This is a genomic window from Microbacterium sp. cf046 (genome assembly GCF_900114345.1).
GTDB lineage: Bacteria > Actinomycetota > Actinomycetes > Actinomycetales > Microbacteriaceae > Microbacterium.
Window position 1 is genome coordinate 569,502 of record NZ_FOZJ01000001.1, and the last position, 57,671, is coordinate 627,172.

The window sequence follows — 57,671 nt, forward strand, 5'->3', positions numbered from 1 at the left end:
GTCCGCGTCGCGCGGGGGGTCAAGAGCGGGGTCCTGTCGGTCAACTCGCACTCGTCCGTCCGCTACACGACCCCGTTCGGCGGGATGAAGGCATCCGGTCTCGGGCGGGAGCTCGGGCCCGACGCGGCCGAGCGCTTCACCGAGACGAAGAACGTCTTCTTCGCGACGGACGGCGCCTGATGGGCGCGGCATCCCTCTCTCTCGATTCCATGTCCCACATTCACATCGTTCCCGAGGCCTGTGGGCGGCCTTTTCGGGACACCACCCACTCGGGAGCAGCGCAATGACCGTCGATCTCACTCAGCGACTCAAGGACCGCGTCGCCGTCATCACCGGCGGTGCGAGCGGTATCGGTCTGGCCACCGCCCGTCGGTTCGCCGCCGAGGGCGCGTTCGTGGTGATCGCCGACCTGGACCCGGCCAGCGGCGAGGCCGCGGCATCCGAGGTCGGCGGGGTCTACCGCCATGTGAACGTCGCGGATCAGGCATCCGTCGACGCGCTGTTCGACGGCGTCTTCGCCGAGTTCGGCCGGCTCGACATCGCGTTCAACAACGCCGGCATCTCCCCTGCGGACGACGACTCGATCGAGACCACCGAGCTGCCGGCCTGGGATCGCGTGCAGGACGTCAACCTCAAGAGCGTCTACCTGTGCTCGCGCGCAGCCCTGCGGCACATGGTTCCGCAGGGCAGCGGGTCGATCATCAACACGGCCTCGTTCGTGGCCCTGCTGGGCTCGGCTACCTCGCAGATCAGCTACACGGCGTCCAAGGGCGGCGTGCTCGCGATGACGCGCGAGCTGGGTGTGCAGTTCGCGCGTCAGGGAATCCGCGTGAACGCCCTCTGCCCGGGCCCGGTCAACACACCGCTGCTGCAGGAGCTCTTCGCGAAGGACCCCGAGCGCGCGCAGCGCCGACTCGTCCACGTGCCGATGGGGCGCTTCGCCGAGCCCGATGAGCTCGCCGCCGCGGTCGCCTTCCTCGCGTCGGATGACGCATCGTTCATCACCGCGACCGCGTTCGTGGTCGACGGCGGCATCACCAACGCGTACGTGACACCCCTCTGAGAGCCGACATGAGCAGAACTCCACCAGAGCGTCGGCGAACCCTGCGTATCACGCATGTTCCGTCCCGCCGCGCCGCAGAACGGTGGAGTTCTGCCGGGCATACAGTCCGGAAGGTCGCGACACGATGACTGAGGTGCCGCTCCGGGAAGTGCGCAGGGTCGTCTACCGGCCGCTGCGCGAAGGCAACGCGCTCGAGGACACCGTGGCGCGGCTCGTGCAGACCATCCGCCTGGGGGTGGTCGCGCCGGGGGAGTCGCTTCCGCCCGAGCGCGAGCTCGCCGGTCGGTACGAAGTCAGTCGCGACACCGTCCGTGAGGCGATCCGCGAGCTCGCGGACACCGGGTTCCTCGTGCGTCGGCGCGGGCGCTACGGCGGCACGTTCGTCGCCGATCCGCTGCCCCAGCCCCCGCATCCTGGTGTGGTCCCGCTCGACGAACTCGACGACGTGCTGGGTCTGCGCCGGGTGATCGAGGCCGGCGCCGCCCGCACCGCCGCGGGCCGGACGCTCACCCCCGAGGCGCGGGCCGACCTGTGGGAGCGGCACGAAGCGGCCTCAGGAGCGGAGGCAGCCGACTACCGCCGGCTCGACACGCTGCTCCACCTCACGATCGCCGAAGTCGCCGGCATCCCGTCGCTCGTCGCGATCGCGGCCGAGAACCGGGCACGGGTGAACGCATGGCTCGACACCTTCCCTCTGCTGCCGCGAAACATCGAGCACTCCAACGCCCAGCACGAGCGCATCGTCACGGCGATCCTGGCCGGGCGGGCGGATGCCGCCGAGGCGGCGACCCTGGAACACCTCGCCGGTTCCGAGGCTCTCTTGCGCGGCTTCCTCGCCTGAGTCCCCTTGCCGCCCTGGCCACGCGAAACCACCCCTGCTCGCCGAATCCACCTGCGATGGGCGTGCCGAAACGGGTGGCTTCGGCGAGAAGAGGTGGTTTGGCCGAAAGGGGCGATCGCGTAAAGGGCGGAGATACGCTGGACGGATGCCGGAGGACAGCGAGACAGCCCATGAAGAGGAGCCGCCGGAGTTCCGCAACACCGCGCTGAGCGATGCGCTGCAGACGCAGGATCTCGCCGCAGTCGCGTTCGCACTCCGGCACGGACCGACGGTCGTGCCGCTGCAGCCCGCCGGCGCCGATGCTCCCGGCGAGGTGTGGACCTATCGCAACCCGACGTCGGGCACCGCCGCCCTGCTGCTGTTCAGCGACGTGTCGCGCAAGCCCGACTCGCTGCCACCGGCGGTCGCGCTGAACACCCCCGGCTGGCTGCGCGCGTTCCTCGGCCTGCACCAGGACGACATCTCGACGGTGTTCCTCGACATCGCCGGTCCGCATCCGATGCAGGCGACGCCCGCGGACCTCATCGCCGCACTCGACGCCTGACCGGCAGCCGCTCGCAGCCCAGGTCGGTCAGAACTCGGGGAAGTCCTCGCCCGGAGCGCTTCTCGTCCGCGCCTTCACGTCGTTGAGCGCGCCGCGCAGGCTGCCCGAGCGGTTGTCGATCAGGTCGGTGTATCCGAGGCGCGCGGCCTCGCTGCGCCGCTGCGCGGTCTGGGTCACCGGACGCACCTCGCCGGCGAGACTCAGTTCGCCGATCGCAGCGAGCTGCTTCGGAGTCGATTCGTTGCGGACCGCCCCGGCGACCGCGATCGCGATCGCGAGATCGGCGGCCGGTTCGGTGAAGCGCACACCGCCGACCGTGGACACGTAGACGTCGAGGTTCGAGGTGACCACACCGGCCCGCTTCTCGAGGACGGCGAGCACCATCGCGACGCGGGCGCTGTCGACGCCGTTGACGATCCGCCTCGGGTTCGGCGCGCCGGTGACGATCGTGAGCGCCTGCACCTCGACCGGCAGCGCCCGCCGGCCTTCCAGCGCGATCGCGACGCAGGTTCCCGGCTCGGGACTGCCGTGACCGAGGAACAGCGCGCTCGGGTCGGCGACCTCGGCGATGCCCGATCCGGTCATGTCGAAGCATCCGACCTCGTCGGTCGGACCGAAGCGGTTCTTCAACGCGCGCACGAACCGCAGTGAGGTCTGCCGCTCGCCTTCGAACTGGCACACGACGTCGACGAGGTGCTCGAGGATGCGGGGTCCGGCGATCGAGCCGTCCTTCGTGACGTGCCCGACGATGATCACCGGAAGCCCGCGCTCCTTCGCGACGCGGATCAGCGTCGATGCGACCTCGCGCACCTGGCTCGGGTGACCGGCCATACCCTCCGACATCGACGACGAGACGGTCTGGACCGAATCGACGATGAGGAGCTCGGGCGTGACCTCGTCGACGTGCCCGAGGATCGTCGCGAGGTCGGTCTCGGCGGCGATGTAGAGCTCGTCGTGCAGCGCCCCGGTGCGCTCGGCGCGGAGGCGCACCTGTCCGGTCGACTCCTCCGCGCTCGCGTACAAGACGCGCCGGCCTGCGCGGGCGCTCTGCGCCGCCACCTCGAGCAGCAGCGTCGACTTGCCCACGCCGGGCTCGCCCGACAGCAGGATCGCCGCGCCGGGGACGATGCCTCCGCCGAGCACGCGATCGAACTCCCCGACGCCTGTCGTACGGCGCGGCGCATCGCGCGTGTCGATGGCCGTGATGGGTCGGGCTGCGCGGTCGGCGCTCGGTGCGACGGCGGCGACGGATCGGGTCAGACCGACGGGTTCCGCCGCCTCGACGACAGTGCCCCACTGCTGGCACTCGCCGCAGCGGCCGACCCACTTCAGCGCCGTCCACCCGCACTCGGTGCACCGATACGGCGCGGTGGTGGTGGTGCGTCGGGTCGCCATGGTCCCAGGGTAGGCGTCGCCTGCGACAGAGGGATGCCGCACCGCGGTACCGCCCCGAGGTGAGGCGTCGTACGATCGCGGCATGCGAGTCGATTCAGCCCAGCGTCGTATCTCCGTCCCCCGTGAGGTCGTCTTCCGCGCCTTCACCGATCCCGGCCGGCTGGGGTCGTGGCTGCCGCCGCGCGGCATGAGCGGCCGCCTCGAGGACGCCGACCTGCGCGCCGGCGGCGGGTTCCGCATGGTGCTGACGTACGAGTCCGACCAGGCCCGCGGCAAGACCACGGAGCACACGGATGTCACCGTCGTCCGCATCGTCGCGCTCGAACAGCCGTCGCGCGTGGTGTGGGAGGTCGAGTTCGAGTCGGACGACCCCGCGTTCGCCGGCACCATGTTCATGGAGTGGACCTTGGATGCCGTGAGCGAGGCGACCGAGATCACCGTCGAGGCCAGGGACGTGCCAGCTGGAATCGCCCCGGAGGACCACGTCGCGGGGCTCACTTCGTCGCTGGCGCAACTGGCAGGGCTCTTCGAGGGTGGCGCCGGCCGGAGCCTCGCCGACCCCGGCATCTAGGCCTGCCCGCCTTCAGCGAAGCGAGTCGGCCACCTCGCGAAGCGCATCGGCGGACCGTCGCAGCAGCCCCAGCTCGTTCGCCGAGTACGGCGTTTCGCGAATGGGCTTCGCGCCCGACGCGCTCACGAGCGACGGCACCGAGAGCGCGACCCCGCTGATGCCGTGGTAGTCGCTCAGCACCGTGCTGACCGGCATCACGGCGTGCTCGTCCCCGAGGATCGCCTCGATGATCCGTGCACTGGAGAGTCCGATCGCGAAGTTCGTCGCGCCCTTGCCCTGGATCACCTTGTACGCGGCATCCCGCACGTCCACCGCGATCGCGTCGAGCTCGTCGGCGCTCATCCGCGGGTGGCCGTCGCTCTGCCATTCCAGGATGGGGACGGTGCCGATCGTGGCACTGGACCACAGCGGGAATTCGGTGTCGCCGTGCTCACCCACGATGTAGGCGTGCACGCTCGTGGTCGAGACCCCGGCGCGCTCGCCGAGCCTCCACCGCAGCCGCGAGGTGTCCAGCACCGTGCCCGAGGCGAAGATGCGCTCCGGTGGGAGATTGGTCTGGTCCTGGGCGAGCACGGTGAGCACATCGCACGGGTTGGTCACGATCACGTAGATCGCGTCCGGCGCGACCTCGAGCAGCTGCGGCAGCATCGTCTTGAGGATGCCGGCGTTCACGCCCGCGAGCTCGATGCGGGACTGCCCGGGGTTCTGCTTCGCGCCGGCCGTGATCACCACGACGTGCGACCCGGCGACGACCGAGATGTCGCTGCCGCCGACGATGTCGCTCGTCCCGGTGAACTGCGTTCCGTGGGCGAGATCGAGCATCTCTGCCTCGACCTTCGCGGTGGCGATGTCGTACAGGGCGACGTGGCGCGCTGAGCCGCGGATCAGTGCGGCATACGCGGTGCTTGCGCCGACGCTTCCGGCGCCGACCACGGTGAGCTTCGAGTTCTCGATGACCGACATGCGACCAGTGTGCCAGGGGCGCCGGGGCCGGTTCGCGTGAACGGGCCGGGTCTAATCGGCGTCCACCGGAGAGGCCTCGGCATCCGTCGTCGTGCGGGCAGGGTTGCGGATGCCGATGAACGAAACGATCCCCGCGACCGCCATGAACACCGCGGTCACGATCGCGGCACGGTGGAAGCCGTTCAGATCGAGCGATCCGCCCACGATCGCACCGAGCATCGCGATCGCGATGAGGCCTGCGACGCGCGAGACCGCATTGTTGACGGCCGATGCGATCCCTGATCGCTCCGTGTCGATGGCGCCGAGGATCGCCGAGGTGAGGGGGGAGACCGTGGTCGCAAGGCCGAGGCCGAGGACGATCATGCCGGGCAGCACCTGCGTCCAATAGGAGAAGTCCTCGCCGACGGTGAGGAGCAGAAGGCAGCCGGCAGCCATCAGCAGCGGACCGACCGTCATGAACAGCCTCGGACCCCAGCGGCCGGCCAGTGTGCCCATCCGCGAGCTGAGCAGCACCATGAGCACCGTGATCGGGATGCTCGCCAGGCCCGCGAGCGTCGCCGGCATCCCGGCGCCGGTCTGCAGGTACACGACCACGACGAAGCCGTTCAGAGCGAGCGCGCCGTACATGAACGCGGTCGTGATGTTCCCGAACGAGAAGTTCCGCACGCGGAACAGGTCCAGCGGCAGGATCGGCTGCGGGGCCGTCCGCTGGCGAAGCAGGAAGAGGACGAACAGCAGGATGCCGCCGCCCAGCGTCACCCAGATGACCGGCGAGTCCCATCCGAGGCGCGGCTGCTCGATCAGGGCGAAGACGGTTCCGCCCAGGCCCAGCGTGCACAGCGCGGCACCGAGCCAGTCGATCCTGGCACCCGCCCGGCGGTCGTCGTGCTGATGGAGCAGGTGCAGCAGCACGAGGGTGATGGCGATCGGCACGACGTTGATGAGGAACGCAAGCCGCCACGAGAAGAAGTCCACGAAGATTCCGCCGATGAGCGGGCCTGCGATCATCGCGGTCGTCGTCATCGCCGTCCACATGCCGATCGCTCGACCCTGCGACGGTCCGCGGAAGGTCGAGGTGATCAGCGCGAGCGAGCTCGGCACGAGGAATGCCGCGGCCGCCCCCTGCGCTGCGCGGGCGATGATCAGGAACAAGGGGTCAGGGGATGCCGCGACCGCGATCGATGCGATGCCGAATCCGATCAGGCCGATGCGCAGCACGAGGATGCGGCCGAACGCATCGCTGACCGATCCAGCGACCAGGATCAGCGCACCGAGCGTGATCAGGTACGAATCGACGACCCACTGCTGCGTGATCAGGCCGCCGCCGAGCTCCTCTTCGATCGCCGGGAGTGCGACGTTGACGATCGTGCCGTCGAGGAACGCGACGAACGAGGCCAGCACCGCGATCGACAGCACCAGTCGCTGGGCGCGGGACATCGGCGGACTCTTGGCTTCGACCACGACTCTCAACCTAGGCCCCGCACGACGGAGCGAGGCCGCCCCGGTTCGCTCGCTGAACTCGTCCACACATCGAATTCGGCCGGCCCGAGCGGCCCCTGCCGGGCTGCGGCGCGCTTAACCTGGCAGATGCGGGCGGATGCGGCATCCGCTCTGTGTGATGGGAGCCCCGCCATGGAATTCGGACTGCACATCGCGGACTTCACGTGGCGGACCGGCGCGCGACAGCTCGGCCCGGCGCTGGCCGCGCACGTGCGCAATGCGGAGGCCGCCGGAATCCAGCGGATCACGGTGATGGACCACTTCTGGCAGCTGCCGGGTCTGGGCCCGGTCGAGCACGAGATGCTCGAGGCGTACGCGACGCTCGGCTTCATCGTCGCGCACACCGAGAAGGCGCTCCTGCACACCCTTGTGACGGGCGTCATCTATCGTGAGCCCGCGCTGCTAGCGAAGCAGGTCACGACGTTGGACGTGCTGTCCGGTGGACGGGTCGGGCTCGGTATCGGAGCCGCATGGAACGAACAGGAGTCCCGCGGGCTCGGCTTCACGTTCCCGCCCGTGGCGGACCGGTTCCGGCAGCTAGAGGAGACGATCCAGATCTGCCTGCAGATGTGGGCCGAGGAGGAGGAGCCGTACGAGGGCGCGCTCTGGCAGCTCGAGCGGACGCTGAACTCGCCGCAGAGCGTGACGCGGCCGCATCCGTATCTGATGATCGGCGGCAGCGGTGAACGCAAGACCCTGCGCCTGGTCGCGCAGTACGCCGACGCGTGCAACATCTCGGCGACGCCCGAATCGGCGCGCAAGCTCGACGTCCTGCGCGCCCACTGCGACGCCGTCGGACGGGATTACGACGACATCGAGAAGACGGCGATGATCCCGGTGACACCGAACTCGACTCCCGCGTCGGTCGCCGAGACCGTTTCCGGGCTCGCAGCGCTGGGGTTCACGGCGACGTACGTGTTCGCAGTGGGGATGCCCGAGCCGTCCGAGGTCGTGGATCTGATCGCCGGGGCCGCTGCGTTGGTGGCGTGACGGATGCCGCGAGGTGCGCGATTCGCTCCGATTCGCGGCACCGCGTGTCGTGACGTAAACTCTTCGGCGGTGACGTGTCCGAGCGGCCGAAGGTGCAACTCTCGAAAAGTTGTGTAGGGTAACCCCCTACCGTGGGTTCAAATCCCACCGTCACCGCCATGAAAACCCCTGATCATCAGGGGTTTTCTTCATTGTGTTGTAGCGGCCGTGCCCACGTCGCGCCACACCTATTGGGCAAGTCGGTCGCTTCGCGACCCCCGCATCAGGTGGTGCGACGCGTTCGATCTGAGGGTGCCACTTCGGCATTGCGCGTATTTCCGCGGTTTGGCGATCATGCGTCCACTGGAATATGAGGTGGATGCGGCTCGGCGTTGACACCTACGGTGGGTATCCGGCCCACCGCAACTCCGCGATGTTCCGCTCGCTTTCATGACGCGGAGAAGCGCTCTGGGCTGAACCTGACGCCCAGTTCGAAATGCCGCTCCATGTCGCGGAAAGTCATGGCGTCGGTCTTCGGATCGTGCTCATAGAAGCCCTGACCTGTCTTCGAGCCCAAGTGCCCCTGCGTGGTGAGAGAGCTGAGCCGAGCGCTCGGTTCAGCGGTGTTGCTGAGCAGGGGGAACAGCAGGGCGGAAACCCTCGCCCAGATGTCGAGCCCCCCGAGATCGGCGACACCGATCGGCCCGGCCGCAGCCCAGCGCGGCGCGAGGCCGGACTTGACGATGTCGTCAATGGCGCCCGGCGACGCGATGCCCGCGTCCACCAGCGCGAGAGCTTCGCGAAGGATCGCCGCCTGCAGACGGTTGGCAACAAAGCCGGGGCATTCCTTCTGCAGGAGGACCGGGTGCCGGCCCATCGCGCTGAGTAGATCCACGACCTGAGCGGTCGCGGATGTGGACGTCGCGGGACCCGGAACGATCTCGACCAGCGGCACCAGCTGCGGGGGATTGAAGAAGTGTGCCACGAGGAATCGCTCAGGATTCCTGACAGAAGGTGCGAGGACGCTCGGCATGAACGTCGACGTGTTGGAGGCGATAATGCCCTCCGTGTGCAAGGCGATCTCGGCCAGCACCGAGTTCTTCACATCGACGTCCTCCACCACCGCCTCGATTGCGAGATCGACATCTCGGACGCAGTCACCGAGGCTCGAAGAGAGCGAGAAATTGTCGCGAAGCGACCAAGGGTGCTCGTCGGACGCGATCGCGTCGCGCCGGGGGTCGAAGCCTCGGACCTCAATATTCTGCGACACAAACAGCTCGGCCAGGGCGAGGCCCATTGTTCCCAGTCCAGCGATCCCGACGACGGCTGCGGGGAGGTTCATGTGGTCTCCGTGGACGATATCTGAGCAGAACTGCGCGAACTGAGCGAGGTATTCATCGGCCAGACTTCAGTGATCGCGCTCGGGGGCTCCGTGACGACATCCGCGTCGCCGCCGAACTGTCGGATGTTGTCGACATCCGCTGCCGTGTACCTCGCCCATCCAACCCGCCCATCCCGGATGAACTCCCTGCAGGCGCTTGTGAACGATTCTCGGATGGCGAGGTTCAGCGGAATGTCAGTGAGCTGTCCGGCGGCCAGAACTGCCTGCGGGTGCTGGTGCAGCACGTGACCGTCGAGCACAAAGCCCCAGACGCGACGACCGGGGAGATTACGCGCCCCGATATCCGAATCGACGACGGCGAACTGAGCCTCGAGTATGCGCTCGGGATCCACTGTCTGCAGCTCCGTCATCGACCTGATGCCAAGTTCGCCCCATAATTCACGTGCAACCGCGGTGGCGGTCTCCACGGGGATGATGCGACCGGTATGGCCGCTGGACATGATCGCCTTAGCGAACAATCCCCGTGCAGACGGCGCGCCCTGCAAACACCCGATGGAGAACGCGCCCGCTGAGTGCCCCGCGACGGTGATGTTCTCGGGGTCTCCGCCGAATGCAGCGATGTTGCGGCGGACCCAGGCAAGCGCCATCAGCTGGTCCTGCAGCCCGATGTTGCCGGACGTCTCCCACCCGCGGCCGCCGATGCCCGGCCAGTACCCGAAACGGAACGCCCCCACCCGGTAGTTCATCGAAACGATAACGGCGTCTGTTGAGGCGGAGGAACTCCTCCGGGAGTGAACGGCGGCGCCCCCATCCCAAGCTCATTGCCACCACCGTAGATCCACACGATCACCGGGCGGCTGGCGCGGGTGTCCGGCGTCCACACATTCAAGTAGAGGCAATCCTCGCTGATCTCGAGATCTCCGAGCTGTGGAAACCTTCGCTGGACGGGCGCCGCTCGAAACTCGATCGCCTCCACGTCGGCGACCGCGTCCGGCGGCGCGACCGGTGGCCGGAACCGCAGCTCGCCGATCGGCGGTTGCGCGAAAGGGATGCCGGCGAAGACCGCGCGGCCGCCGTCGCCAACGGTTCCGATGAAGGTGCCGGCGGGTGCTGCCGTGGTTATGGTGCCATTCTCATCACGCATCTTTCCTTGACCCATCTCCGGTGTCATCCTCACAGGCTGGCGAAGGACTGTTCCGGTTGCCTGAGCAGCAGTTGGTGCGTGCCCGGGCGCAGCTCCTGTTCATTCCCGGCGACGACCACGTCGGCGACCGACCCGACCGGAACCTCGACGCGCAGGAGGAGACCTCCCTGCCCGCGTTCCCAGGAGATAGCGGCCCTCCCTCGCGGAGTCTGATGCTCAATCGTGGCGTTCGTGATTCTGTCGTCGCTCACCGGCGACACCTCGAATCGCGTCCATCCCGGCGCGGTGAGGCGCATCCCTCCGACGCGCTGCTGAATCCATGACGCCACCGAGCCGAGGAAGTAGTGGTTTCTCGAGCGGGCGTCGCGATCCCACGACTCCAGCAGAGTCGCTTCGCCGTTGTCGAACCACACTCCCCAGCCCGGGCGGGTGCGTTGCAGAAGGACGGTCAGCGCGAGGTCGTCGCGGCCGGCGGCGGTGAGCACCGGCAGAAGGTGTCGGACGCCGATGGCGCCGACATCCAGATGACCGTCCGTTCGCTGCTCGAGATCGTTGATCAGACTGGCGCGCACCGAGGCAACGTGCTCGGTAGGAACTGCGTTGAAGGCCAGCGGAAGGACATTGAGAGCTTGCCGGTATCCCACGCCGGCCACGGCGTAGGATCCTTCCGCCTCATCGAAATAGGCATGGTGGTACGCGGCGGCGGTGGATCGGGCCGCCTCGGTGTAGCGAGCCGCGCGGGGGTCGTTCATCTCCTCGAGGATCAGTGCCGTGTGTTGGAGCACGGTGACGGCCATCATGGTGGCAGTGGGAGCCATGCCCTCAGGGGGGATTCCGTATCCCGGCGGCAGCCAGTCGCTCCAACTGCGGTCCGGCCACAGCCCACCGTCGGCTCTGGCGAGCAACTGGTCTGCGAACCGGACGATCATCGGTGCGTACCGTTCCAGCACAGCGATGTCGCCGTACTCGCGGTACAGGTACCAGGGGATGAGCACCGCGGATGCTGACCAGGCCGGATCGGAGTCCCGCATCGTGCCCGGAGTCGGGACGATCTGAGGGACGGCTCCATCGTCCCGTTGCGCGTCGACGTGGTCGTCCATCCACTTTCGGAAGGGTCGGCGCAGATCGAAGTGGTGCAAGAGCGCTTCGGTCGCCAAGTGGGCGTCGGCGGTCCAGCCGTTCTTCTCGTAGATAGGGGTGTCGGTGGGGATGCCGTGCAGATTGTTGCGGAACGTGCGGCCGAGGGCGGAATTGATCCAGGTGAGGAGGGGGTCGCTCGCCGCGAACTCGCCCACGTCCTCCAGGGGCGTGTAGATCGGAACCGCCCGGAGGTCATCGACTCGGAGGTCACCGGTGACGTCGACCTGCATCCACCGGAAGCCGCGGTAGCCGAACTGCGGCTCCCATTCATACTCAGTCACCGGCGCCTGGACGATCAGCGTATCCACCTGCGAGTCGCCGGCCGTGAGGAAGTTGTCGCAGATCACCCGACCGTCATCGTCTCGCTGCTCACCCGAGATCACCCGGACGGTGCCACTGCTGCCGGTGACGACACAACGAACGCGACCGGTGATGACGCCCCCGAAGTCCAGCACGGTTCCGCCACCGTCCAAGGGTTCGACGACGACGGGCGCCACCGGAGGGAGCGTGGTTATCGGGGGATGACATGCGGGCTTGAGCTTGCCGCGCGGCGCGCTGACCACGGTGGCGGGGGACCAATTCCTCTCGTCGTCGCCCACCCGCCATGTCTCGCCGCCGAACAGCAGATCTTTCTCCACGGGCCCCGACGCAGTCTCCCAGTGCGGTCCGGTCATGTACTCCTGGGTGCGGCCGTCGCTGTAGGTGAGGTCGAGGCGGGTGAGCGCTACCGGTTCTCTGTGCCACGGCGCGACATTCCACCCCCAGATATCTCCCCCGCGCGCCGCGTAACGCTCTCGGCCGGCCTCGATGAGAATCTCGTTCCGCCCCGACCTGAGCAGATGGCCGACGGGCCAAGTGCGATAGAGAATCGTCTTGTCGTAGTCGGTGACGGCGGGGCCGATCGCTTCGTTGCCCACCCGATGCCCGTTGATGCGGACCACTCCGCACCCCAGAACCACCGCAGCCAGGGTCGCGTCTTGAACTGAGCCTTCCACGGTGATCGTGCTGCGGAACCATGGGTTGGGGGCGGGATCCGTCTCGACGGCGAGGAGACGCGTCCCGTGCGCAGGCTGCCCGTCACGTGTGGCTCCCCCGAGTACCGGATTGGGGGAGATGCCGTCATCGGTGTCGGCCGCCGCAGCATCCGCGGTGTGCCATCCCGTGGTGCCTCGCTCGGCGCGAAGAACCAGGCGGTAACGGCCGGCCGGCGCCGACGCCGGAAGTTCGATGAGCTGTCCGAACCAGTCCCAGAGTATGTAGGGACCCTGCACGGTCCGCTCAGCGATCAATGCGCCTTCGATGGACTCGAGGCGGAGGGTGAACCGGTTCTGAGCTGTGTAGGGATCATCCACATCACCGGGACCAGCCACGTCGACTGTGATAGCGGTGATCGGTCCGAACACTTCGAAATCCTGGGCGATCTCGCTCCCTTCGGTCACCCAGTCGATGCGGGCGCGACGATTCTCACGCGTGATGCGCTGGCTGCGCGGCACGGCACGCGAAATCCACTCGGCGTGGTGGAACGGATTGCTGGTAGTCAATTTCATTGCTCCGAATCTGAAAGGACGAGGGCTATCCGAGTGCGTCGCGGAGAGCGGTCACGACGCTGATCCCGCGCTCCATGTCCAGCATCCGGTTGGTCACGTAGGCGAATCCGACCCGTGCATCGGCATCGGCGAAGGCCACCTGCCCGCCGGCGCCGTCGTGCCCGAATGACGCCGGGGTGAGGTAGGGGTCCCAATCGGAGGGGATCATCACGCCGGCGCCCCATGCTTGGTACGGCGGTGGACCATTGTCGAAGAAGGGGAGGCCTGCGCTGCGAGGCTTGGCCATTAGCTCGGCAGTCTCGGCGCTCCATAGCCGGATGCCGCGGGTCTCCGCGACGGTCGCCGACCAGATGCGTGCGAGACCAGTCGCACTTGAAATCGCACCGGCTCCACCGATCTCAGCGGCATGCAGGTGACGACCGTTGAAACCATCCCCCGGACCCAGCAGGTCGGGGTTCAGGGCACCCCCGAGGGTGACGGCTCTTTCCAGCCACTCCGCATCCGGGTTCTCGTCTACCGGCGGCGGCCAAGCGGCGGCAGGCTGACCTGGGATGAGCCGGGCCACCCGAGGCTCAAGGTCGGCGGGAAGGCCGATCCAGGTGTCGGCTGCCAGAGGCTCAGCGATGTCGGCCACAAGGAACTCGCCGAGGGAGCGGCCCGAGATTCGGGCGACGATCTGAGCGCTGATCGCCCCTACCGTCACGGCGTGATACTGGTGTGCTTCGCCTGGCGTCCACAACGGCTTCTCCGCGGCGATGATGCGCGCGAATTCGGCGCCGTCGAGCAGTTGCTCGAGCGTCACGTCGACACTGGGCGCGGGGACACCGGCGCGGTGGGCGAGGGTATCGCCGACGGACACTCGGTTCTTGCCGTGGGCGGCGAACTCGGGCCAGATGTCAGCGACTGGCATGTCGAGGGAAGGCAGCGCGCCGGACTGAAGCAGGCGTCCGATGGCGATCGCCGCCAATCCCTTCGTGCACGAGAAGACGACGGTCAGCGTATCGGGTTGCCAGCGGGCCCCCGTGCGCTCGTCGGCTGTGCCACCTCGCGCCTCGATGACCGGCTGTCCGTCCAGCCACACCGACAGCGCGGCGCCACTGCGGTCCGTTTCGTCGAGTGTCCTGGCGAACGCGTCCACTACGGGGGCGAAGCGGTCCTCTGCGAGCAGATCTACTGATACGTCGCGCGACATGCGCGGTTTCCTTTCGTGGTGGGATGGCTGGTCATGTGGGCGCGCCGCGCAGATTCGCATCGACAATGTGGAGCCTTGATCAGGCGGCCACCGCATAGGATCTGCGGTGGCCGCCGTTCCGGTAGGCAGCCGGGCAGGTCACTTTGCCGCGATGGAGCCGATCTCGCTCGTTTTTCCGGAGTTGTCCGTCGCCCGGTATTCAACGATCGACTTGCCACCGGACAGCTTGATCGGTCCCGTGTACGCCTGCCACTCGGACGGCGTGGCTCCCGGCTTCTTGATCGTGCGGTACTCGACGGAGGCCACGCCCGAGTAGTCATCGGTCGCACTCAGAGTCACGGTTCGCGCCTTGGACGGTTCGGCGGTGACGACGGGTGCCGCGCCTTCGTGTACGACGATCCGTACCCGGTCGATGTTCAGTAGTCGGGCGTTGGCATCGGCGGGGTCGCCGTTGCGATTCGCGGCCACCCTGGCGCCCGCGAAGACCGTGCCGGGGCTGGTGTATGCGTGCGTGACGTCGGTGGTGACCTCGTTCGCTGGATCTCCGAAGGGGACTCCCTCGAAGGCGCCTGTTCCGAGATAGTCGAACCACGTCTTCACAAGTTCGCCGAGTCCGTCCGGTGCATCTGCGGTGAGCGTCAGTGTCACGGCTTGACCAGTCTCGACGTCGGCTCGATCCGCACCATTGATCGTCAGGTCTGCAGTGGGCTGGAGCCCGCCGCGCGCGTCGGCGTCCTCTGAGGTGACGACGACCTGCGAGTCCTCGACGTGATACTGAGTGGATTCCGGCGCAGGGACACCGTCCTCGACCCAGCTCGCCATGTCCCGAAGGGCTTGCTCGACGATGCCGATGTAGTCCACGAGACTTGCCGCACGGTCGCCGACCGTGTCGGCACCTTGGTGGTCGGCCCGGTCGTTGAAATAGACCCGGTAGGAGTCGGCCGCCGCGGCGCCCAGGCTCTGCTCAACGCGCTTGCGGTACCAGTCGGTGTGCACCGGCAGCGCGTCGACGTCGTACAGATTGGACACGACGATCACCTTGCCATTGACGGACCCGTCGAACGCCGTGTTGCCCGCTACCGAGTTGAAGCGCTGGGGTTCGAAAGACTCAGCGGGGCGCTGCGGATAAATCGGAGTGCCGTCTGCGTTGCGGAACTGGTCCAGCGCGATCCACCCCTGGTTTACGGGGGGCAGTTGGTAGCGGTAGGCGAAGCGCTTGGCGATGTTCCAACGATGTTCGACGGTGTCGCCCATCTCCACCAGCTCCGAGCGGACGCGCGCGCCGAGCGGCGAGTCTTCGGTGCCGAGGTATCCCTGGGTGTTCCAGAAGTCATCGACATAGGTAGAGTCGTACGGAACAGGTGCATCCGAATCCAGCCCTGTGCCGTAGAACCTGCTGTCATTGCCGAGCAGATAGTCCGGGTTCTCCCAGGCCTTCCAGGGGATGCCGAGCAGGTGGAGCTCTTCGAGCACCGCCCGCTCCGCCTCATCAAGAGTCGCGTAAGGATCGCCGCTGCCGCCGGGCATCAGTGCATCCCTGATCTCGTCCGCCTTGTCGGCGAGGATCAACTCAGCGGCGGACCGGCCGTTTGTGGGGTAGCTGTTCGGCTGCGGCACTGCCTGAACGACCGGCACGAACCCCTGCCAGACGCCTGCGACGTTCTCGGCAGCGCCAACGGTCTGCAGGGAGCCGCCGCTCGGGCCCCAAAGGTAGCCGTAGATCTCCCGGTCGCTGCCGTAGTAGTCCGCTGCAACCTGCTCTGCGAATTTGGCGGCGGCGGCGGCGTGCCGGTAGCCCAGCGACAGGAAGTTGTTCCCGGCCTGCACGGTGTATCCCCCGCTCGCCAGGCCGAATTCGATAGCGCGGTCTTTGGCCTGTGACAAGTTCTCGCCGGGCGTGAAGGTGATGGGGTAGGTGTACTGGAAGAATCGCCCCTCCCACTCGTTCTTATCCGCTTCGGGGTGGAGGTAGATGGTGAATTGGATGTTCGTGCCTTCGAAGTGGCCGGAGACGCGGTGGTGGGGTACTGGCGATGTCTGGTCGGTCTCGGTGTCGATCACCGGCTGCGTGTATAGCGGATCGATGCAGTCGGCAGTGATCTGCCACGCGCCGGTCGCATCCGGAGCACATTGCTGCGGTTCGGCGGCGACGGCCGGCGACCCGGTGAGGGCGGTTGCAACGAGGGCGAACGCCATACCGGTGGCGGCGGGCCAAAGCCGTCGCGGCGTGCGCCGGTCTGCTCGTGTGTTCCGGGGTGTGGAATGTGATTCGTTCACGTGAGATCCAACTTCTTCGTTGATGGTGCAGACCGCACCGAGTTGCTGGGTGATGCAAGACGATGAGCGGTGCCGGGATGTCCGAAGGCGAGCAGCATCAGGAGCACGGCCCGATCGAGCATGAGGCGCAATCGAGGATGAGGCGCCCTAGGCGGCCGGCACAGGTCTCCTGAAGCCGTTGTGTAGTCCGGGGGGCCGCGATCTATTGCCCGCGACGCCCCCGGACCAGAGAGGACGATTACTGCTTGTAAGCGGACTGCATGCTCTCGGTCACGCCTTCGGGGGTGGTGTTGCCGAGGAACATCGCCTGCAGCTGCTGGTTCAACGTCGACTGGACCTCTGCCTGCAGGGTGGGCAGCCGCATACCCTTGTTGTCGGCGATGAGGGCCGCGAACTCCTCGAGCTCCGCCGTGGGCGTGTACTCATCGTTGGGGATGACCGGAACCGACTTGAAGCCGTCGGCGTAGATGGCAGAAGCCTCCGGGGTGCCCATGAACTCGAGGAACGCCTGGGCTGCGGCTGGGTTCTTCGCCTTCGCGTTGATGGTGGTCACGAAGCCGGGCAGAGCCGTCACGAACGTATCGCCATCATTGGTCGCCGGTACGGCGGCGACCACATAGGAGTTGTCCGGCCCGGCCGTACTGATAGAGGCCAGGACTGCGCCGACGTCGACGATTCCCAGCGCGTCACCGGCGGCCACCGCGGTGGCGCCCTGCTCACGAGACCGCCCGAGGGCACCCTCGCCGAAGCAGCCGGCGTCCCAGAGATCCTGCTGGATCTCGATGATGTCTACCCACGGGGACTCCGGGTAGGTGGCCTCCCCTGCCGCCAGCTGCTCGTCGAAGTCGGGCACCTCCGGCGCGAGGAGCGTTGCGGTGTGGGCGAATGGGAACATCTGCGGCCCCGCCGCGGCCTCGCCAAGTCCCTGCGCGTAGGCGTATACGCCGGCATCGACCGCGTCGGCGCAGAGCTGGAGCACTTCGTCGAGGGTTGTCGGAACGGACAGCCCGAGTTCCTCCATCTTGGTCTGGTTGTAGATCGCGCTGAGCGGTTGCAGGGCGCCCGGATAGGCGTACACCTCACCCTCGTACGTGAAGTCCGATGCCCATGCCTCCGGGATGTCGTCCGCCCAGGTCACGTCGAGGGGAGCGATCAGGCCGTTCGCCGCCAATGGTGCGACGTTGTCCGCGTTGTCCTTCGGATCCCCGCCCGGGAAGGAGGTGAGGATGTCGGGGGCAGTGCCGCCCTGCATCTGCGTCATCACCAGTTGGCCGACGTCCCCGCCCTGGTAATCGAAGTCGACAGTGACGTCCGGGTACTCTTCCTCGAACGCGGTCGCGATCTTCTCGTAGGTCTCTTGGAAACCGGAGAAGAACACTCCGGTCAACGTGCCACTGACCTCGCCGTCTGACGGAGCCGGCGCGTCACCTCCGCCGCCTGAGCAGCTCGTGAGCGCGAGCGCGCTGATGGCGACGATGGCGCTCGTCGCGGCCATATTGCGAATCTTCATCGATCTGGTCCGTTCTCTGTGAGTGCATTTCTTGGTGGTCCGTCCGGCCGGGCGCCGGACGACGTCTTGCTGGGGACGGGGCATTCAGCCCTTCAGGCCGCCCGCGAATCCTCGGATGACGTACCGCTGGAAGATCAGGTACAGCGTCAGGATCGGGATCATCGAGATGACCAGCGAAGCGAAGATAAGCGGCCAGTTCGACGTGTACTGCCCGACGAAGGAGTAGATCGCCAGCGGGATTGTGGACTGTCCACTGCCGGCCAAATAGATCAGGGGCGTGAAGAAGTCGTTCCAGATGCCGACACCGTTGAGGATGAACACCGTACCGAGCGCGGGGCGAAGCAGTGGAAGGACGACATGCCAGAAGGTGCGCACGTGGCTGCAGCCGTCGATGTGGGCGGCTTCCTCGAACTCGATGGGGACGCTCGAGCGCAGAAAGGTTGTCAGCAGGAAGATCGAGAAGGGCATGAACGCGCCGGAGTAGATCACCACGAGCGACCAGATAGTGCCCAGCAGCCCGAGATCGCGCATCTGGATGTAGAGCGGAATCATGCCCAGCTGAAAGGGCAGCAGCAGGCCGATGAGGAAGACGTAGAACGTCACGTTCGACCAGCGGGAGGTCGAACGAGCAAGGGGATACGCAGCCATCGTCGCGAACGCCAACAGGACGACCGATGCGAGCCCGGTCACCAGAATGCTCATGATGATCGATTGCGGCAGAGTCGAGCTGTTCCACGCCTGGATGAAATTGTCCAGCGTCGGTCGTGAGCTCGGAAGCAACCCGGCCGTGAGGTCATCCGCCGGCTTGAAAGCCAGGTTGATGAGGATGTATACGGGAATGAGGAAGATCAGCGTTGTGATGTACGCGGTGCCGTTCGCGGCGATCCGTCCCGAAAGCGAGGTCTTCACGAGTTGCGCTCCTGCCTCCGCAGTACGCGGAACTGGATGACGGACAGGATTGCGACGCCGATGGTGAGTACGACGGCGAGAGCGGCAGAGCGCCCGTACTCACCGAAGTTGGAGAAGATCTGGTAGATCAGCGTGGAGATGGTCTGGGTCTGGTTACCGGGTCCCCCGTTGGTCAGCGAGATGATCTGGTCGAAGATCTTCAGCCCGCCGATCAGCCCGATCATCAGGTTGATCGTGATGGCCGGTGCGAGGAGCGGTCGCGTGACATACCAGAAACGCTTCCAGTAGCCGGCCCCATCGAGCGCTGCAGCCTCGTCGAGTTCTTGGGGAACGCCCTGCAGTCCCGCGAGGTAGATGATCATCGTCGACCCGGTGAACTGCCAGATCACCGTGACGATGATGATCCACAGCGCCGACGTCGGGTTGCCAAGGAAGTCGACTTGCTCCATCCCCAACGCGCCGAGAAGACCGTTGACGGCGCCGGCGCCGGGTGGACCGAAGATGTACTTGAACAGGTAGCCGACAACGAGCGCCGAGACCACCATCGGCGCGAAGATGATCGTCCGCAGCACGTTCCGGCCGAACACCTTGCCATGCAGCAGGAGCGCCAGCCCCAACCCCAGAACGTTCTGCCAGATAACGACGACGACCGCGATGAACAGCGTGCGAATTGCCGCCGGACCGGCCTCTCCCTGGAAAGCCCGGACGAAGTTCTCGAAGCCGATGAAGTCCGGCGGGGAGTTCAAGAATGACCAGTTCGTGAACGCGGAGAGCATGCCCACGGCGCTAGGCACGATGACGACGTAGACGTAGGCGGCAATAGCAGGCAGAGCAAACCACCAGAGTCCGCGGCCCACGGAGTCGGACCGCCGCCGGCGAGTGCCCCGCAGGCTGTCCCTGGTGGAGCGGGGTGCCGTGCGCACTGGGGGTGTCGTAGTGGTCACTTCACGACTTCCGCGGGTGTTGCGACAGCTTCGCTGATACGGGCATCGGGGCTTCCTTGCACTCGAAGTGATTGGTTAGAGAACGTTATTTTTTAGGAATGCAAGAACGTTATCCGAGGATCATGACCCACGCAACCCCTTTCTCCTATAACGTTCTCTTTGAGCGACGGCGGTGTCGAAGAAGCGCCAGGATGCGGGAGAGATCATGAACGTGAGATCGCACGACGAAGCCCTCATCGGGCACAGAGTGACAATCGTCGACGTGGCGCACCTCGCGGGCGTGTCCGTCGCGTCGGCGTCAAAAGTCGTGCGGGGGACCAGCGGCGTCAGCGAAGAGATGCGGGGGAAGGTCAACAACGCGGTGGCCAAGCTCGGCTACCGTCCCCACCGCATGGCGCAGGGATTGCGGGGTCCGCTGAAGACGATCGGGGTTCTTCTCCCCGGCGGCATCGACAGCCCCTTCTTCGCCGCCCTGTCGAACGGTGCTGTCCAGGTGCTGTCGGAGTCCGGGTACGAGGTCTTCATCTCGCCCGCCGGCCTGACCGCGAAATCGCACTACACCGCAATGGAATCGCTCATCGACCATCGGATGGGTGGCCTGCTCCTGGTGGCACCGCTCGGTGCGACCAGCAGGCTAGAGGACATCGCCAGCCAGATCCCGATCGTGGTCATCGGTCGTCATGGCGAAAACACCCGCTATGACACCATCGCGGGCGACGACGCGCTGGGAACGCAGCTCATCGTGCAACACCTCGTCGATTCCGGTCATCACCGGATCACCTTCTTCGCGAGCCAAGACGAGGGCGCGTCCGATCTGCCCCAGCATGTCCGCCTTCAGGGATATCGCACCGCGATGGCTGCCCACGGCCTGCACAACGCGATCGATGTGGTGACGACGGAATGGTCGTACGAAGGCGGAGCGGCGGCTGCCAAACTGCTGTTGTCACGCGACGAGTTGCCGGACGCGGTGATCGCCGGTCCGGACGTCACTGCTCTTGGGTTTCTGGGTGAGGCGTGGGCGCGAGGGATTCGCACGCCGGCCGATCTCGCGGTCGTCGGCTATGACAATATCCCGATGTCCGCATGGCCTCCGCTCTCGCTCACGACCGTGGACCAGTCCGGCTTCGAGATGGGCCGGATAGCAGCGCAAATGCTCCTTGAACGCATCGAAGGTCGCCTGGAGTTCCGACATGAGACGCTCCCCGTGTCGCTCGTTCCGCGGCACACGAGCGGCGCCTGACTTTCCGGTTTCCACCGATCGAGGCGCGAGAAAAAGAACGTTATGCATGTCGCGAAAGATAACGTTATAGTGCCATGGTAACCGAGGGCGAGTACTCACCCTCGGAGCCCGCTCGATTCCGCAAGGCTGGCAGGCCAACAGCCTGCTACCGGCTGTGCTCAGGATGAGCGGAGCAGATCGAGTGACCACCCTGAACAGGAGACCCCTTGCCTACGCTCAACGCCCGATCGCCTCTCTCAGCTGTCCTTGATGCGCCCGACGCGAAGGCCGTGCTCGATGAGCTCGTACCTGACCTGATGGATTCGCCTATCGCCAGAAGCCTGGTCGCCTTCCCGACGGGCTCGTTGCTCACGCTGATGCTCGGGGATGACGACCCACGAGTCGATGCCGTGATCGACCGAGTCGGGGACATCGAAGATCCGCGCCCCGCGAGGCGCGAGGAGACGGCCATTGTTCCCGTTGCTGGCTATGAGGCTGAGTCAGTGGCGAGGGCGAGCGCAGTGTTGACGCTGCCGCCGCGCGTTAGGCGGCTCGAACTCGCGGAAGTCGTGCTGGACGGCCCGTCGCACGGTAACCCCTTCGTTGATGTCGACGTCTGGGCGACATTCACCTCGGCCGGGCAGTCGATTCGTGTCGGTGGGTTCTATGACGGCGACGGGCGCTATGTGATCCGCTTTCTTCCGCGGTCCGCGGGGGCGTGGGAATTTGTCACGTCGTCCAATGCGCGTTCTCTCGATGGCGTGGCGGGCGTCATCGATGTAGAGGACAGCGACCTTCGGGGCCCTGTGGGTGTGGTCGATGAGTTTCACTTCGAGTATGCGAATGGCACACCGTTTCTGCCGTTGGGAACGACCGCCTATGTCTGGAATCACCAGAGTGAGGCGCTGCAGCAGCAGACCCTCGACACTTTGAGGGGAGCGCCGTTCAATAAGATCCGGATGTGCGTGTTTCCGAAGGACATGATCTACAACTCGAACGATCCTGATCACTACGTCTGGGAACGGCGACCGGACGGCAGTTGGGACACCACCCGCTTCGACCTGGAGTACTGGCGGCACCTGGAAGACCTGCTTCGTCAGCTCGGAGAGCTGGGCATCCAAGCCGACCTCATCATCTTCCACCCATACGATGAGCGTTGGAGTCTGTCGAATCAGAGCAGTACCGCCGATGACCGGTATGTCCGATACCTCGCTCGTCGGCTGAGCGCCTTCCCCCACGTCTGGTGGTCGATGGCGAACGAGTATGACCTACTCGTGAACAAGAGCCTCGAAGACTGGGACCGACTCGCAAATCTCCTTCGCGAAGAAGACCACGTCGGTCACCTGATCTCCATCCATAACTGGATGGAGATCTGGGACGCATCCTCCGAATGGGTAACCCACTGCAGCATCCAGCACGGAGAAGATCTCGCGAAGTCCGTCGACAAATGGCGCCGCACGTGGCGCAAACCAGTCCTCGTCGATGAGACCGGATACGAGGGTGATCTTGACCAGGGATGGGGAAGCCTCACGGGCGAAGACCTCGTCCGCCGGTTCTGGGAGGTCAGCCTTCGCGGGGGCTACGCCAGCCATGGCGAGACCTTCTACCGAGCCGATGAGCAGATCTGGTGGTCCAAAGGCGGGGTCCTGCGCGGTGACAGCATTTCCCGGCTCAAGTTCCTGCAGCGGATCGCGTCCGAGTCACCGACGGGCAGACTCGATCCACTCCCGTCCGACTGGGATGCGACCTGGGGTGGGATCGCCGGACAGTACTGCATCATCTACTTCGGCGACCACCGGCCGGTCTTCCGCGATGTCGCCATCCCCGCCGGGATGACCGCGGAGATCGACGTCATCGACACCTGGCTGATGACGGTGACGACACTTCCGGGCGTTCACTCCGGCACCGTCCGCGTCGATCTCCCCGCCCGACCCTACGTCGCGATCCGATTGCGCGCGTCTGCCTGAGCGCAAGCGGCCCAAGTCCCGAATTCGACTGCGACCACAGTCGTCACCATCACCCAGACACCAGGGAGTCAACCGTTGCCTGAAATGCCCACAACCGGGGAGAAGGGGCCCTGGAGCGACGTTCGACTCGATCCCGCACGAAGGGCCGAACTTCTTCTCGCTCGCATGAATGTGGACGAGAAGATGGCCCAGATCTCCTGCTACTTCCCCACAAACATCAACAACACCGCGGACTTCACGGAGAGCTTCCCCCACGGAATCGGCGAAGTGTCGTGCCTTGAGACGAGATCCGCACGGACGCTCGATGAGGTCACCTCCTTCCAGCGACGCATCCAGACCGAGGCCATGGCCGGGTCGCGTCTGGGCATCCCCGCCATCTTCCATATGGAGGGAATGTGCGGCGCGTACCTGCCGGGTGCGACAAGCTTTCCCGCCGGGCTTGGCCGAGGCGCGAGTTGGAATGTCGAGCTGGAGCGCGCGATCGGTGAAGTGGTGGGCCGGCAGGAGCGGGCGGTCGGAGTCACGCACACACTCGCCCCGGTCTTGGATGTGTCGCGCGACCCGCGGATGGGGCGGCACGGCGAGAGCTACAGCGAGGACCCAACGCTCGCGGCTGCCCTGGGCGTCGCGGCGACTCGCGGGCTGCAGGCGGCCGATGTCGACGGCCGGCGCACCGAAGCGGTCGCCAAGCACTTCATCGGGTCGCACCACACCGCGGGCGGCATTCACGGCGCTCACTGCGACATCCCGGACCGCCTGCTGCAAGAGGTATACGGCAAGCCCTTCCAGGCCGCCATCACCGAGGCCGGTCTCCTTGGCATGATGCCGTCGTACAACTCCGTGGCCGGGGAGCCCGTCACCGCATCCGTGCGGCTGCTCACGACGCTGCTGCGGGAGCAGATGGGCTTCACGGGGCTCGTTGTGTCGGACTACGGCGCGATCGGCAATCTGCACAGCGTTCAGCGCGTTGCCGCGTCGCTGCCGGATGCGGGCCTTTCAGCCCTGAGAGCTGGAGTCGACGTCGAACTGCACGTGCCGCAAGGGTACGGATCGCAGCTGCGGGACTGGTTCGTGGATGGGCAGGCAGAGACTGCTCTGCTGGATCGAGCGGTCACCGCCGTGCTGACCGCGAAGTTCCGGATGGGGCTTTTCGAGCATCCCTTCGCGCCTGACGGCGCCGAGCGAGACGCCCGGTTCACCGCCGTCGGTGACGCGCGCGTTTCGCTGCAGTCGGCGCGTGAATCGATGGTGCTGCTGCGAAATGACGGCATCCTCCCTCTTGCGCCAGATGTGCGGAGGATCGCCGTGATCGGCTGCCACGCGGACAGCGCACGGTTCTTCTTCGGCGGCTACACCCATTACTCGATGGCGGAAGGCAAGCTCGCGGCATACGCATCGATGGCCGGCCTGACGACGACCGACCACGATCGACCGACCGCTATCAACATCCCGGGAACGAGCATCGAGGCGTCAGACGGTCCAGAGTACGAGGCCCTTCTGCAGCAGCAGAAGCCGGACGCCGCCAGCCTGCTGGACGAACTGCGCACGCGCCTCCCCGAAGCCGACATCGTCTGGTCATATGGGTACCCCATTGCCGGTGACGATAGGTCCGGATACTCAGCGGCGATCGCCGCGGCCGCACAGGCGGACCTCATTCTGCTCACTCTCGGGGGAAAGCACGGGACCTCTTCGATCGCTTCCATGGGCGAGGGCATCGACGCCACCGATATCGGCCTCCCGCCCTGCCAGGACGGGCTGATCGACGCGCTCGCCGAGCTCGGTGTGCCAATGGTGGGCGTGCACCTGGACGGAAGACCGGTCTCGAGCGACGCGGCTGACCGGCATCTCGCTGCGCTGATCGAGGCGTGGAGTCCGGCCGAGTGCGGCGCCGAGGCGATCGTCGATGTGCTGGTCGGGACCTGCAACCCGAGCGGGCGACTGCCGGTCAGCGTGGCGCGCAACGCAGGACAGGTCCCCATCTACTACGGCCACCCGTACGGCTCGAGCTGGCACCAGGGTGAGAGCATCGGGTTCCCGGAGTATGTGGATGCCCCGCACACGCCGCGATACGCATTCGGTCACGGGCTGAGCTACACCACGTTCGACTTCAGCGCACTGCGATTGTCCCAGCGCGAAGTGATCGCGACCGGTTCCGTTGAGGTCGGCTTCACTCTCACGAACGCGGGCGAGCACGCCGGCACCGAGGTCGTTCAGCTGTACGTCCGTGACCGGTACGCGTCGATGACCCGTCCTGTCCTCGACCTGGCCGGTTTCCAACGCGTTCACCTCGAGCCGGGCGAAAATGCCGACGTCTCTTTCACGCTGTCGATGAGTCAGCTGGCCTTTCTCGACGCTGAACTGCGGTGGCGGGTCGAAGCGGGTGAGGTGGAGATTCTGATCGGCTCATCCTCCGACGAACTTCGTCTCACGGGCGTGGTCACCATCACGGAGGATGCGGTGATCGATGGTGCATCGCGAGCGTTCTACGCCACAACGCCCAGCTCACCCTCGGCATGACTGCAGATCTGATAGGAGCCCGAGCATGACATCTCAGCATCCGACGGCCATTCGCCCCGGCCAGCCTTGGTTGGATACCTCCGGCAACCGGATACAGGCCCACGGTGGGTCCATCATCGTCGCCGAAGATGGTCGCTTCGTCTGGTACGGAGAGAACAAGGAGTTCACGACCGCCGGCAGTCCGACGTGGCACTGGGGAGTTCGAGCGTATGTCTCCGATGACCTCATCAACTGGGAGGACCGTGGCCTGATCATTCCACCGGTGCTCGATGATCCGACGTCACCGTTGCATCCCGAGCAGATGATGGATCGGCCGCACATCCTGCGCCACCCCGTCTCGGGCCGCTATGTGTGCTGGCTCAAGATCATGGGCGCAGTGTCCACGCAGTCCTCGACCGTCCTCGAAGCCGACGACCTGTTCGGGCCCTACCGCATCGTTCGCGAGGGCCTGCGCCCTCTGGACATGGACGCCGGAGACTTCGACCTGGTCACCGATCCCACCGACGGAAAAGGCTATTACTACTTCGAACGCGTGCACAGCGAGCTGATCTGCGCAGACCTCACCACCGACTACACGGGCGTCACCGGGTACTACTCCACACACTTCCCGCAGCCACACCCGCCGTTGGTGCGGGAGGCGCCTGCCTACTTCCGTCGCAACGGCCGCCACTACCTCATCACCTCGGGGACCTCCGGCTACCTTCCCAACCCGTCCGAAGTCGCGTCCGCCGACTCGTATCACGGTCCCTGGACAGTGCTGGGCGACATCCACCCCAGCGACACAACGCGGACCTCCTTCCGCTCACAGATCAGTTCCGTGTTCCGGCATCCGGGGAAGAAGGACCTCTACATCGCGCTCGGTGATCGCTGGCGCCCCGACCTCTCTCCGGAGCAGTCCGATCGCCGCGAGCTCTACGCCGCGCGCTTCACGGGGCGCATCAGCCACGAAGATTTCGTGACGGCACTCGGCCCCGCGCTGGACACGACCGCCAGCACCCAGACCGCTGACTACGTCTGGCTGCCACTGCGGTTCAACGGCGAGGTGCCAGTGATCGAGTGGCACGACGAGTGGAGCCCCGAGGACTTCGAGTGACGCACAAAGCCGCTGAATTCGTCATGTATCCCCCAACTGTCCCCGAGCACCCATCCTTTCCTCCGATCCGGCGACTCACTCTCTTTGAGCGATCACGGCGTTGCCAGGGAGCAGGATGAGTACGGGTAGAGCGGAGGCCAGAGCCGATGAGTGGTGCAGAGAACCCGAGTCCTCGACCTGTTGCGCGGCAGCTGGGTCATGTCGGTCCTTATATCTCGGAGTTGTGCGTTGGAACCAGCCCGCTCGGCGGCATGCCGGCGCTCTACGGATACAACGTAGAGGCCGAGACAGCGATCGCGACCGTCGAGTTCGCCCTCGAGGAGCCGTCGATCACGTTCCTCGACACCTCCAACAACTACGGCGGCGGCGAGAGTGAACGGCGGATCGGGGAAGCGATCCGCCGGCTGGGTGGACTGCCTGATGGCTTCGTCGTCGCGACGAAGGCCGATCCCGCCCCCGGCGATCGCGAGTTCAGTGGGTCCCGAGTTCTCGAGTCCTTCGCCGAGAGTCTCGATCGTCTCGGCCTGGAACGCGTGCCCGTCTTCTATCTCCACGACCCGGAAGCGTTCGAATTCGACGACCTCATCGCCCCGGGCGGAGCGGTCGACGCGATGAAAGAATTGAAGAGGCGGGGCCTCGTCGACGTCATCGGCGTCGCGGGTGGCGATCTGGATGCCATGCGGCGCTATGTGGATACCGGCGCGTTCGACATCCTTCTCAACCACAACCAGTACACGCTGCTGGATCGGAGCGCCGACGATCTCATCGATCATGCCGTCGGCGCCGGGCTTTCCTATGTCAATGCCGCTCCGTACGCCAGCGGCCTGCTCGCAAAGCCCGTCGAGGATCGTCCCCGCTATCAGTACCGCGAGCCGTCGGCGGACATCCTGGCCCGGACGCAACGACTGCGAGACGTATGCGACCGCTTCGGCGTACCGCTGGCTGCGGCAGCTTTGCAGTTCTCGACGCGGGATCCGCGGGTCAGTTCCACGGTCGTCGGGGTGTCCTCTCCCGCTCGGGTAGAGGAACTCCTGCGTAACAGCGCGGCGCACATTCCCCTCGAGCTGTGGTTTGAGCTCGAGGAGGTTCGGTAAAAGACGGGTCAAGGAGTTCCTCGTGAAACGAGCGATCATCACCGGAGGCGAGAGCGGTCTCGGCGCAGCGTGCGCCGACCGGCTGCGAGCCGACGGCATCGATGTCATCACCTTCGACGTCTCACCCGACGCCGACTACCACGTCGACGTGACGGATGCCGCTTCGATCGCGGCGGCCGTGGCCGACGTCGGCCACGTTGACATCCTGATCAACAGCGCGGGCATCATCGGACCGAATAGGCCGTTGATCGAGTCGGATCCGGCGGCCTGGGAACGCACATTCGACGTCAATGTGCATGGCACCTTCCGGGTCATACAGGCAGTCGCGCCGGGCATGGTGGAGCGCGGCTGGGGACGCATCGTCAACATCGCGAGCATGGCGGGCAAGGACGGTAACCCGAACCTCAGCGCATACTCCGCCTCAAAAGCCGCGGTCATCGGCCTGACCAAGTCGCTCGGCAAGGAGCTCGCCAAGACCGGGGTGCTCGTCAACGTGATTACACCGGCAGTGATCGACACTCCGATGAACGCGACCACCTCACCCGAGGTGCTCGCGCACATCACCTCGCTCATCCCGATGGGCAGGGTCGGCAGGGCGTCGGAGGTCGCCGCCCTCGTCGCGTGGCTCACCTCCGATGAGTGCAGCTTCTCGACCGGCGCTGTGTACGACATCAGCGGCGGCCGGGCGACGTACTGAGGGAGACGGAACACAGCGTCGCTCGCGAGCTCCAACGACTGCAGTCGCTCGTGGGAAGGCCACTCTGGGTGTAGCCGCCGCCGTCGTTTCCAGATGCGTCACGAACTTTCCAAGAGGGCGGTTCGTGAGTAAACGCGTGAGAAAGAACGCGTCGTATCCGGTACCGGTACGCACATCGACGAAAGGTCGCCGCCCGGGTGAATACGGGCGCGGAAAGCGCTGCACAGCGGCGGAAGATCACTGGATGTGGGTTCAAATCCCACCGTCACCGCCATGAAAACCCCTGATTATCAGGGGTTTTCTTCTCCCCGTTGCGGCGCCCTGCCCACTTCCCGCCCACATTAGGTGGCAACGTGTAAGCCTCGCGACCCCCGGCAACCGGTGGCGCGACGTGCTTTATCTGCGGGGCCGCTTCGGAAATGCGCATAATTCCGCGGTCTGGCGATCATGCGTCCACGGGAATATGAGGTGGTGCGGCCCTCCGTTGACACCTTCGGTGGGTAGCTGACCCACGGTAACCCTCGCAGGCCGCGCATCCCTCGGCATCTCCAGATTCATCGTGCTCGCTGAGCGATCGGGAAGCGCTCGGCGAACGCGGCTCTAGCGCCCGGTCCGTCTGGCGCGAGTGACTGCTGTTCAGACGAAGAATCGGTCGCAGTAGCTGTCCCACATCGCAATGGGATCGAGCTCGGGGTCCTGGCGCCAGCTCAGTTCGAGGCCGTCCCAGAACGCCAGGAACTCGGCAGCGGCGAGTGCGGGATTTTCTTTCCACTCCAAGAATCGGGCGACTTCCGCGCGTGCGACGCGCGACCTCGTCGCGAAGTATTCGTGCGCAGGGTGGTCGGGGGAGAGTGCTTCGGCCGAGAGGATCGAGTAGAGGCGGACGAACTCGTGACGCTCCAGGTTGTGCAGGAAGACGCGGGTGAATCGTTCTCGTGATGCGATGGGGCTCGCCGGGGCCTCTTGAGCGGGCTGAGCGGCGTAGTACTCGTAGTCCTGCAGCTCCCGGAGCTGAAGCACGGCGAACAGGAGGTCGTTCATCGAGGGAAAGTGGTGGAGCACCGAGGACTTCTGGATGCCGCATGCCTTGGCGATGTCGGAGAGTGAGACGGCGTTGAATCCACCGACCGCGATCAGTTGGAACGCCTCGTTGAGAATCTGCTCTCGTCGGTCTTCCGCCTTCATCCGGGGTATCGGTGTGCGTTCTGCGGCGATGGTCATGGCATCATTCTACCGATCGGTAGACAAAATGCGAGGGCTCTGTTAGCGTCTAATCGACCGAATGGTCGAATAAGCGCACACTGCAGTACGCCCTACCCGACGAAAGCTGGATGACGATGTCCGCCGAGATCCCCGAACCACTTGCCCACCCTGAAGTGCTCGAGGCACCGACGGCGACATTCCTGACGATCCGCTCTCGAGTGAGCACCAGACGCCTCGGCACTGCGTTCTTCATCGTCGGGCTCAGTTGGGTGTTCGCGAACAGCATGGCGTCATCGACGCTGTTCGCGGCGAAGATCGCAATCCTCGATCCCACCAACAAGGTAGGGGTCCTCGCGGTAGCAACGGCGCTCGCGGGAGTGGTGTCCACCCTCGCTCTGTTCTTCTGGGGGGCTATCTCCGATCTGACCCGCAGTCGTCTCGGAAAGCGCACGCCGTGGATCATCTTCGGGGCAGTCTCCGGTGCCGTCGGCCTCGTGCTGATAGGCGTGTCCAACTCGGTCGGGGGTCTACTCGCCGCCTTCCTCGGATACTGCCTGCTGTACAACGCACTTCCCGCGGCAGTGCTCGCCGTCTTCCCCGACCGCATTCCGAGAGAGAAGCGCGGGACCACCTCCGCGATCTACGGCGGCGCTCAGGTCATCGGCGGCGCGGTGGCGGGAATTATCGCGTCGCAATTCATCAGCAACCCGAACCCGCTCTTCTTCGTCGCGTCCGGTGTCATCCTCGTCGGCGGTCTGCTGTTCGTCGTGCTCGCCCCCGACTTCTCGAGCAAAGACGAGCCACGCCAGAGGCTGGATCTGCGCGGCCTCGCCGAGTCGTTCAAGTTCCCCGCGGACGCACCCGACTTCTACTGGGCGTTCGCCGGTCGCTTCCTGCTACTGCTCGGGCTGTTCATGGTGCAGAACTTCCAGCTGTACATCCTCACCGACTACATCGGATTGACCAACGATGAAGCGGGCACCATTCTCGCCCTGGGCGGGTTCGCGAGCCTCATCACAATCGTCATAGGCATCTTCGTCGCCGGCCCGCTCTCCGACAAGATCAAGCGCCGCAAGATGCCGATCTTCATCGCGTCCCTGCTGTTCGGCGTCGCCGTCTTCATCCCGCTGCTGTCGCCGACAGGGACCGCAATGATCATCTTCGCCGCCGTCTCAGGACTCGGACTCGGAGCATTCCTGAGCGTCGACACCGCCCTGATGACCGAGGTGCTGCCGTCAGAAGAGAGCCGCGGTAAAGACCTTGGCATCCTCAACACCGCCAACACCGTCCCCGCCATCATCGCTCCACTGATCACCGCCGGAATCGTCGGGATCGGCCTCGGCTATGTCCCGGTGTTCATCGGCTCACTCATCGTCATCATCATCGGCGCCTTCAGCATCTTCATGATCAAGTCTGTCCGCTAGCACGATGTCGGCGATCGTCTGCAATCCGATCGACCTGCCATACCGCTTCCAAGAGCTGACGGCAGGCCCGTTCTATCGCCGCGTGGTACGAGAGGGTGCCGACCCGTCAGTCATTCATCATCAGGGACGCTTCTACCTGTTCGTGTCGATGTCGGGCGGGTTCTGGCACTCGACGGACCTCAAGAACTGGGACTTCGTCGCCACCCCGACCCTGCCGATCTACGACTACGCGCCCGACGTGCGGATCGTCGACGACCATATGGTCGTGTGCGCCTCGCACCCGACGAAGAAGGGCAACTTCTACCGCACCCGTGATCCGCTCGCCGGGCAATGGGAGCAGATAACGGGCACCTTCACGTTCTGGGACCCCAACCTGTTCCAGGACGACGACGGCCGCGTCTACTTGTACTGGGGATGCTCGGACAAGACCCCGATCAAAGGCGTCGAGCTCGATCGTGCGACCTTCCGGCCGCTCGGCGAGCCCGTCGAGATCATCCACGGGCAGCCCGCCACCCACGGCTGGGAGCGTAAAGGCAAGAACTTCGACCCGAGCGCCGACAAAGTGCCGCTGCCCATGAAGGCGTTCATCAGCGCCAACCCGTTCATCGAGGGCGCGTGGATGACCAAGCACAAGGACCGGTACTACCTGCAGTACTCGGCTCCCGGCACCGAGCTGCACACGTACAGCGACGGCTACTACACGGCCCAGTCGCCACTCGGCCCGTTCACCTTTGCACCGAACTCGCCGTTCTCCTCCAAGCCCGGCGGGTTCATGCCGGGGGCGGGCCACGGTTCGACCTTTCAGGACGAGTTCGGCAACTGGTGGCACGTCGCGACGATGCGGATCTCGAAGAACTTCATGTTCGAGCGCCGCATCGGCGTCTTTCCCGCGGGCTTCGACGATGACGGCGTGCTGTTCTGCAACCAGGAGTTCGCCGACTACCCGATGACCATCCCCGAAGCGCCGGCCGACCCCTGGTCACTGTCGGCACGGTCGATGTTGCTGAATCTCGGGGGGCGGACGATCGCCTCCTCGTCTGATCCCGAGCATGGCCCCGCCCTCGCCGTCGATGAAGACGCCACCACATGGTGGGTCGCGGCGGACGCCAATCACGGGCAGTGGGTCGAGACCGAGCTCCCGCATGGATCGACGGTCCACTCGGTCCAGGTCAACATCGCCGAGCACGACCTTCGCCCGACCGTGAAGCGGTCGCGCAAGGAGACCACGCTGACTGCCCTGTGGCAGCGCCACATCAACCAGACCGAGCCCGCGACCGAGTTCCTGGTGCAGCTCTCGAACGATCGCATCGAGTGGAGCACCGTCTACGACTCGCGCGTCTCCGGGGCGAGCCGCTCCCACGTCTTCGTCGAGCTCGACAAGCCCGACACGTACCGATACGTGAGAGTCACCGGCTTCGCGCAGCCCTACGGCGGGCGTTTCGCCGTCAGTGGCCTACGGGTGTTCGGGATCGGCCCCGGCGAGCCTCCCGCCGCGGTGACGCCGACAGCTCAGCGCACCGGGTCGATGAACACGCGGCTGTCCTGGCCTGCCGTCATCGGCGTGCAGGGCTACAACCTGCGGTACGGCATCGCCGAAGACAAGCTCTACTCCAGCTGGCAGCTCGACGCCCGCACTTCCCACGACCTTGGCGCCCTCAACGCCGGTCACGAGTACTGGATCGCCGTCGACTCGTTCAACGAGAACGGGATCACCCGTGGAACGCCGGTGCGCGTCTCCGCCACACCCAACGAAAGACACTGACATGCCGACCACAACCACCGTCCAGACGTTCGATGAAGCCGTCGCCGCCGTTCGCGCCGGAGTGCTCGAACGTGACGAGGCGACCGAGCAGCTGATCTCGGGGCTGAGCGACGACGAGCTCCTCGGTCTGCTCGATGGTGACATCCCGGTTCGCTCGATGACGAAACTGCCCGGCATGATCAAGGCAGGCGCCATCGGCGCGGCCCAGGTCGAGAGCATCGGCTTTCCCGGCGTGCAGTTCACCGACGGCCCGCGCGGGGTCGTGATCGATGGGTCCACCGCCTTCCCCGTGAGCATTGCCCGCGCGGCGACATGGGACCCCGATCTCGAGCGCGAGGTCGGAACTGCGATGGGCCTCGAAGCCCGCGCGCGAGGGGCCAACTACTCCGGGGCGGTCTGCATCAATCTGCTGCGCCACCCGGCATGGGGACGCGCGCAGGAGTCCTACGGCGAAGACCCGGTCTTGACCGGCCGTATGGGCGTGGGACTCACCAAGGGGCTGCGGCCGAATGTGATGGCCTGCGTCAAGCACTACGCGCTCAACTCGATGGAGAACGCCCGGTTCAGGGTCGACGTCCGCGTCGACGATCACGCCTTGCACGAGGTCTACCTGCCGCACTTCAAGGCGGTTGTGGATGCGGGCGCAGAATCCGTGATGAGCGCGTACAACTCCGTGAACGGCAAGTTCATGGACGTCAACAAGGTCCTCCTCACCGATGTGCTCCGCGACGAGTGGGGGTTCGAGGGCTTCGTCACCAGCGACTGGGTGTTCGGCACGCACGCCGGTGTCGAGAGCCTGGAGGCGGGACTCGACATCGAGATGCCCCTCAAGCTCCTGCGCGCTCGCGAGCTTCCGGGTGCCCTCAAGAACGGCCATCTCGCGCGGGCGACCGTGCTGACCTCGGCACGGCGCATCATGCGCACGATCCTCGGTCACTATGCCGACCGCGACGAGTCCGAGCCGGGTCGGGGTGTCATCGCGGGCGACGCGCACCGCGCACTCGCGCGCCGCGTCGCGACGCAAGGCATGGTGCTCCTGAAGAACGACGCCATCGACGGGTCGCCGCTCCTCCCGTTGAGCCCGTCGATCACACGCCTCGCGGTGATCGGCGCGTTGGCGGACGAGGCGAACACGGGTGACCACGGATCTTCCCTGGTGCACCCGCCGACCACGGTGTCACCGCTGGCCGGCCTGCGCGAGGCGCTGCCGGATGTCGACATCCTTCACGCGGATGGATCCGATCTCACGGCCGCGGCCGTGGCGGCACGGCAAGCGGATGCCGTCATCCTCGTCGTCGGTATGAACCACGACGACGAGGGGGAGCGCGTCGAGAACGACGACATCGACCTCAGCATCCTCGGCTTCCCGTTCACGCTCGCTCCGGTGCGGTGGCTGCTCAGCAAGATGCCGCGCAAGAACAACAGCCAGTTCGGGCGTGGCGGCGACCGGGAGTCGCTCACGCTCCACGCCGCCGACGAACGGCTCGTCGACGCCGTCGTCACGGCGAACCCGAAGACGGCCGTCGTTCTGATCGGCGGGAGCGCCATCATCGTCGAGGCGTGGCGCGCGCGCGTCCCCGCGATCCTGCACGCCTGGTATCCCGGTATGGAGGGCGGTCGCGCGCTCGCCGATGTGCTCACCGGCGCGGAGGAGCCGGGCGGGCGACTGCCGGTTGCGATCCCGACGGACGTCGCGCACCTGCCGTTCTTCGACGCCGAAGCGCGGTCGATCGTCTACGACGCATCGTGGGGGCAGCGCAAGCTCGACGCCGACGGGCACGCCGCGGCCTTCCCCTTCGGCTTCGGTCTGGGCTACACCACCTTCGAGACCGAATTCGTCAGCCACGACGGCGCCACGGCGTCGGTACGGGTGCGCAACACCGGTACCCGGGCGGGTTCCACCGTCGCCCAGGTCTACGCGATCGACACGGCAGCCGACCGGATCGTCCCGCAGCTCGTCGGATTCGCCCGGGTCGCTCTCGACGCGGGCTCGGAGCAGACCGTGGAGATCGGCCTCGACCTGACGCCGACGACACAGCGCGACCCGCAGACCAAGACCTGGTCTGCTCGGCCGGGCACGTGGGCCCTGGTCGCTGCCCTGCACAGTCCGGCGGACGCCACCGGCGGACGGCCGCTCGCGACAAAGAAGGTGAAGTGATGCAGACGGCTGTCATCACCGGCGGAACCGGTGGAATGGGGCTCGCCACCGCCCGGATCCTCGGGCGGGATCACCGGATCGTGCTCGCCGACCTGGACCAAGGGCGGATCGATCGCGCCGTCGCGGAGCTGACCGTTGAGGGGGTGGATGTCGCCGGCTTCGTGTGCGATATCACCGACCGTGCCTCGGTCGAACGACTCTTCGACAGCGCCGCCGACGGAGGCCACCGCGTGCGCGCCGTCGTGCACACCGCAGGGATCAGCCCGCAGATGGGAGCACCCGATCGCATCGCCCGCATCAACGGAATCGGCACCGTCAACGTTGCCCGAGCGTTCCTCACTCACGCGGGCGAGGGCGACGCGCTGGTCAATGTCGCCTCGGTCGCCGGGCACGGCTTTCCGAAGGTGTTGATCCCGTTCCGAGCCTTCCCGTTCGCTGAGACGGACCCTGAGCGGTTCGCACGCGCGGTCGTGAAGCGTTCCCGTGCGCTGGGAAAGAAGCTGCGATCGGGTCTGGCCTACGGCATCAGCAAGTCGTTCGTGATCTGGTACACCCGGCGTCTGGCCGTGGCGTTCGGACAGCGCGGGGCTCGAATCGTCTCCGTCTCGCCGGGCAGTTTCGACACCTCGATGGGGCAGCTCGAGAAGGATCACGGCGCTTCCGAGTTCCTCAAGGTTTCGGCGATCAAGCGCTTCGGCCGGCCTGAGGAGATCGCCGCGGTCCTCGCGTTCTGCGCGAGCGACGCCCCCGGGTACCTCACCGGGACCGACATCCTCGTGGATGGCGGAACCCGCGCCGGCCAGGAATTCCGGAAGCGATGATGAGCCTTCGGGCGGGGCACCTCAGAACGAACGCCCGCGTGCGCCCTCTCGGAATGGACTCGCGGCGCCCCGAATTCGCATGGAAACTGCAGACCGAAGCGTCCGAGGTCATCCAGACCGCCTACGAGATCGAGCTGGCGGCATCCGAGGATTTCGACTCGCCCCCGCTGTGGGGCAGCGGCCGCGTCCCCTCCGACCTGCCGTTCGGGGCGGTCTACGGCGGACCCGAGCTCGAGTCGATGACGCGGTACTGGTGGCGGGTGCGCGTCGCCTGGAGCGGCAATGGCCGGGCGCAGCCGGTGTCGCAGTGGAGCGATCCGGACTGGTTCGAGACCGGCATCCTCGATCCCGTGCTCTGGTCGGCTGAGTGGATCAGCGGCCCGGCGCCGTCATCGAAGAAGGACGACCCGGTGCTGTACCTGCGCGGCGCGGTGGAACTCTCCACCGAGGTCGTCCGAGCGCGCGCCTACGCGAGCGCCCTCGGCTGGTATCGCCTCTTCGTGAACGGGCACGACATCACCGGCGATGACCAGGTTCCGCGATTCACACCTTTGTCCGAGGTCGTCGAATACCAGACCTACGACGTGACGGATGCGCTGCGGGCCGGGCGCAATATCCTGGCGGTCGCTGTCGGAGATGGCAGGTACCGCGGAGGGCTCGGCCTGACCGGTTCGCGCGCAGTGTACGGCGACCGCATCGGGGCATTCGCGCAGTTCGAGATCACGCTCGCCGACGGCACGACGGTGCGCACACAGACCGACGGCGCCTGGTTCGCCGGGCCGGGACGGATCACGGGATCCGACCCGAAGAACGGCGAACGCGCCGACCTGCGTATCCCCGACAGCGACTGGCTCACCGGAGCCGAGGTGCCGGCCCGCTTCGCACGCGCTGAAGTCCTGCCCGACGATGGCCACGCGCTGATCGCTGAAGAGGTCGATCGCGTCCGAGGCGTCGAGCGGCTCTGCGCCACGGTCTCTCGCGCCCCGTCCGGGGCCCAGCTCCTCGACTTCGGGCAGAACTTCTCCGGCGTCGTGCGAATGCGGCTACGAGGACCAAGCGGCACCGTGGTTCAGCTCACGCACGGCGAACTGCTGACGCCGGCAGGCGAACTAGACGTGAAGTCGTTCACCGACGGCTTCCAGTTCTTTCAGCGGGATGTCGTCACCCTGTCGTCCAAACCCGAATGGTGGCAGCCGTCGTTCACCACGCACGGGTTCCGCTACGTGGAGGTGACCGGACTTTCCGACACGATCGACCCCGCCGACGTTGAAGGCGTCGTGGTTTCCACGGACTTCGCGCACACCGGCACCTTCGAATCGTCCGACCCTCGGCTTAACCAACTCCACCACAACGTCGTGTGGAGCGTGATCTCCAACTTCACCGACACGCCCACCGACTGCCCCACGCGCGAGCGCGCAGGCTGGACCGGCGACATCCAGGCGTTCAGCCCGACCGCGGCAGTGCTCGTGGACTCGCAGGCGTTCCTGCACAGGTACCTGCGGAATCTGGCCATCGAGCAGTTCGACGACGGCTTCGTCCCCATCTATGTCCCCAGCCAAGCTCCGATCAAGAAGAGCGTCGGGCGCACGATGGTCCACTACATGTCGGGTGCCGTTGGCTGGTCGGACGCGGCCGTCATCCTGCCGTGGACTCTATACACCTACTACGGAGACCTGCAACTGCTGGCACGGCAGTACGACAGCATGCGGATGAGAGTCGACGGCATGGCTCGTCGCGCTGCCAAGAAGCGACGCGGCGGACGCTACATCCTCAACAGCGGCTTCCACTTCGGCGAGTGGCTGCGACCGGGCGACAACGCGCTGAAGACCATCGCTGGGCACATGGTCCGCTCGCCCGCCGAGATCGCGACCGCGTACTTCGCGCACTCGGCCGCGATCCTCGCTCAAGCCGCCGACGTGCTCGGCCGCCGGGTGGATGCCGAGCGCTACCGCACACTCTCCGCGAAGGTCGCGGCGGCGTGGCGAGATGCCTACGTGCACGCCGATGGCACCGTTGCGCTCGACCGCCAGGACGACTATGTGCGCGCGCTCGCGTTCGATCTGGTGCGGCCCGAGCAGCGGCAACGAACCGTGGAACGCCTCGTCGAGCTCATCCGAGAGAACGGGAACCACATCACCACGGGATTCCTATCGACGCCCATGCTCCTGCAGGTCCTCGTCGACGGCGGTCGTTCCGATGTCGCCCTCGATCTGCTCTTCCAGAACACGTCACCGTCATGGCTGTATCAGGTGGAGCGCGGCGCCACCACGGTGTGGGAGACATGGGAGGGCTACAAAGACGACGGCTACGGCAAGGCCTCGCACAACCACTACGCCTTCGGGGCCGTAGCCCGATGGCTTACGGAAGGACTTGCCGGGTTGTCGCCGGCCGCCCCCGGGTATCGCGAAATCCTCATCGCTCCGGTCTTGGCTCCCCAACTGCAGTCTGCCGGCACCACAGTAGACACTCCGTTCGGTGAGGCGACCAGTAGATGGCAACGGGAAGGCGACACCCTCGTCCTGGAAGTGACCGTGCCTGCAGGGACGACCGCCCGCATCATGACCCCGTGGGAGACGCGTGCTGTGGGCTCAGGCAACCACATCTTGAAGGGTCAGGACATGGCCGCGATCGCGTCCGCATGATGGTCCTCAGGATCGGAGTCCTCGGCGCCGCGCGGATCAACCGCTCGGCGTTGCTGTCGCCAGCGCGCCGCACGTCCGGGGTGGCGATCGCTGCGATCGCCGCCCGCGACCCGGAACGAGCGACATCGTATGCACGACGGCACAGCATCCCCATCGTGCACCACACGTACGAGGCGATCCTCCAAGACCCCGACATAGACGCGGTCTACGTGCCGCTCCCCGCCGCCCTTCACGGAACATGGACCTTGGCCGCCATCGCGGCCGGCAAGCACGTCCTGTGCGAGAAGCCGTTCACGGCGAACGCGGACGAAGCGCGCGCGGTGCGGGCTGCTGCCGAAGGATCGGGGCTCGTGATCATGGAGGCGCATCACACGTCGTTCCATCCCTTCACGGCTCGGCTGCGGGATGTCGTGCGATCCGGCGAACTCGGCGACATCCGCAGCGCCTCCGCCTGGTTCCACGCGCCGATCCCGCCAGGAAACGACATCCGCTGGGATCGGGGCCTCGGCGGCGGCTCCGTCATGGACCTCGGCGTCTACCCGGTCCGCCTGATCCGCGACGTCATCGGAGAGCCGACCGTCCGCAGCGCCGTCGCGCTCCGCCGCGGCGACATCGACCGGCGGATGACCGCACACCTCGACATCGAGGGGATCGACGCCCGCGTCGACTGCGGAATGTGGTCTTCCCGTCCCTTCGCGCTCGGTTTCGAGGTCGTCGGTTCGCGGGCAAGGATGCGGGTGGCGTGGCCATATCATCCACAGGCGGGCGGCAGGATCCGGATCGACGGCCCGCAGGTTCGACGCCGCGAGCGGGCAGATCGCAAGAGCAGCTACCGCTACCAGCTCGAGGCGTTCCGCGATGCGATCTCGGCGGGGGTAGAGAACCTCCACGGCGTCGACGAAGCCGTCGCGACCATGGACGTCGTGGACGACATCTACAGGGCGTCTGGGATGAATCCGCGCCGGCCTCTGATGCCGCCGCCCACTGCGATGATCTGATCACCCAGAGATCTTTGAGCCCTGGCGCAGCGGCCTCCCGTGCGCCAGGCTCGGACTGTGAAGATTCCAGAACAGCCGGCGGCGGGCGTGCGGATAGGCGGCGTTCCCGCGACGGAGTGGATTCTCGCTCACCGTCGAGAACTCGTCGACACGGCGCTCGCAGAGCTGCGCGACTCCGCCGTCGGTGACGACAGCCAGCGTGTGGCGCAGCTGCGCTGGATCATGGACTACAACGTCGGACTGTTCGCTCGGGTGTTCACCGGCGAGACCGTCCTGGATGAGGGTTCCGCGTCAGAGCTCGTTGCATCGGCGGCAGTCCGCGCAGGCGAGGGATTCCCGGTCGAGAACCTGCTGGAGACCTACGTCGGAGGGACCGCGGCGATCTGGCGACACATGGCTTCGAGCGCCCGGCCCGACGAGCTCGATGACCTGATCACACTCACCGGTGCACTGTTCGACTACCTGCGCGGTGTGATGGCCCTCGTCGTGCGCGGCTTCGAGCGCGAGGCGTCTCGCGTGCGCCTGGGCGAACGGGATGCGCGCTACGCGGTGTATTCGGCGCTCCTTGCCGGTGGTGATCTGGATCAGGCTGCGGCGCGGTCCGGGCTGCCGGTCGCCCCTCGGTACCTCGTCCTTGCCCTTCACATGGGCCCGGATGCGGCGGGCTCCGACCGCTCTTCTCATGTCGTGTCGGCACGCCGGGGCAACGCACTGCTGCAAACGCTCGACCAACTCTCAAGCGGTGAGGTGCTCGCCGTCATCGGGGATCCCCATGGGACGGCACTCATCCCGCTGCCTGCTGAGTCGGGCGGCGACGAGTCAACTCGGGTGCGGGCGGCGATCGAACGGCTCGCACAGAACCTGGATGTCGCCATACACGCCGGTGCGGTCTTCGCCACGGCATCCGAGGTGCGCGATGCGGCTGCCCTGGCCGAGGAGATCCTGCAGCTGGTGCTGGCGATCGACTTCGCTGGCGGGGCGTGGTTCCTCGATGACGTGCTCCTCCCGTACCAACTGACGCGCCCTGGGCCCGCACGCGAAATGCTCCGCCAGCGGTTGGCGGTGGTGGAGCAGCATCCCGACTGGGATGCCACGCTGCGAGCCGCCTCGCGCAACGGATGGGACCGCAGTCGAACGGCGCACGCGCTGCACGTGCACCCGAACACCGTGGACTACCGACTCCGTCGGATGGCGGAAGCCACCGGTCTCGACACGGGAGATCCCGCGCAGCGCGCCGTCGTGCTCGCGGCCATGTACGTACGGGCGATGGACGTCTGACCGCCAACGGTTTTGTAGATCTCACAAAGGGACGTGCTCAAGTCGCACCTGATGTGCGTATCCGTCGACGGCGGACTCGCTCAGACTCGAAGAGCCTTGTCAGTACAGCGTCGTCATCGAGGAGTTCCCGTGGCCGTAGAGCCTCTCACCCACGTACCCGAAGCCGCCATTCGGTCCCGAACCGGCATGCTCCGCGTCGGCATCGCCATGATGCTCGGCACGGTCGCGTACATCCTGCCGTTCAGTGCGGGCAGCGCCATCCTGATCCCCGCACGGATCGCGAACACGAACCCCGACGACAAGATCCAGCTGCTCGCCGTGCTCACAGCAGTCGCTGCGCTGGTCGCGATGGTGTCGGCGGTCATCTTCGGGACCTTCTCGGATCACACACGCACCCGGTTCGGCGCGCGTTCGCCGTGGATTGTGGGCGGAGCCATCGCGGCGGCGATTCTCCTGATCCCGGTGTCACTGGCCGACAGCTTCGGCTGGCTGTCGTTCTGGTGGTGCCTGGTGATCGCGGCACTGAACGCGACCGGTGCATCCGTCGCCGCCATCCTTCCCGACCGTGTTCCGCACCACCGACGCGCGAGTGTAGCGGCGCTGGTCGGCATCGGCCTCCTGCTCGGGACCGCGGTGGGCACGGTCGTCGGCTCGGTCTTCGTCGACAACCTCACCCTCGGGTTCCAGGTCGCGGGGGCGCTGTTCGTGCTCCTCGCCGTGGCGACCGTGCTGATCGCCCCCGACTACTCGAACGCCGGCGCGACGCGCGAGCGCATCCGGTTCAGCGAGGTCGCGGCATCCTTCCGATTCCCCCGCCACGCGCGCGACTTCTACCTCGTACTGTGGGGCCGGCTGCTGCTCGTCCTCGGCTACTTCATGATCAACAGCTTCCAGCTGTACATCTTCACCGACTACGTCGGTATGGCCGAAGCGGATGCCGCCGCCGCCGTCCGCCTCAACTCGCTCATCTTCCTCGGCACGGCGCTTCTCGGCGCCGCCGCCGCAGGGCCGATCTCGGACCGTCTGCAGCGCCGCAGGCTGCCCGTCATCGTGGCGTCGCTGATAGCCGTCGCCGCCGGGGCCGCCCCGATGATCTCGGCGACGCACACCGGGATGCTGTGGTTCGCCGTTCTCGGCGGAATGGCGTTCGGCTCGTACTACGCCGTCGATGCCGCACTCACCAGCGAGGTGCTGCCCAGCGCCGAGTCGAGGGCACGCGACCTCGGCATCCTCAACATCGCGAACACCGGCGGCCAGGCTCTCGCCCCCGTCGCCAGCGCGGCCTCGTCGCGTTGGGCTTCGGCTTCTTTCCCGTCTTCATCGGGGCGATGGCTTTCTGCGCGGTCAGCGCCGCTTTCATCGCCCCGATCAGATCCGTCCGCTGACGTCCTGAAAGGCACCAGACATGGCACTCGCTACCGCCCCGGACGGCTTCGTCACCGTCGAACTGCTGACCGAATGGCAGCAGAACCTCGACCGGCGCGGCCTTCGCGCCACGGGCTCCGCTGCACATGCCGACTACATCGACGACCTCGCCCGCCGGCTGACCGAGGCTGGAGTCGATCGAGTGTGGACCGAGGCCGTTCCGATGCGACGGTGGACGCCGGAGGGATGGTCACTCCGTGCCGACGGCGACGACATCCAGGTCATCTCACCCGTGCCGTATTCAGGTTCGACGGCGTCAGACGGCGTGACGGGTCCACTTTCCTCCGACCCGGGCGAGGGCGTGATCGGCGTCGTACGGGTGACGCTGCCGCCCTACAACGCGGGCATGTTCGACATGCTCGATTGGGGCGCCCCGGCGCTGCCCGTGCATCCCGTCGATTACAGCGCCGCCGACCCGTACGAGCGGATCTGGCTCAGCCAGGACGAGATGCGCGCACAGCTCGCGCGATTCGTCGCCGGCGGCGCTGCCGGTCTGATCATCTCGGTGGATCTTCCCGCCGATGAGCTCACCGACGCCTACCTTCTCTACGACGGCGTGCACCGCGGGCTCCCGGCCCTGTTCGTCGGCCGCGAAGAGGGGGATGCGCTGCTGTCGCGCGTTGGCGCGGCGGCGACGCTCACTCTCGAGGCGTCGATCAAGGAGGTTGAGACGCACAACATCCTCGGGTTCATCCCCGGCGCGAGCGACGAGCTCGTGGTGATCCAGTCGCACACCGATGGGCCCAACGGACTCGAAGACAACGGCCCCGAGGCGATCATCGCCATGGCTGCGCACCTCGCAGGGATCCCCACGGGCGAGTTGGACCGCGGCATCCTGATCCTGCTCACCACCGGTCACTTCGCCATCGAAGAGGCGTGGGGAGTCGAAGCGTTCCTCGCCACGCACCGCGACGACCTCGTTCCCCGGATCGCCGCCGCTTTGTGCCTCGAGCACCTAGGCGCGCGCGTGGCTCCCGAGGGCTGGTCCGGCCATCGAGATGATCAGGAGTACGAATTCGGATGCTGCTTCACCACCCACCACGAGCCGGTCATCGCGGCGATGCGAAAGGCGCTGGACGCCGCTCACGTCACCGAATCGCGCGTGGTGCGTCCCTTCGTGCCCGACCTCACCGGCCGATCTCCTGACGGGTTGACCTGGCCAGGCGACGGCTGCCCGTTCTGGCACGCCGCCGGACTGCCCGCCGCGAACTTCATCACCGGACCCGGCTATCTGCTCAATGCCGAACCGGTCGCGCACCTCATCGACATCGAAGCCATGCGCCGCCAGCTCATCGCCTTCACGGCCGCCGCCCGCGAACTCAGTGCGGTGCCGTGGGACCGACTGCGCGGATCCGACCGGGTGCCGGCATCGATCCGCGCCGGGCGATGATCGCGCCCCCGAGCGAGGAATGGAATCTCGGCGCGCCTGTTCGGGGGTACCGCTGGGCATCACCCGCCCCTCGCGGGCGAGTCCTCCTTCAGCACGGCTACGGCGAATACGCCGAACGTTTCGTGCATCGATATCACGAGCTGATCCCACACCTTCTCGCGGCGGGCTTCGACGTCTACGCCATCGACCTTCGGGGTCACGGCAGATCGGAAGGACGGCGAGGATCGCTCGACGTGCGGGAGGCCGCGCGCCACCACCTCGCGGCGAAGCGTGCCCTCACCGGCAACGGGCCGCTCCTGCTGTTCGGGCACTCGCTCGGCGGGCTCGTCACCGCGCACACGGTCGTCGCGGATCCCGCCGGCGTGGCGGGGGTCGTGCTCACCAGCCCGGCTCTTCCGAAACCGGCCGGGCCAGTGCTACGCGGGTTCGCTGGCGTGTTCGCCACCATCGCGCCTCACGCGCCCGCGCCACTGCGAGCGGCACCGCCGTCGTCGCTGTCACGACTGGCGGACAACTCCGACCTCTACGCGAACGATCCGTTGATCTACAAGGGCAGGCTCACGAACCTGACCGCACGGACGTCGCTCGTCGCGGCAGCAGACGTGTGGCGCGGTGCGGCGTCCTGGACGATACCCACACTCATCCTGCACGGCGCCGATGACCGTTCCACGGATCCGGACGGCAGCAGACGGCTCTTCGATGCGATCACGAGCGGTGATAAGACGTTGGAGATCGTCGAAGGCGGGTGTCACGAGCTTCTCAACGACCTCGACCGCGACCGTATCCGCGCCCTGGTTCTCGATTGGATGCATGCGCACGTGGCCGCGTTGCACTGACCGCGCACAGGGCGGACTGCGCAGTGCCGTCCACTTCGGGCGAACTGGAGGATCGGCTGATTCCGACGTCACACTGGATGTGAAACACGCCAAGGTGTCTCGCGAGTGGGCGATCGAGTCCACCAGCTTCGTGCCCACATCGTGCCCACAACTGAACACGAATCAGCCCGATCGAAACGGATCGAGACGTCATTCCGCAAGGCGCCAAACCGCGATACTTCGGGGTTTTCCGGCCGAAGGGGAACGAGCGCGATCGAACCTCTTTGGGTTCAAATCCCACCGTCACCGCCATAAGTCCCTGATCAGATGATTTCTCTTGCTTCCGCCGCACGGAAGTGAGTAAAGGCGTCTGCCACTAGCTGGGCTACCGCGTTCATAGGGGCAGCGGACGGTCCTGGACGACCTTCTTCATGACCAGGGTGGTGCTGAGCCGTTGTACGCCTGGGAGGGCGCTGAGTTCGTCGTCGTAGAGGCGCTGGAAGTGGGTGAGGTCGGCGGCGACGACGCGCAACAGGTAGTCGGGGTTGCCGAAAAGCCGCTGTGCGAGGGTGACGTGTGCGACCTGGGCGACTGCTCGTTCGAACACGCTGATCGTTTCTCGGGTGGCCTCGCGCATCGTGACGAAGATCAGCGTCTCGAATCCGAGGTCGACCGCGACGGGATCCAGGATTGCGCGGTACCCGCTGATCACGCCGGAACGCTCCAGGTCTCGCAGTCGCCGATGACACGGGGACACGCTGAGCTTCACGCGTTCGGCCAGTTCTGTGACGGTCAATCGACCATCGTTCTGAAGTTCGGCAAGAATCTTCCGGTCGACGGCGTCCATGAGTTGAATTCTTGCTCATATTCCGCGGGGATGGCGCAAAGTAGGGAACACCTTCGGGCGAATTGTTCCTACTCTTTCCGTGGAGACGGAGTGGAGGCCATCATGGGGCTGGCAGGGATCGCAGCGTTCTGGGGAATGTCGATGCTGTTCGTGATCACGCCGGGCGCGGACTGGGCGTACGCGATCACGGCGGGGATGAGACAGCGCACGTTGCCGGCTGTCGGCGGGATGCTGACGGGCCATGTGGCGGCGACGCTGATCGTGGCGGCGGGGGTCGGGGCGCTGATCAGCGGGCTGCCGGCCGCCCTGACAGTGCTGACGGTGGCGGGGGCGCTGTACCTCGTCTGGTTGGGCATCGGCACGCTGCGACGGCCGGCCGTCGTGTACGCCGGTGAGCAGGTGGCCGCGACCTCGTCGGCGACCTGGTGGTGGAAGGGGTTCGGAGTGAGCGGTCTCAACCCGAAGGTGTTCCTGCTCTTTCTCGCGATCCTTCCGCAGTTCACCGACCGCACGTCCGATTGGCCGCTCGCCGCACAGATCGTCGTGCTGGGCCTCGTGCATGTCGCCAGCTGCGCGGTGGTCTACCTCGCGGTCGGGTTCGGAGCGGACAGTATGCTGCGCTCGCGCCCCACGGCGGCTCGTTTCGTCAGTCGGGTGTCGGGCATCGCGATGATCGCGATCGGCGCGTTCCTGCTGATCGAGCGTCTCGTCCTGTAGCCGGCCACGTACGATCCGACCGTGACCGCATACTTCGAACGCCTCGACCGAGCGTCCTTTCGGGCGACCCCCGCGGTCCAAGGCGCCTGGAACACGGCCGAGCAGCACGTCGCCCCCGCGCTCGGACTGCTCACCCACTGCGTCGAGCTGGATCGCGATTCCCGCCGTGTCGATGACCTCCGGGTCGCCCGCCTGTCGTTCGACATCCTCGGCACCCTCCCGATCGGCGTCGTCGACCTCGACGTCCGCGTCCTCCGGGCCGGGCGCACCATCGAACTCGTCGGGGCGACCCTCAGCCACAACGGCCGCGCTGCGGTCGTCCTCCGCGCCTGGCTGCTCGCGCCCGGTGACACGGCGTCGATCGCCGGGGGTGACTTCCCGACCATCCCGGCACCGGACGATCTCGAGTCGTGGCACGCCGAAGGCCTCTGGCCGGGCGAATTCGTCCGCACCGTCGACGCCCGCCGCGCCGAAACCGCTCCGGGACGCGCCCAGTTCTGGCTGCGACCCGGCGTGCCCCTTCTGAACGGCGAACCGATCAGCTCCACCGCCCGTGCGCTCAGCATCCTCGACATCGCCAACGGCATCGCCCCACGCCACCCGCCGACCGCCGTCGCCTTTCCCAACCTCGACACCACCGTGCACCTTTTCACTGAACCCCGGGGTGAGTGGCTCGGGTTCGACACCACGGTCACCTTCGGCACAAACGGGATCGGACTCACCCACTCCGTGCTGCACGACGAGCACGGCCCGATCGGCACGATGCAGCAGATCCTCACCCTCCGGCCGCGGGCATAGACCGGCCGGCGACAGCATGGACCACGTCCTGCCAGCCCACCCTCAGCGTGATCAGCCCGCGAGAAAGCATGGGCTGGTGGGATCGAGCGAGGATGCATTGCGCCGCTGCGCCAAAGACACCGGGCAGACGGTCGACCTCGGGGTTCTGATCGAGGATCAGGTGCTGTATCCAGCACCGATTCGCAATGCAGACCTCGTCACCGCGACCAGCCACTGACCTCCTGTCCGACTCATGCTGAGATGCCGGGTCGCTTGCCGCACTTCACGTTCGCACGACTGACCGAGCTTGTCGTCGCGAGGCCTAGAGGGCGGTTTTCAGATCGGACAGACCGCTCAACGGCGACGGCCGTGCGGTCCGACCCTTTCGCCTCCTCCACACCGCGTTCCTCCAGATGTGCATCGGGAGTAGTGCCCACGAACCGGCAATCGAGAGTGCATCGACTGTCACACCTCGGGTGGAGCGGGAGCGTCCGTCGCAAATCGCGCCTGCGAGACGGCGCGTTCGGCCGAATCGATGATCAGCTCCACCCCGGCGCGGTACAGCTCGTCGTCGCGGAGTCGGGCGAGCAGGGTGCTATTGGCGGCCACCAGAGGGAATTCGCGAGGATCGACGAGGATCGGCTTGTCGAGCCAGACCCCGCTCGCTCCGTCGGCCCGTGCGCGGGCGATGTTGGCACCCGCCGACAGCACATGTGCGGCCAGCAGCGCGTAATGGCGCACCAGCTCCTCACCTGAGAGACCGGCACGCGTGAAGGCGTCGAGCATGAGCTCGATCGCGCCGTGCTCGCCCGGGCCGTTGGTCGTGAGCACGATCGCCTCGACGCCGATCGCGGGAAACTGCTCGAACTGGTGCAGCGTCGACATCGAGATCGCGCGGAGCCGCCCGCGCCAATCCTCGACCGGGACATCGATCTCGGCGAGACCTCGCACGGCGAGCTGATCGAGGAGCGCCATCATCAGTTCGTCCTTGCTGCGGAAGTGGCGGTAGACGGCCGTCGGATCGACCGACAGATGTGCTCCGAGCTCGCGGAACGAGAGCGTCGAGACTCCGGGCTGCGCTGCGAGTTCCAGGGCAGCGGCCAGGATCGTGTCCCTATCGAGCCGCACCTTCATCGATGCGCTCGCGGCATCCGCCTTTGCAGGTGTCACTGATACCTCCATCGCACGCGGCCTTCGTCGGTGCCGCTGTCCCGCGCACCCACTCTACATCGCCGTGTAACAAGTGTGTCAACACTGTTGACATATGCGTTGTCACAACCTAATCTCCCCTTCAACGTCATTCGACACGGAAGCGAGGCAGAGTTGCCACTTGCAGATGTCCTCTTCACGGGCGGTCCGATCTTTCTCGGCGCCGGCCGCCCGCTCGATGCTCACTCGGTCGCGGTCGTCGGCGACCGCATCTCGGCAGTCGTCCCCGACTCGGAGGCGGGCGCGTACGTCGGGCACGAGACCCGCGTCGTCGACCTGGGCGGGTCGCTCCTCTCGCCGGGCTTCCAGGATGCGCACATCCACCCCGTCGGCGGCGGCATGGAGCTGCTGCAGTGCAACCTCACGGAGGCAGCGGATGCCGAGGCATGCGTCTCGCTCGTCGCGGACTATTCCGCAGCGAACCCCGAGGACGACTGGATCCTCGGCGGCGGCTGGTCGATGGCCCACTTTCCGGGCGGTGCGCCGACGCGAGCACTGCTCGATGCCGTCGTGCCCGACCGGCCCGTGCTGCTCCTGAGTCGCGATCACCACAGCACGTGGGTCAACACGGCAGCCATCCGGCTCGCCGGGCTCGACGCCTCGACACCGAACCCCGTGGACGGCTGGATCGAGCGCGAGGACGACGGCTTTCCCGCCGGCACGTTCCATGAGGGCGCCGGCGAGCTGTTCGCCGAGGTCCGGCCCGCGCATAGCGAGGACCTCGCCTACCGTGGCCTGCTCGCTGCGCAGGAGGCCCTCATAGCGCTCGGCATCACCGGCTGGCAGGATGCCGCGGTCGGGGCGTCGAGCATCATCGCCGACCCCCTCGGGGCATATCGGCGCGCCGTGCGCGAGGGCACTCTGAAGGTGCATGTCAATGGCGCCCAATGGTGGGAGAGGGACCAGGGACTGGCGCAGGTCGAGCGGATGTCCATGCGCCGGGACGAACTCGCGGCGGAAGTTCCGCCCGAACGGCTGACGATCACGTCGACGAAGATCATGGTCGACGGCGTCGCCGAGAACCAGACCGCGGCGATGCTGTCGTCCTATAAGGACGCGCACGGGCACGACACACACAACTGCGGGCTCTCGTTCATCGACCCGAGCATCCTGCGAGATGCCGTGACCGCCTTGGATGCGGCCGGCATGCAGGTGCATTTCCATGCACTCGGCGACCGTGCAGTGCGCGAGGCGCTCGACGCCGTCGAGGCGGCACGCGCCGCGAACGGCCCCAGCGACGGCCGCCACCACCTCGCGCACCTCCAGGTCGTCGACCAGGCCGACGTGCCGCGGTTCGCGGCGAACGACGCCGTCGCGAACCTGCAGGCGCTGTGGGCCGCGCACGAGCCGCAACTCGATGAACTGACGTTGCCATTCCTCCGCGACGGCCTCGAGGCGCGGCACTATCCTTTCGGCGACCTGGTGCGTGCCGAGACCAGGCTCGCCGCGGGAAGCGACTGGCCTGTCTCCAGCGCCGATCCGATGGACGCGATCCACAACGCCGTGAATCGCATCTTCCCGGGCAGTCCGGCCGGACCTCTCGGGGGCGATGCTCAGCGCGTCGATCTCGCGACGGCCATGGCCGCCTACACATCCGGATCGGCCTATGTGAACCACCGCGACCACGACACCGGCTGGATCCGCGAGGGCCACCTCGCGAACCTCGTCGTGCTCTCGCCCGACCCCTTCACCCTCCCGTCCGACGAACTGCACACCTCCACCGTCCTGTCCACATGGATCGAGGGACGCCCGGCGTTCGTCGCGTCCGACCCCGTTGAGGAAGACCGATGATCTCTCGCCGCACCATCTCCCGCGCACTCGTCGCCGCGGCCGCCTCTGCCACCCTCACCCTCGTCATCGGTGGGTGCGCAGCATCCGAAACCCCCACCGACGAGGCGGTGGACTGGGAGCTCTCGGCAACGACCCCCGCGCCGTCGGGCGACATCGACTCGTTCACGTGGGCGGTCTACTCCGAGCCGTACTCACTCGATTACGCGTATGCGTTCGATTACGCCGACAACGAGGTGCTCTCGAACGTGTGCGAGTCACTCCTGCGCCTCAACCCCGACTACACGTTGAGTGCCGGCCTCGCCGAGCAGTGGGAGCAGCCGACGCCCACGTCGTGGGTGTACACGATCCGCGATGATGTGACATTCCACGACGGAACGCCTCTCACGGCCGCGGATGTCGTCGCCTCGATGAGCCGCCACCTCGACCCGGCGGTCGGGTCGTTCTGGTACTCGGTCTACCAATACGTCGTCTCGATCCAGCAGACCGGCGATCGTGAGGTCACCGTCGAGCTCAGCGTGCCGGGCTCGCAGTTCAATCTGGCGATGGGGGGTGCGGCCGGCGTGGTCGAGTCCGCTGCGACGCTCGCCGCGGCGGGGCCGGACTACGGCAACTCCACCGGCGGGGTGAACTGCACCGGCCCGTTCAGCCTCGGCGAGTGGAGGTCCGGCGAGTCGATCACCCTGGAGCGGTATGACGGCTACTGGGACGACTCGCTGAGAGCGCACGCCGGCCAGGTCGAGTTCGTCTTCATGACCGACCCCACTGCGCGCGTGAACGCGCTCGCCTCGGGCGACATCGACGGTTCGTGGATGATCCCGTCGGAGGCCGTCCCGCAGCTGCAGGGCTCGGACGCCGGTGAGATGTACTTCGGCCTCACGACCGCCGTCGGCAGCCTCATCGTCAGCAACCTGGACGGACCGCTCGGCGACCTGCGCGTTCGGCAGGCCCTGCTCATGGCGCTCGATCGGGAGGGAATACTGGATGCCGCGGCCGGCGGCATCGGCGAGGTCACGGATGTGCTGACCACCGAATCGGTGTGGGTCGGGGCCGATCCCGCCGCGGTGAAGACGGCGTTCGAGGATGTCGATGCCTACCCGTACGACCTGGCTGCGGCCAAGGCCCTCGTCGAGGAGGCCGGAGTCGCCGGCGAGGAGATCGTCATCGTGACAGCGCCGATCTCGGGCGAGTTCGCGGTGACGTCCCAGGCCGCGGCGGCCGCCGCCGAGTCGATCGGGCTCACCGCGAAGATCGAGTCCGTCACGCCCGGTGCGTACACCACGCTGTTCTCCGACCCTGCGGCCAGAGAGGGCGTCGACCTGTTCTTCACGAGCTGGTACCTGTCCAGTCCCGACCCGCTCGAGATGTACTCCGTGCTGCGCACGGGCGAGTTCAGCAACTACGGCGGGTGGAGCGACCCCGAGTTCGACGAGGTGGTCACGACCGCGATCGCGATCGACGACCCCGCGGCGCGCAGCGTCGAGACCGCGATGGCGCAGCAGATCGCGAACGCGCAGCTGCCGTGGCTGCCGCTCTACACGACGCCCATGTCGCTGTTCCTCGGCGGGCGGATCACCGGTGTCTCCCCGTCGATCGCCTTCATGTACTACCCATGGGCGGCGGAGATCGGTGCGCGATAGCGCAGCGGCGGACCCCGGTCGAGGGGGGTCGACGTGACCGCCGTCCGCCGCGTCGCGGGGAAGCTGGGCGGGCTCCTGCTCACCCTCTTCCTCGCGTCGCTGCTCGTCTTCTTCTCTCGGTTCCTCGTGCCCGGGGACCCTGTCGACTTCCTCCTCCGCGGTCGGAAGCCGAGTCCCGAGGCGGTCGCCGAGGTGACGGCGCAGTACGGCCTGGATCTGCCGCCGTGGCAGCAGTACCTCAACTGGCTGAGCGGCATCCTGCACGGCGATTTCGGACGTTCGCTGCAGTACCGGCAGGATGTCGCGGTCGTTCTCGGCGAACGACTGCCGGTGACGCTCGGCCTGGTCGTGATGGCCGGTGCGATGATCGCCGTCTTCGGCCTCCTCGCGGGCGCGGTCGCGGCCCTCAATCGCGGCCGGGCCGCCGACCGTCTGGTGCTCGTGGCCCTCACGATCCTGGCAGCGATTCCCTCGTTCGTCGGCTCGATCGTGCTGATCGCCGTCTTCTCGGTGCAGCTCGGATGGTTCCCGTCGTTCGGTTCGGGTGAGGGATTCGCCGACACCGTCTACCACCTCGTGCTGCCCTCCATCGCGCTCGCGATCGTCTTCACCGTGCTCGTGGCCAAGGTCACGCGGTCGGCGATGGTCGAGCAGCTCGATCGCGAGCACGTCGAGGTGGCGACCAGCCGGGGGCTGGCGAGATCCGCGGTGATCCGTCGCCACGTCTTCCGCAACTCGCTATGGCCGATCCTCACGGTGAGCGGCATCCTCGTCGCGGGCCTGCTTGTGGCGAGCTCGATCGTCGAGTCCGCGTTCGGGCTCGCGGGCATGGGGTCGCTGCTCGTGCAGTCCGTCGACCGCCTCGACTTCCCCGTCGTGCAGGCGATCGTGCTGTTCGTCGTACTGGCGTTCGTCGTGGTGAATGCCATCATCGATGTGCTCGAACCGTGGATCGATCCGCGCACGGCGGCGGGAGCGGGTGCCCGATGACCTCTCCGACTGTGGCGGTCCGCGTGTTGCAGACGCCCCGCGCGACGCGCAGCGACGCGGTGTTCCTCGTGAGCGCAGGTGTGCTGGCACTCTTCGCACTCGCCGCGGTGTGCGCACCGTTCGTCGCGCCGTACAACCCGGAGGCAGTCGATTTCGGAGCCGTGTACGCAGCCCCGAGTCCCGCCCACTGGCTCGGCACCGACGGGCTGGGACGCGACATCCTGAGCCGCATCATCTTCGGCGCACGCACCGCTCTGCTCGGGCCACTCCTGGTCGTCGTGGTCTCGACTGCGCTGGGTGCACTGCTGGGACTGCTCGCCGGGTGGCGGGGCGGATGGCTGGACGCGACGCTCGGGCGCCTGTTCGATGTCGTCTTCGCCTTCCCGTCACTGCTGATCGCGATCATGGCCGTCGCACTGTTCGGCAAGGGGTTCGTGGCACCCGTTGTCGCGATGAGCATCGCGTACATTCCGTTCGTCGCACGTCTCACGCGCACGCTCGTCACCGCCGAGCGACACCGTGCCTACGTGTCGGCCTACCGGGTGCAGGGTTTCGGCGGAGCCTGGATCGCACTGCGACGGGTGCTGCCCAACGTCACCCCCCTCGTCGGAGCGCAGTCCACGCTCAACTTCGGATACGTGCTGGCCGAACTCGCCGCGCTCTCCTTCCTCGGGCTGGGTGTGCAGCCCCCCACACCGGACTGGGGCGGCATGATCAACGAGGCGCAGGCAGGCCTCTCCGGCGGGCACTTCCTTCCCGCACTGGCCCCGGCCGTCGCGGTCGTCATCGTGGTCGTCGCCGTCAACATCATCGGCGAGGAACTGTCGCGCCGAGTGGGGGAGGGATCGCGATGAGCCTTCTCGACATCCGCGATCTGACGCTCGCCGTGGCCGACGGGACCTCCCTGCTGCACGGCATCTCGCTCAACGTCGAGTGCGGCGAGACGGTCGGGCTCGTCGGCGAGTCGGGGTCCGGCAAGTCGCTGACCGCGCGGTCCGTTCTCGGTCTTCTGCCCAGCGGTGCTCGGACCACAGGTTCGGTCGTGGTGAACGGGATCGACGCCCTCGACGCCCGCGATCGCGATGTGCTGGCCGTGCGGCGGCATGAGGCGGCGATGATCTTCCAGGATCCGCGGTCGGGGATCAACCCGATGCGGACCATCGGCGACCACATGACGGAGTCCCTCCGCCTCTGCCGTGGCATGAGTCGCGCATCCGCGCGCGAGCGCGCCCTCGAACTGCTCACCGCGGTGCGCCTCCCGCGGCCCGAGGACCACCTGAGTCAATACCCGCACGAGCTCTCCGGCGGGATGCTGCAGCGCGTGATGATCGCGGGCGCTCTGACGAGCGACCCGAAGCTGCTGGTGTGCGACGAACCCACGACGGCGTTGGATGTCACGACGCAGTCGGAGATCGTCGCCCTGTTGCAGGAGCTGCGCGACACGCGATCGATGGGCCTTCTCTTCATCACGCACGACCTCAACCTCGCTGCGTCGCTGTGCGACCGCCTCGTGGTGATGCGCGCCGGAGCGGTGGAGGAGCACGGTCCGGCTCTGGAGGTGCTCCGGCAGCCGCGGACGCGATACACGGCCCACCTCGTCGAGGCGACCCCCAGCCTCACCGGCGCTCTCCGCGGTGCTGCACCCGCCCCGCCGGCCGAGGGATCACCTCTTCTCCTCGTCCGCGGCGTCGGCAAGACTTACACGCCGCGCAAGATGGACCCGGTCGTTGCGGTGCGCGATGCCTCCTTCGAGGTCCCCGCCGGTGGCGCGCTCGCGATCGTGGGCGAATCCGGATCCGGCAAGTCCACACTGGCCCGCATGATCGTCGGTCTTGAGCGCGCCGACACGGGCGATATCACGATCTCGGGGCGCGATCGCACTGCGTCGCCGCGCACGCGTGGCGAGCGCCGGGCACACGCGCGCAGTGTGCAGATGGTATTCCAGGACCCGTTCCTCTCGCTCGACCCGCGGATCTCGGCCGGCCGGGCGATCGCCGACGCGCTGCGCCTCCATGATCGTGCGACGTCGACGGACGCCAGGGCGCGCGTGATCTCTCTGCTGAAGTCGGTGGGGTTGGACGAGAAGCACGCGACCGCCAAGCCGCGCACGCTGTCGGGAGGACAGCGGCAGCGCGTCGCGATCGCCCGCGCACTGGCCGTCGAACCCGATGTGCTCGTAATGGATGAGGCGACGAGCGCGTTGGACGTGTCGGTGCAGGCCCAGGTGCTCGACCTCGTCGCATCCCTCCGCGAGTCGCGCGGACTGACGCTGCTGTTCATCAGTCACGATCTCTCGGTCGTGCGGTCCGTGTGCGAAGTGACCGCCGTAATGAGTCGCGGTGAGATCGTCGAGCACGGTCCGACCGCGCTGCTCCTGGCCGACCCACAGCATCCGTACACCCAGCGCCTGGTCGCGTCCGTGCCCCGGCAACTCAACCGCTGACCCGCCGGGCACTCAGGTTGTCTCGCGCACGACGAGCGCGGCATCCGTCTCCGGGCCGGCGCCAGGCGGGGGAGAACCCGTGGCGGCGCTGAGCGCGAGTTGCGCGAGATAGCGACCGAGTCCGGCGCTGTCGATCCGCACACTCGAGAGTGAGGGGACGAACAGGCGCGCCAGTGGCGTGTCGTCGTGGCCGATGACGGCGAGCCGGGCGGGGACGTCGACTCCGGCGCGCAGGGCGGCGCCGATCACGAGCGCCGCGATGTCATCGTTGTAGGCGATCACACCGTCGATCCCGTTGCGGGTCCACTCGGAGACGGCCCTTGTGACGGACAGCTCGTCGATGTCTTCATCCGCGGCGAGCGGCGCGCCGGCGAGCTCGATCGCGCTCGCTCGGGTCAACTCGCGTCGCTGCGCAACAAGGTCGGTGAGGCGCGGGTCGGTGGATCCGGCGAAAGCGAGACGGCGGCGGCCGCGGTCAACGAGGTGCCCGACCTGCAACCGGGGCCCGGTGGCGAAGCCGAGTTCGTCCCCAGCGACGGGTTCGCCCGCGGGAGTGTCCGGGATGACGTGCGTGATGCCGCTCGCGTGGATCTGCGCGAGCTGGTCGACCGAGAACGGCGTCATGCCCATCACCACGTCGGGACGGAGCGTCTCCCAGAGAGGGAGCGCGTGTCCGCCCGGGTGCGGCGTCATCGTGACCAGCGAGTATCCCGCTTCGTCGAGGGCGAGCGAGGCCTCGTCGAGGTTCGCTCGCAGGCTGTAGTCGAGGGGCCAGTCGGGAAGCACGAGGAGGATGATGCGGCTGTGGCCGCTCGCCAACGCGCGGGCCGCACTGTTGGGGCGATACCCGAGCCGCTTGGCTTCGGCAAGCACACGGTCCCGCGTCACGGAGGAGATGGTCTGACCGGGTGTGTCATTGAGCACGAACCCGACGGTCGCGCGGGAGATCCCCAACGAGCGGGCGATGTCGGCAGCGGTCACTCGCTTCGTCGACGTGTCCTGCACGGGCCGTTCACCGTCCTTTCCCCACGCACTTGCGCGCGCTAGTCCCAGTATGTACCATCAGAGCAGCTAGCGCGTGCTAGTGCCTCATGACCACTGACAATGGAGTCTCCTGTGACCACTCCGAATCGGGACGAGCCGATCGTCGTCCCCATGCCCGCGACCATCCCCACGACGCCGGCGGATCCCGACATCCTGGTCGCGGAGGCCACCTCGCCTCCGGACGATCTGGCTCCTGTGAATGCCCGGTACATCTGGTTCATGGTGCTGGCGCAGTTCGGCGTCTTCATGGCATTCATCACCCCGATCGCGATCTCGCTCGCGGTTCGGCTGGGTGAACTGGCACCGGACAACCAGGAGTATCTGGGCTACATCACGGGTGCCGGGGCGCTCTGGGTGATGCTCACCGCTCCGTTCATGGGGATCTGGAGCGATCGGACCCGCACCCGGATCGGTCGTCGTCGACCCTTCATGATCGGCGGCATGGTGGTGGGGGTCATCTCCCTGATCGTCATGGCGCTCGCACCGTCCGTTCTCGTACTCGGTGCAGGCTGGATCCTTGCGCAGTGGGGATGGGGGACCGTCCTGGGCAACCTGCAGAACTCGACCGCCGACCGCCTGCCGGAATCTCAGCGTGGCAAGGTCGCCGGCCTGACCGGGTTTGCGACGCAAGTGGCCCCGGTCATCGGCGTCATCGCCACGATCGGCGTCACGGGCGACGCCCTGCTGCTGTTCTTGATCCCCGGCGCGGTAGGCGTAGTGCTCGTCACACTCTTCGTGACTCTCGTGCACGAGGACGACAGCCGCGCGCTGCCGCTCGAACGCATCGGGCTGGCGGGCGTGCTGCGCAAGTACGTCTACAACCCGCGCACATACCCCGACTTCTCCTGGAACTGGCTGGGACGCTTCTTCTTCTACTTCGGGCTCACCCTCAACACCACTTTCACCGCCTTCTTCTTCGCTGATCGACTCGGTGTCTCGATCACGGAGGTCTCCGGCGTGATCGGCACGCTCGGCGCCGTCGGCATCCTCGCCACCACCGCGGGGGCCCTCGGAGGTGGCTTCATGTCCGATCGTTTCCGGCGACGCAAGATCTTCCTCGTGGCAGGCGGGGCCATCATGGCCGTCGGGATGGTGACCATGGCGCTGTCATCGACCCTCCCGTTCCTGTTCGCGGGCTCTCTGATCGTCTCCCTCGGCATCGGCCTGTTCGCCGCGGTCGATCAGGCTCTGCTCCTGGACGTCCTCCCTGAGAAGCAGACCGATGCGGGCCGCTTCATGGGGATCACCGGATTCGCGACCTCCATTCCGCAGGCCGCAGCACCGTTCATCGCCTCGGGCATCCTGCTCATCGGGGTCACCGGCGCCGCGAAGAACTACTCGCTGCTGTTCTTCATCGCCGCTGCGTGTGTCCTTCTGGGTGGACTCGTCATCCTCCGCATCCGCTCCGCCCGCTGACCGCCCCTCCCGCCGAGAGAACCGCCATGATCCTCATTGTCACCCCCGTCCGCTTCGAGCATCACCGAGAGGCCCTCGGCATCGGGGAAACAGCACCCCGTCTCTCGTGGCAGACCACGCACGCCCCCGCCGGGTGGGCACAGGCCGGGTACGAACTCGAGCAGCGGGGCGGCGAGGTGGTCGCCGTGGAGTCCACGGACTCGGTGCTCGTGCCATGGCCGTTCGCGCCGCTGCGGTCTCGCGAGCGCCGCGAGGTGCGGGTGCGCGTCGTCGGCGCGGACGGCGCCACCAGCGAGTGGGGACCGTGGGCCGCCGTCGAGGCCGGGCTGCTCGACGCTGCCGATTGGTCCGCCCAGCTGGTAGGCCCGGCTGACGACGCCGTGGCATCTCCCCTGCTGCGCACAGACTTTCAGACCACGGATGCTGCAATCTCGCGGGCGCGCGTG

At 66.7% G+C, this 57,671-nt stretch carries 47 protein-coding genes, 1 tRNA gene and 1 pseudogene (2 of these 49 cut by a window edge); 33 read left to right on the forward strand and 16 right to left on the reverse strand.

The features are described from left to right. The 4 genes from BM349_RS02645 to BM349_RS02660 all read left to right on the forward strand — a co-directional run. Positions 1 to 180, forward strand: partial view of an aldehyde dehydrogenase family protein gene (locus tag BM349_RS02645; RefSeq protein ID WP_091702374.1) — the 3' end only. 1,188 nt of this gene lie to the left of the window's left edge; 180 of the gene's 1,368 nt are visible here — the last part of the coding sequence; its start codon lies beyond the left edge, outside the window; it ends in the stop codon at positions 178 to 180. A 103-nt stretch (positions 181 to 283) separates the two neighbouring features. Next, positions 284 to 1,063 carry a 3-oxoacyl-ACP reductase gene (locus tag BM349_RS02650; RefSeq protein WP_091702378.1) on the forward strand — a complete coding sequence of 260 codons (780 nt, stop codon included), beginning with the start codon at positions 284 to 286 and terminating at the stop codon, positions 1,061 to 1,063. Between the two features lie 124 nt (positions 1,064 to 1,187). Further along, on the forward strand, positions 1,188 to 1,904 hold the full coding sequence (locus BM349_RS02655; protein ID WP_091702381.1) for a FadR/GntR family transcriptional regulator: 717 nt from the start codon (positions 1,188 to 1,190) through the stop codon (positions 1,902 to 1,904). A 145-nt stretch (positions 1,905 to 2,049) separates the two neighbouring features. Further along, positions 2,050 to 2,448, forward strand: coding sequence for a dehydrogenase (locus tag BM349_RS02660; protein WP_091702385.1), 399 nt, complete (start codon positions 2,050 to 2,052; stop codon positions 2,446 to 2,448). Between the two features lie 27 nt (positions 2,449 to 2,475). Here the strand turns inward: BM349_RS02660 and radA are convergent, their stop codons facing one another. Then, positions 2,476 to 3,843: a DNA repair protein RadA gene (radA, locus tag BM349_RS02665; protein ID WP_091702388.1), complete on the reverse strand. Its 1,368-nt coding sequence runs from the start codon at positions 3,841 to 3,843 to the stop codon at positions 2,476 to 2,478. Positions 3,844 to 3,925: 82 nt separating this feature from the next. On the opposite strand from radA, the gene BM349_RS02670 reads away from it, so the two are divergent. Next, entirely contained in the window at positions 3,926 to 4,414 is a 489-nt protein-coding gene (locus tag BM349_RS02670) for an SRPBCC domain-containing protein (protein ID WP_091702392.1), read from the forward strand. 12 nt (positions 4,415 to 4,426) lie between these two features. Here BM349_RS02670 and BM349_RS02675 read toward each other — a convergent pair whose 3' ends face one another. After that, entirely contained in the window at positions 4,427 to 5,377 is a 951-nt protein-coding gene (locus BM349_RS02675) for an L-lactate dehydrogenase (protein ID WP_091702395.1), read from the reverse strand. A gap of 51 nt (positions 5,378 to 5,428) precedes the next feature. Continuing rightward, on the reverse strand, positions 5,429 to 6,814 hold the full coding sequence (locus BM349_RS02680) for an MFS transporter (RefSeq protein ID WP_091704788.1): 1,386 nt from the start codon (positions 6,812 to 6,814) through the stop codon (positions 5,429 to 5,431). A 195-nt stretch (positions 6,815 to 7,009) separates the two neighbouring features. On the opposite strand from BM349_RS02680, the gene BM349_RS02685 reads away from it, so the two are divergent. Together BM349_RS02685 and BM349_RS02690 are read left to right on the forward strand one after the other, a co-directional pair. Beyond that, complete coding sequence (locus BM349_RS02685; protein ID WP_091702403.1) at positions 7,010 to 7,867, forward strand: LLM class F420-dependent oxidoreductase; 858 nt, start codon at positions 7,010 to 7,012, stop codon at positions 7,865 to 7,867. A 68-nt stretch (positions 7,868 to 7,935) separates the two neighbouring features. Then, a tRNA-Ser gene (locus tag BM349_RS02690) sits at positions 7,936 to 8,026 on the forward strand. 268 nt (positions 8,027 to 8,294) lie between these two features. Here BM349_RS02690 and BM349_RS02695 read toward each other — a convergent pair. The 9 genes from BM349_RS02695 to BM349_RS02735 all read right to left on the reverse strand — a co-directional run bounded on the left by BM349_RS02695 (position 8,295) and on the right by BM349_RS02735 (position 19,701). Continuing rightward, positions 8,295 to 9,188, reverse strand: a complete 894-nt coding sequence (locus BM349_RS02695) for a 3-hydroxyacyl-CoA dehydrogenase family protein (protein WP_091702408.1) — start codon at positions 9,186 to 9,188, stop codon at positions 8,295 to 8,297. Continuing rightward, a complete protein-coding gene (locus BM349_RS02700) occupies positions 9,185 to 9,934 on the reverse strand; it encodes a carboxylesterase family protein (RefSeq protein ID WP_091702412.1) in 750 nt (249 codons plus the stop codon). Before BM349_RS02700 ends, BM349_RS02695 begins: the two co-directional genes overlap by 4 nt. Next, on the reverse strand, positions 9,931 to 10,359 hold the full coding sequence (locus tag BM349_RS02705) for a carboxylesterase family protein (RefSeq protein ID WP_091702415.1): 429 nt from the start codon (positions 10,357 to 10,359) through the stop codon (positions 9,931 to 9,933). Before BM349_RS02705 ends, BM349_RS02700 begins: the two co-directional genes overlap by 4 nt. 2 nt (positions 10,360 to 10,361) lie before the next feature. After that, a complete protein-coding gene (locus BM349_RS02710) occupies positions 10,362 to 13,019 on the reverse strand; it encodes a family 78 glycoside hydrolase catalytic domain (protein ID WP_091702419.1) in 2,658 nt (885 codons plus the stop codon). A 25-nt stretch (positions 13,020 to 13,044) separates the two neighbouring features. Then, complete coding sequence (locus BM349_RS02715; protein ID WP_175525167.1) at positions 13,045 to 14,211, reverse strand: serine hydrolase domain-containing protein; 1,167 nt, start codon at positions 14,209 to 14,211, stop codon at positions 13,045 to 13,047. Positions 14,212 to 14,349: 138 nt separating this feature from the next. Next, positions 14,350 to 16,407 carry an OmpL47-type beta-barrel domain-containing protein gene (locus BM349_RS02720; protein WP_091702429.1) on the reverse strand — a complete coding sequence of 686 codons (2,058 nt, stop codon included), beginning with the start codon at positions 16,405 to 16,407 and terminating at the stop codon, positions 14,350 to 14,352. 319 nt (positions 16,408 to 16,726) lie between these two features. Beyond that, the gene (locus tag BM349_RS02725) at positions 16,727 to 17,983 is read right to left on the reverse strand and encodes an ABC transporter substrate-binding protein (RefSeq protein ID WP_175525168.1); all 1,257 of its coding nucleotides are present in this window, start codon (positions 17,981 to 17,983) and stop codon (positions 16,727 to 16,729) included. A 99-nt stretch (positions 17,984 to 18,082) separates the two neighbouring features. Next, a complete protein-coding gene (locus tag BM349_RS02730) occupies positions 18,083 to 18,907 on the reverse strand; it encodes a carbohydrate ABC transporter permease (protein ID WP_091702438.1) in 825 nt (274 codons plus the stop codon). Continuing rightward, positions 18,904 to 19,701 (reverse strand): carbohydrate ABC transporter permease, encoded by a 798-nt coding sequence (locus BM349_RS02735; RefSeq protein WP_254773692.1) that lies wholly within the window; start codon positions 19,699 to 19,701, stop codon positions 18,904 to 18,906. Before BM349_RS02735 ends, BM349_RS02730 begins: the two co-directional genes overlap by 4 nt. 322 nt (positions 19,702 to 20,023) lie before the next feature. On the opposite strand from BM349_RS02735, the gene BM349_RS02740 reads away from it, so the two are divergent. The 6 genes from BM349_RS02740 to BM349_RS02765 all read left to right on the forward strand — a co-directional run bounded on the left by BM349_RS02740 (position 20,024) and on the right by BM349_RS02765 (position 28,438). Then, complete coding sequence (locus BM349_RS02740) at positions 20,024 to 21,091, forward strand: LacI family DNA-binding transcriptional regulator (protein ID WP_091702445.1); 1,068 nt, start codon at positions 20,024 to 20,026, stop codon at positions 21,089 to 21,091. A gap of 269 nt (positions 21,092 to 21,360) precedes the next feature. Continuing rightward, positions 21,361 to 23,037 carry a DUF5605 domain-containing protein gene (locus BM349_RS02745; protein ID WP_254773693.1) on the forward strand — a complete coding sequence of 559 codons (1,677 nt, stop codon included), beginning with the start codon at positions 21,361 to 21,363 and terminating at the stop codon, positions 23,035 to 23,037. Positions 23,038 to 23,202: 165 nt separating this feature from the next. Continuing rightward, positions 23,203 to 25,554, forward strand: a complete 2,352-nt coding sequence (locus BM349_RS02750) for a glycoside hydrolase family 3 N-terminal domain-containing protein (protein WP_254773694.1) — start codon at positions 23,203 to 23,205, stop codon at positions 25,552 to 25,554. A 25-nt stretch (positions 25,555 to 25,579) separates the two neighbouring features. Beyond that, positions 25,580 to 26,647, forward strand: coding sequence for a family 43 glycosylhydrolase (locus tag BM349_RS02755; protein WP_091702452.1), 1,068 nt, complete (start codon positions 25,580 to 25,582; stop codon positions 26,645 to 26,647). Between the two features lie 146 nt (positions 26,648 to 26,793). After that, a complete protein-coding gene (locus BM349_RS02760; protein WP_302848243.1) occupies positions 26,794 to 27,741 on the forward strand; it encodes an aldo/keto reductase in 948 nt (315 codons plus the stop codon). 22 nt (positions 27,742 to 27,763) lie between these two features. Further along, positions 27,764 to 28,438 carry an SDR family NAD(P)-dependent oxidoreductase gene (locus BM349_RS02765; RefSeq protein ID WP_091702455.1) on the forward strand — a complete coding sequence of 225 codons (675 nt, stop codon included), beginning with the start codon at positions 27,764 to 27,766 and terminating at the stop codon, positions 28,436 to 28,438. A 636-nt stretch (positions 28,439 to 29,074) separates the two neighbouring features. Here the strand turns inward: BM349_RS02765 and BM349_RS02770 are convergent. Beyond that, complete coding sequence (locus BM349_RS02770; protein WP_091702462.1) at positions 29,075 to 29,659, reverse strand: TetR/AcrR family transcriptional regulator; 585 nt, start codon at positions 29,657 to 29,659, stop codon at positions 29,075 to 29,077. Positions 29,660 to 29,769: 110 nt separating this feature from the next. Between BM349_RS02770 and BM349_RS02775 the strand changes: the two genes are divergently transcribed. The 10 genes and pseudogenes from BM349_RS02775 to BM349_RS02820 all read left to right on the forward strand — a co-directional run bounded on the left by BM349_RS02775 (position 29,770) and on the right by BM349_RS02820 (position 44,375). Next, on the forward strand, positions 29,770 to 31,065 hold the full coding sequence (locus BM349_RS02775) for an MFS transporter (protein WP_091702468.1): 1,296 nt from the start codon (positions 29,770 to 29,772) through the stop codon (positions 31,063 to 31,065). 4 nt (positions 31,066 to 31,069) lie between these two features. After that, the gene (locus BM349_RS02780; protein WP_091702473.1) at positions 31,070 to 32,827 is read left to right on the forward strand and encodes a family 43 glycosylhydrolase; all 1,758 of its coding nucleotides are present in this window, start codon (positions 31,070 to 31,072) and stop codon (positions 32,825 to 32,827) included. Position 32,828: 1 nt separating this feature from the next. After that, positions 32,829 to 34,985, forward strand: a complete 2,157-nt coding sequence (locus tag BM349_RS02785) for a beta-glucosidase family protein (protein WP_091702476.1) — start codon at positions 32,829 to 32,831, stop codon at positions 34,983 to 34,985. Further along, the gene (locus tag BM349_RS02790; RefSeq protein WP_091702479.1) at positions 34,985 to 35,806 is read left to right on the forward strand and encodes an SDR family NAD(P)-dependent oxidoreductase; all 822 of its coding nucleotides are present in this window, start codon (positions 34,985 to 34,987) and stop codon (positions 35,804 to 35,806) included. Before BM349_RS02785 ends, BM349_RS02790 begins: the two co-directional genes overlap by 1 nt. Before the next feature lie 53 nt (positions 35,807 to 35,859). Then, positions 35,860 to 38,448: an alpha-L-rhamnosidase gene (locus BM349_RS02795; RefSeq protein ID WP_175525170.1), complete on the forward strand. Its 2,589-nt coding sequence runs from the start codon at positions 35,860 to 35,862 to the stop codon at positions 38,446 to 38,448. Continuing rightward, positions 38,445 to 39,446: a Gfo/Idh/MocA family protein gene (locus BM349_RS02800; protein ID WP_217645640.1), complete on the forward strand. Its 1,002-nt coding sequence runs from the start codon at positions 38,445 to 38,447 to the stop codon at positions 39,444 to 39,446. Before BM349_RS02795 ends, BM349_RS02800 begins: the two co-directional genes overlap by 4 nt. Positions 39,447 to 39,503: 57 nt before the next feature. Continuing rightward, positions 39,504 to 40,724, forward strand: a complete 1,221-nt coding sequence (locus BM349_RS02805) for a PucR family transcriptional regulator (protein WP_139230866.1) — start codon at positions 39,504 to 39,506, stop codon at positions 40,722 to 40,724. Positions 40,725 to 41,072: 348 nt separating this feature from the next. Beyond that, positions 41,073 to 41,933 (forward strand): annotated as a pseudogene (locus BM349_RS19075) (MFS transporter); the annotation flags it as partial. Between the two features lie 196 nt (positions 41,934 to 42,129). Continuing rightward, positions 42,130 to 43,539 carry a zinc-binding metallopeptidase family protein gene (locus BM349_RS02815; RefSeq protein WP_254773696.1) on the forward strand — a complete coding sequence of 470 codons (1,410 nt, stop codon included), beginning with the start codon at positions 42,130 to 42,132 and terminating at the stop codon, positions 43,537 to 43,539. After that, on the forward strand, positions 43,536 to 44,375 hold the full coding sequence (locus tag BM349_RS02820) for an alpha/beta hydrolase (RefSeq protein ID WP_091704801.1): 840 nt from the start codon (positions 43,536 to 43,538) through the stop codon (positions 44,373 to 44,375). The genes BM349_RS02815 and BM349_RS02820 overlap by 4 nt, the downstream gene beginning before the upstream one ends. Positions 44,376 to 44,748: 373 nt before the next feature. On the opposite strand, the gene BM349_RS02825 is transcribed toward BM349_RS02820, so the two are convergent. After that, positions 44,749 to 45,201, reverse strand: a complete 453-nt coding sequence (locus BM349_RS02825) for an Lrp/AsnC family transcriptional regulator (RefSeq protein ID WP_091702500.1) — start codon at positions 45,199 to 45,201, stop codon at positions 44,749 to 44,751. Positions 45,202 to 45,303: 102 nt separating this feature from the next. Here BM349_RS02825 and BM349_RS02830 point away from each other — a divergent pair, with 102 nt between their 5' ends. The 3 genes from BM349_RS02830 to BM349_RS18695 all read left to right on the forward strand — a co-directional run bounded on the left by BM349_RS02830 (position 45,304) and on the right by BM349_RS18695 (position 46,933). Next, on the forward strand, positions 45,304 to 45,918 hold the full coding sequence (locus BM349_RS02830; RefSeq protein WP_091704805.1) for a LysE family translocator: 615 nt from the start codon (positions 45,304 to 45,306) through the stop codon (positions 45,916 to 45,918). A gap of 21 nt (positions 45,919 to 45,939) precedes the next feature. After that, positions 45,940 to 46,716: a thioesterase family protein gene (locus BM349_RS02835; protein WP_091702504.1), complete on the forward strand. Its 777-nt coding sequence runs from the start codon at positions 45,940 to 45,942 to the stop codon at positions 46,714 to 46,716. Positions 46,717 to 46,792: 76 nt separating this feature from the next. After that, the gene (locus BM349_RS18695; RefSeq protein ID WP_175525172.1) at positions 46,793 to 46,933 is read left to right on the forward strand and encodes a hypothetical protein; all 141 of its coding nucleotides are present in this window, start codon (positions 46,793 to 46,795) and stop codon (positions 46,931 to 46,933) included. A 227-nt stretch (positions 46,934 to 47,160) separates the two neighbouring features. On the opposite strand, the gene BM349_RS02840 is transcribed toward BM349_RS18695, so the two are convergent. Beyond that, positions 47,161 to 47,865, reverse strand: coding sequence for a TetR/AcrR family transcriptional regulator (locus tag BM349_RS02840; RefSeq protein WP_254773697.1), 705 nt, complete (start codon positions 47,863 to 47,865; stop codon positions 47,161 to 47,163). A 153-nt stretch (positions 47,866 to 48,018) separates the two neighbouring features. On the opposite strand from BM349_RS02840, the gene BM349_RS02845 reads away from it, so the two are divergent. The 5 genes from BM349_RS02845 to BM349_RS02865 are packed head-to-tail and all read left to right on the forward strand — an operon-like array spanning position 48,019 to position 54,765. Further along, positions 48,019 to 49,695 (forward strand): amidohydrolase, encoded by a 1,677-nt coding sequence (locus BM349_RS02845; protein WP_091702512.1) that lies wholly within the window; start codon positions 48,019 to 48,021, stop codon positions 49,693 to 49,695. Continuing rightward, on the forward strand, positions 49,692 to 51,332 hold the full coding sequence (locus BM349_RS02850) for an ABC transporter substrate-binding protein (RefSeq protein WP_091702517.1): 1,641 nt from the start codon (positions 49,692 to 49,694) through the stop codon (positions 51,330 to 51,332). Before BM349_RS02845 ends, BM349_RS02850 begins: the two co-directional genes overlap by 4 nt. Positions 51,333 to 51,365: 33 nt before the next feature. Further along, on the forward strand, positions 51,366 to 52,322 hold the full coding sequence (locus BM349_RS02855; protein WP_091702519.1) for an ABC transporter permease: 957 nt from the start codon (positions 51,366 to 51,368) through the stop codon (positions 52,320 to 52,322). Further along, positions 52,319 to 53,176 carry an ABC transporter permease gene (locus BM349_RS02860; protein WP_091704808.1) on the forward strand — a complete coding sequence of 286 codons (858 nt, stop codon included), beginning with the start codon at positions 52,319 to 52,321 and terminating at the stop codon, positions 53,174 to 53,176. The genes BM349_RS02855 and BM349_RS02860 overlap by 4 nt, the downstream gene beginning before the upstream one ends. After that, positions 53,173 to 54,765, forward strand: a complete 1,593-nt coding sequence (locus BM349_RS02865; RefSeq protein WP_091702522.1) for a dipeptide ABC transporter ATP-binding protein — start codon at positions 53,173 to 53,175, stop codon at positions 54,763 to 54,765. The genes BM349_RS02860 and BM349_RS02865 overlap by 4 nt, the downstream gene beginning before the upstream one ends. Before the next feature lie 12 nt (positions 54,766 to 54,777). Here BM349_RS02865 and BM349_RS02870 read toward each other — a convergent pair whose 3' ends face one another. After that, complete coding sequence (locus BM349_RS02870; RefSeq protein ID WP_091704811.1) at positions 54,778 to 55,746, reverse strand: LacI family DNA-binding transcriptional regulator; 969 nt, start codon at positions 55,744 to 55,746, stop codon at positions 54,778 to 54,780. A 135-nt stretch (positions 55,747 to 55,881) separates the two neighbouring features. Here BM349_RS02870 and BM349_RS02875 point away from each other — a divergent pair, with 135 nt between their 5' ends. Both BM349_RS02875 and BM349_RS18895 read left to right on the forward strand, forming a co-directional pair. Then, positions 55,882 to 57,225 (forward strand): MFS transporter, encoded by a 1,344-nt coding sequence (locus BM349_RS02875; RefSeq protein ID WP_254773698.1) that lies wholly within the window; start codon positions 55,882 to 55,884, stop codon positions 57,223 to 57,225. A gap of 26 nt (positions 57,226 to 57,251) precedes the next feature. Beyond that, positions 57,252 to 57,671: the 5' portion of a family 78 glycoside hydrolase catalytic domain gene (locus BM349_RS18895; RefSeq protein WP_254773699.1), read on the forward strand. Its footprint extends 4,671 nt past the window's final position; 420 of the gene's 5,091 nt are visible here — the first part of the coding sequence; its start codon is at positions 57,252 to 57,254; the stop codon falls past the right edge of the window.

Bases quoted from the DNA above. Each gene is read 5' to 3' on its own strand.
- BM349_RS02650 (WP_091702378.1), top strand. From the start codon at position 284: ATGACCGTCGATCTCACTCAGCGACTCAAGGACCGCGTCGCCGTCATC.
- BM349_RS02655 (WP_091702381.1), top strand. From the start codon at position 1,188: ATGACTGAGGTGCCGCTCCGGGAAGTGCGCAGGGTCGTCTACCGGCCG.
- BM349_RS02660 (WP_091702385.1), top strand. From the start codon at position 2,050: ATGCCGGAGGACAGCGAGACAGCCCATGAAGAGGAGCCGCCGGAGTTC.
- radA (WP_091702388.1), bottom strand. From the start codon at position 3,843: ATGGCGACCCGACGCACCACCACCACCGCGCCGTATCGGTGCACCGAG.
- BM349_RS02670 (WP_091702392.1), top strand. From the start codon at position 3,926: ATGCGAGTCGATTCAGCCCAGCGTCGTATCTCCGTCCCCCGTGAGGTC.
- BM349_RS02675 (WP_091702395.1), bottom strand. From the start codon at position 5,377: ATGTCGGTCATCGAGAACTCGAAGCTCACCGTGGTCGGCGCCGGAAGC.
- BM349_RS02680 (WP_091704788.1), bottom strand. From the start codon at position 6,814: ATGTCCCGCGCCCAGCGACTGGTGCTGTCGATCGCGGTGCTGGCCTCG.
- BM349_RS02685 (WP_091702403.1), top strand. From the start codon at position 7,010: ATGGAATTCGGACTGCACATCGCGGACTTCACGTGGCGGACCGGCGCG.
- BM349_RS02695 (WP_091702408.1), bottom strand. From the start codon at position 9,188: ATGAACCTCCCCGCAGCCGTCGTCGGGATCGCTGGACTGGGAACAATG.
- BM349_RS02700 (WP_091702412.1), bottom strand. From the start codon at position 9,934: ATGAACTACCGGGTGGGGGCGTTCCGTTTCGGGTACTGGCCGGGCATC.
- BM349_RS02705 (WP_091702415.1), bottom strand. From the start codon at position 10,359: ATGACACCGGAGATGGGTCAAGGAAAGATGCGTGATGAGAATGGCACC.
- BM349_RS02710 (WP_091702419.1), bottom strand. From the start codon at position 13,019: ATGAAATTGACTACCAGCAATCCGTTCCACCACGCCGAGTGGATTTCG.
- BM349_RS02715 (WP_175525167.1), bottom strand. From the start codon at position 14,211: ATGTCGCGCGACGTATCAGTAGATCTGCTCGCAGAGGACCGCTTCGCC.
- BM349_RS02720 (WP_091702429.1), bottom strand. From the start codon at position 16,407: ATGGCGTTCGCCCTCGTTGCAACCGCCCTCACCGGGTCGCCGGCCGTC.
- BM349_RS02725 (WP_175525168.1), bottom strand. From the start codon at position 17,983: ATGGCCGCGACGAGCGCCATCGTCGCCATCAGCGCGCTCGCGCTCACG.
- BM349_RS02750 (WP_254773694.1), top strand. From the start codon at position 23,203: ATGAATGTGGACGAGAAGATGGCCCAGATCTCCTGCTACTTCCCCACA.
- BM349_RS02755 (WP_091702452.1), top strand. From the start codon at position 25,580: ATGACATCTCAGCATCCGACGGCCATTCGCCCCGGCCAGCCTTGGTTG.
- BM349_RS02760 (WP_302848243.1), top strand. From the start codon at position 26,794: ATGAGTGGTGCAGAGAACCCGAGTCCTCGACCTGTTGCGCGGCAGCTG.
- BM349_RS02770 (WP_091702462.1), bottom strand. From the start codon at position 29,659: ATGACCATCGCCGCAGAACGCACACCGATACCCCGGATGAAGGCGGAA.
- BM349_RS02775 (WP_091702468.1), top strand. From the start codon at position 29,770: ATGACGATGTCCGCCGAGATCCCCGAACCACTTGCCCACCCTGAAGTG.
- BM349_RS02780 (WP_091702473.1), top strand. From the start codon at position 31,070: ATGTCGGCGATCGTCTGCAATCCGATCGACCTGCCATACCGCTTCCAA.
- BM349_RS02785 (WP_091702476.1), top strand. From the start codon at position 32,829: ATGCCGACCACAACCACCGTCCAGACGTTCGATGAAGCCGTCGCCGCC.
- BM349_RS02790 (WP_091702479.1), top strand. From the start codon at position 34,985: ATGCAGACGGCTGTCATCACCGGCGGAACCGGTGGAATGGGGCTCGCC.
- BM349_RS02795 (WP_175525170.1), top strand. From the start codon at position 35,860: ATGGACTCGCGGCGCCCCGAATTCGCATGGAAACTGCAGACCGAAGCG.
- BM349_RS02800 (WP_217645640.1), top strand. From the start codon at position 38,445: ATGATGGTCCTCAGGATCGGAGTCCTCGGCGCCGCGCGGATCAACCGC.
- BM349_RS02815 (WP_254773696.1), top strand. From the start codon at position 42,130: ATGGCACTCGCTACCGCCCCGGACGGCTTCGTCACCGTCGAACTGCTG.
- BM349_RS02820 (WP_091704801.1), top strand. From the start codon at position 43,536: ATGATCGCGCCCCCGAGCGAGGAATGGAATCTCGGCGCGCCTGTTCGG.
- BM349_RS02825 (WP_091702500.1), bottom strand. From the start codon at position 45,201: ATGGACGCCGTCGACCGGAAGATTCTTGCCGAACTTCAGAACGATGGT.
- BM349_RS02830 (WP_091704805.1), top strand. From the start codon at position 45,304: ATGGGGCTGGCAGGGATCGCAGCGTTCTGGGGAATGTCGATGCTGTTC.
- BM349_RS02850 (WP_091702517.1), top strand. From the start codon at position 49,692: ATGATCTCTCGCCGCACCATCTCCCGCGCACTCGTCGCCGCGGCCGCC.
- BM349_RS02860 (WP_091704808.1), top strand. From the start codon at position 52,319: ATGACCTCTCCGACTGTGGCGGTCCGCGTGTTGCAGACGCCCCGCGCG.
- BM349_RS02865 (WP_091702522.1), top strand. From the start codon at position 53,173: ATGAGCCTTCTCGACATCCGCGATCTGACGCTCGCCGTGGCCGACGGG.